Genomic DNA, 56,108 nt, shown 5'->3' with positions numbered 1-56,108 from the left:
ACCGACCGCGTCCTGCGCCGGCTGGAAGCCATGCTGATCGTGGCCGACACCGAGCACACGCTCGTGCTGACCGGCAACGGCGATGTGCTGGAACCCGAACACGGCCTCGCGGCCATCGGCTCCGGCGGCGCCTACGCCCAATCGGCTGCCCTGGCGTTGCTGCGCAACACCGACCTGTCGCCTGAGACCGTCGTCAAGCAATCGCTGGAAATCGCCGGCGACCTCTGCATCTATACCAACCAGAACCACGTCATCGAAACGCTGGGCGACTGACGCCCGCCACGCGGCGCACCGGGTGCGCCGCCGCCGCCTCCCCAGCCCGCCCTAGCTTCAAGGATTCGCCCTCATGTCCGCATCCAACATGACGCCCGGAGAGATCGTCTCCGAACTCGACAAATACATCGTCGGCCAGAATCGCGCCAAGCGCGCGGTCGCCGTGGCCTTGCGCAACCGCTGGCGCCGCCAGCAGGTCGCCGAGCCCCTGCGCCACGAGATCCACCCTAAGAACATCCTGATGATCGGCCCCACCGGCGTGGGCAAGACCGAGATCGCGCGCCGCCTGGCCAAGCTGGCCAACGCGCCCTTCATCAAGATCGAAGCCACCAAGTTCACGGAAGTGGGCTATGTGGGCCGCGACGTCGACACCATCATCCGCGACCTGACCGAATACTCGATCAAGCAGACGCGTGAACTGGAAATGCGCCGCGTGCGCACCCAGGCCGAAGACGCCGCCGAAGACCGCATCCTGGACGCGCTGGTCCCGCCCGCCCGCGGCGCCTCCGGCGAACCGGAACGCGGCGAAGACAACAGCGCCCGCCAGACATTCAGAAAGCGCCTGCGCGAAGGCAAGATCGACGATCTGGAAATCGAGATCGAAGTGGCCCAGGCCGCGCCGCAGATGGACGTCATGACGCCCCCCGGCATGGAAGAAATGGCCGAGCAGCTGCGCGGCATGTTCGCCGGCATGGCCCGCGACAAGAAAAAACCCAAGAAAATGAAGGTGCGCGAAGCCTTCAAGCTGATCGTCGACGAAGAAGCCGCCAAGCGCGTCAACGAAGAAGACCTGCGCACCGTGGCCATCAACAACGTCGAGCAGAACGGCATCGTCTTCCTGGACGAGATCGACAAGATCGCGGCCCGCCAGGAATCGGGCGGCGCCGACGTGTCGCGCCAGGGCGTGCAGCGCGACCTGCTGCCGCTGGTTGAAGGCACGACCGTCAACACGCGCTACGGCATGGTCCGCACCGACCACATCCTGTTCATCGCGTCGGGCGCATTCCACCTGGCCCGCCCGTCGGATCTGATTCCCGAGCTGCAAGGCCGTTTCCCGATCCGCGTGGAACTGGAATCGCTGACCGCCGAAGACTTCGTGCGCATCCTGTCCGATACGGACGCCTCGCTGACCAAGCAGTACACCGCGCTGATGGCCACCGAAGACGTGCAGTTGGAGTTCACGGATGAGGGCGTGCGCCGCCTGGCCGAACTGGCCTACGACGTGAACGAAACCACCGAGAACATCGGTGCCCGCCGCCTGTACACGGTGATGGAAAAGCTGTTGGACGAGCTGTCGTTCGACGCGACGTCCAGCCAGGACAAGCACGTGAAGATCGACGCCGCCTACGTCAACTCGCAGTTGGCGGAAGCCGCCAGCAGCCAGGACCTGGCGCGCTACGTGCTGTAAATCGGGCAGCGCGCCTGGCGCGCTCCCTTCTGATCAACGCCGTTTATCGCAATCTTGCGGCAAACGGCGTTTTTCATGGCGCGGCGTCAGTTCGTGATCGCCGTCACGACATACTTGCCGTCCTTGCGGGTGGCCGTGAAGCGGACCTTGTCGCCCGCCTTGATCTTGGACAGCAGGGCCGGCGGATCCGCCTCATAGACCAGCGTCATGGCCGGCAGGTCCAGGGCCTTGATCTCGTCGTGCTTGATCGTGACCTTGCCCGCGGCCGGATCCACCCGGCGCACTTCGCCGCTGGCGTCGGCCGTTTGGGCGAACGCCAAGGGCGTAGCCAGCGTCACGACGGCCATCGCGGTGGCGATGGCCATAGGCATTGCATATTTGCGGTCAAAAGCCATACAGGCGTCCTCCATTGACAGCGAAAGCCGAAGGGGCTGAAACCCGCGCCCTTGCTGCTTTCCACAATGCTAGGATACCGCCGTTATGCAACAGTTCCGGCTGGGCCGACGCAACAATCCTTACAGTTGATTGCGAAGCGGCCGTCCGCCCGGGCGTGCGCTTACCCCCGGACGCAATCCGCCTCCTTCCTTTTCCCCGATTCAGGACACTCCCCATGGCCAACCGCTTATCCGTCATTGCCACCCGCACCGGAGACGACGGCACGACAGGGCTGGGGGACGGATCGCGCGTTCCCAAGGATGGCCCCCGCATCGCGGCCCTGGGCGATGTGGATGAATTGAACAGCGTCATCGGCCTGCTGCTGACTGACCCCCTGCCGCCCGAGATTTCGCTTGACCTGATGGCGATCCAGCACGACCTCTTCGACATGGGCGCGGAACTCTGCATTCCCGGCCACGCCGCCGTGACTGACGCGCAAATCGCCCGCCTGGATGCGCGGTTGGCGCACTACAACGCGACGCTGGCCCCGCTGCGCGAATTCATTCTGCCTGGCGGCACGAGGGCCGCCGCCCAGGCACACGTGGCGCGCACCGTCTGCCGGCGGGCAGAACGGGCGGTGGTGGCGCTGGCGGGGGCCGAATCTGTGAATCCTCCGGTGCGCCAGTACCTGAACCGGTTGTCGGACCTGATGTTCGTGCTGGCCCGTTGTATAAACCAGCATGCGGGGCAGAAAGACACGTTCTGGGCGGGAGCCCAGGCGCGCCGCTAAGGCGTGGCCGCGACACGCCGGACGTCCCCGGCCTTCAGATTTCCAAGCACATGAGCATTATCGTCACCGGCGGCGCCGGCTTTATCGGGTCCAACTTCGTCCTGGACTGGCTTGCCCGCAGCGACGAACCGGTCGTCACGCTGGACAAGCTGACCTACGCCGGCAATCTGGACAATCTGGCATCGCTGGCGCTCGACGCGCGGCACACGTTCGTCCACGGCGACATCGCCGATCAGGCGGCGGTGTCGGCGCTGTTGCACACGCACCGCCCTCGCGCGCTGATCAATTTCGCCGCCGAGACCCACGTCGACCGGTCCATCGCCGATCCGGGCACGTTCCTGCAGGCGAACGTCGTCGGGACCTTCCACCTGCTGGAGGCCGTACGCCACTATTGGTCGGCGCTGGACGACGGCGGCAAGGCGGATTTCCGCTTTGTGCATATTTCCACCGACGAAGTCTATGGCTCGCTGGACGAAGACGCCCCTGCGTTCACCGAGCTGACCTGCTACGCGCCGAACAGCCCCTATTCCGCCAGCAAGGCGGCCAGCGACCACCTGGTGCGTGCCTATCACCAGACTTACGGGCTGCCCGTCCTGACGTCGAATTGCTCGAACAACTACGGCCCGCGGCAGTTTCCGGAAAAGCTGATTCCCCTGGTGATCCACAACGCGTTCGCCGGCAAGCCGCTGCCGATCTACGGCGACGGCCTGCAGCGGCGGGATTGGCTGTATGTGGCCGACCACTGCGACGCCATCCGCCGGATGCTGCAAGCCGGTGTTCCGGGGGCGACGTACAACGTGGGCGGCTGGAACGAAAAGACCAATCTGGATCTGGTGCGAGGCCTGTGCGCGCTGCTGGACGAGCGCCGGCCGCGGGCCGACGGCCAGTCGTACGCATCGCAGATCGTCCACGTGCCGGACCGGGCCGGCCATGACCGCCGCTATGCCGTGGACGCGACGCGCCTGCAGCGCGACCTGGGATGGATACCGGCCGAGACCTTCGAATCCGGCATCCGCAAGACGGTGCAGTGGTACCTGGACGAAGCGCAATGGGTGGCAAATGTTGCCAGCGGCGCTTATCGCACCCACTCCACGATTTAGCGGAACCGCGTGAAGATCCTACTGCTGGGCAAAGCGGGTCAGATTGGTCAGGAACTGCGGCACGCCTTGCCCGCACTGGGCGAGGTCGTCCCGCTTGGCCACGGCGACGTCGACCTGCGCGATCAGGATGCCTTGCTGCGCGCCTTGGCTGCGCACCGTCCCGATGTAATCGTGAACGCGGCGGCCTATACCGCCGTGGACCAGGCCGAAACCGATCGGGAGGCGGCTGGTCAGGTCAACGCGCAGGCGGTCGCCGCGCTGGCGCAGTACGCGAAGGACGCAAGCGCCCTGCTGGTGCACTATTCCACCGACTATGTCTTCGACGGCGACAGCGACCAGCCGTACACGGAAACCGATACGCCCCGCCCGCTGAACGTCTATGGCGCCACCAAACTCGCGGGGGAGTCGGCAGTGCTGGAAAGCGGCTGCGACGCGCTGGTGTTCCGCTGCAGCTGGGTCTACGCGCCGCACGGCCGCAACTTCCCCACATCGATCCTGCGTCTGGCTCGGACCCGGGACCATCTGGATGTCGTGGCAGACCAGATCGGCGCACCGACCTCCGCCTCGCTGATCGCCGACGTCACGGCACAGGCCGTGGCCCGCCACCGACAACAGCGGCTGCCGGCCGGCATCTATCATCTGGCTGCCGGCGGCGCCACCAGTTGGCATGCCTTCGCGCGCTATCTGGTTTCCGGCGCTGCGGCGCGGGGTGCGGCCCTGGCACTGACTCCGGATCGGATCCGCGCCATCGCCTCGAAAGACTACCCCGCCGCGGCCAAACGCCCGCACAATTCAAGGCTGGACACCACGCGGCTCTCGGCCGCACTGGCGCTGCCGCTGCCCTCCTGGACGCAAGGCGCGGACCGCTTCCTGGATCAACTTTCGGCGCGCGGGGAATTCACATGATGCGTAAAGGCATAGTGCTGGCCGGCGGCACCGGCGAACGACTGCATCCGGCGACGCTGGCGGTCAGCAAGCAACTGCTGCCGGTCTTCGACAAGCCGATGGTCTACTACCCCCTCACCACGTTGATGCTGGCGGGCATCCGCGACATCCTGATCATCTCGACGCCGCAGGACACGCCGCGGTTCCAGCAGTTGCTGGGCGACGGATCGCAATGGGGTTTGAATCTTGCCTACGCGGTGCAACCCTCGCCCGACGGGTTGGCGCAGGCGTTCCTGATCGGCGCACCCTTCATCGGGCAAGACCCCTGCGCGCTGGTCCTGGGCGACAACATCTTCTACGGCCACGAACTGCCCCGGCTGCTGCAAAACGCCAACGGACGCCCGGACGGCGCCACCGTGTTCACCTATCACGTGCAGGACCCGGAGCGCTACGGCGTGGCCGAATTCGACCGCGACGGCAAGGTGCTGTCCATCGAGGAAAAGCCCGCCCGCCCCCGATCCGGCTATGCCGTCACCGGCCTGTATTTCTACGACAACGATGTGATCGACGTCGCCCGCGGCATCCGGCCGTCCGCGCGCGGCGAACTCGAGATCACAGACGTGAACCAGCACTACCTGAAGCAAGGCAAGCTGAGCGTGGAGATCATGGGACGCGGCTTTGCCTGGCTGGACACCGGCACCCACGAATCGCTGCTGGAAGCCAGCCAGTTCATCGCCACGCTGGAACACCGCCAGGGATTGAAGGTGGCGTGTCCAGAAGAAATCGCCTTCCGCCAGCGGTGGATCAGCGCCGACGCCCTGGAAAAGCTGGCCGCGCCCTTGTCCAAAAGCGGCTATGGCCAATACCTGAGGCGTGTCCTGGTGGATAAGGTGTTCTGATGAAAGCCCTTGCGCAAGCCATCCCAGACGTGCTGGTCCTGGAACCCCGCGTGTTCAACGACGCGCGCGGCTTCTTCTTCGAGAGTTTCAACCAGGACGTTTTCGAAGCCGCGACCGGCCTCTCGCGCCGCTTCGTGCAGGACAACCATTCGCGCTCGGCCAAGGGCGTCTTGCGCGGCCTGCACTATCAAGTGACGCAGCCGCAAGGCAAGCTGGTGCGCGTATGCGCGGGCGAGATATTCGACGTGGCGGTCGACGTGCGGCGCACGTCGCCGACCTTCGGGCGATGGGTTGGCGTGGTGCTCTCGGCAGAGAACAAGCGCCAGATGTGGATCCCCGAAGGATTCGCCCACGGTTTCCTGACGCTGTCGGATTCCGCCGACGTCCTGTACAAGGCGACGGACTACTACGCCCCGCACCATGAGCGCTGCATCCGCTGGGACGATCCGGCCTTGGGCATCGCCTGGCCGGGCGGCCTGACGCCGTTGCTGTCCGCCAAGGACGGTAACGGCGTGTCCCTGGACGACGCCGAAACGGGCTGACTCAGGCTGACTCAGTTCACGCCAGCCGCGTGCGCCTGCTCGTCCGCGTGATACGACGAACGCACCATCGCGCCCACTGCCGCATGCGAGAACCCCATCGCATACGCCTCACGTTCAAACATCGCGAACGTATCCGGGTGCACGTAGCGCAACACCGGCAGATGGTGCTCCGACGGCTGCAGATACTGGCCGATCGTCAGCATATCCACATTGTGTTCGCGCATATCCCGCATGACTTGCAGGATTTCTTCGTCCGTCTCGCCCAGGCCCAGCATCAGGCCGGACTTGGTGGGCATTTCCGGATGCAGCTTCTTGAATTCGGCCAGCAGCTTCAAGGAGTGCATGTAGTCCGAACCCGGGCGGGCCTGCTTGTACAGGCGCGGCACGGTTTCCAGGTTGTGGTTCATGACGTCCGGAGGGCCGGCGTTCAGGATCGCCAGCGCACGGTCCAGGCGGCCGCGGAAGTCAGGCACCAGGACCTCGATGCGGGTGGTGGGCGACAGTTCGCGGATGTGCGTGATGCAATCCACGAAGTGGGCGGCCCCGCCGTCGCGCAGGTCGTCGCGGTCGACCGACGTGATCACGACGTAAGACAGCTTCAATGCGGCGATGGTGCGCGCCAGGTTCTCGGGTTCTTTGGTGTCCAGCGGGTCGGGGCGGCCATGGCCCACATCACAGAACGGGCAGCGGCGGGTGCACTTGTCGCCCATGATCATGAACGTGGCGGTACCCTTGCCGAAGCATTCGCCGATGTTCGGGCAGGACGCTTCTTCGCACACCGTATGCAGGTTGTGTTCCCGCAGGATGCGCTTGATGTCGTAGAAGCGCGAGCCCGGCGCGGCGGCCTTCACGCGGATCCACTCGGGCTTCTTCAGGCGTTCGGCCGGAATGATCTTGATGGGGATGCGTGCCGTCTTGGCCTGCGATTTCTGCTTTTGCGTCGGATCGTAGGCCGAGTCCGCGGGCGCGGCGGCGGATTCGTTCGAGGGAACAGGAGACTCGGCGAGCGTAGACATTGGGCACCTTCGAAACCGGGGCGCAAGACGGCCCGGTCTGAGACAAAAGAGGCATTTTACCCCTCCGCGCCGGGATCCGCCGCGAACGCCCGCCCGCGCCCCGGCGCCACCCGCGCGGCTGGGTTATCGTCACGCCTGACGAATCCCCTGAAATTCCCCCATGTCTTCCCTGCCTACGCTGCGCCCCGTGGCGCTCATCGCGCCCCGCCTGGATGCCGGGCCCGCTGGCCGCGCCATCCAGGCCTGCGCTGAACGCCTGGCGCCCGCCGGCTATTACCTGGCCGCCGGCCCCTGGCGCGATGCCGCCATGCTGCCCCAGCTGGCCGTCCTGCGCCCGGCCGCCGCCCTGGTCATTGGCCCCCTGGACGAGCCCGTCCTGCGGGCCGGGCTGGCCGCGCTGGAAATACCGGTGGTGGAAACCTGGAGCGCCTCGGCCCGGCCGCTGGACAGCGCGGTTGTGATCGACAACGAGGAAGCCGGACGCGCGGCGGCGCGTCATCTGGCCGAAAAGCGCCACGCGATGGTGGCCTGCATCAGCGCCGATAACCCGTGGGAGCGCGCGCGGCGCGACGGTTTCCTCAGTACGGCTGCCGCGCTGGGCCTGGACCGGGTTGCCGACATCGTGCAGCCCGAGGTGCAGCAGATGAACGACGGCCGCATGGCCTTCCTGCGGTTGCTGGCCACCAACACGATCTTCGACGCGGTGTTCTGCACGTCGGACCTGCTGGCCGCCGCCGCGGTCTCCGAAGCACACAACCGCGACCTGCACGTGCCGCAGGACCTGGCGGTGCTGGGTTTCACGGACGATGGCAGCGCGGCCCAATGGGCGCAAGGCCTGACGACGCTGGGCGTGGATGCCGCCGACCTGGGCAGGCGGGCGGCCCAATTGCTGCTGGACCGCCTGGCCGGCGTACGCGGCGTCGGCCAAGGCGACACGCTGGAAGCGGTCTTCGAAACCCGGTTAAGCACGTAGGATGGGTGTAGCGCGAGCGTTCTGACTGCCGGGCTACGTCACACCTCGTAGAGCGCCGGGAATCCGCAATCCTGCAGCATGGCGTTGGCTTCCTTTAGAAACGCCGGGGTGGACGTTTCCGGCACGCGAACGAGCCACTGCACCCCCTCTTCTTTCTTGCCTCGCAGCAACAGCAGGCGCCCAAGGTGGAACATGCCCCGGAAGTCGCCGCCTTCGGCGCAACGCTGGTAGCAGTCGAAGGCGCGTTCCAGGTCTTGTTCGACCACATCACCCGCTTCATAGAAGCGCCCGACCACGCCGATCGACTTCACGTGGCCGGTCTGCGCCGCCTGCTGGTACAAGGCCAGCGCCGCCGCCTTGTTCTGCGTGACCCCGCCCCGGCCGCTGCGCAGCATATGGGCGTAGTTGTACATGCCCCAATCCAGCCCGCGGTCGGCGGCCAGCCGGAACCAGTACGCCGCCACCGTATCGTCGCGCGGCACGCCCCAGCCGTTTTCGTAGCAGCGGCCCACCATGTTGATGGCCATCGGGTGATCGGCGTTGGCGGCGCGCTTGAACCACGCCAGGCCCTCTTCCGGTTGGCGTTCGACGCCCACGCCGTCCAGCAGCATCTGCCCGTAGATCGTCTGCGCTTCAACGAGCCCGAGTTCGGCCGCCGCCCGGATCCAGGCGGCGTAGTCTTCGGGCGGCCCTTCACGCAGGCGCGCCAGCTGTTCCGGGGACGTCGCGGCAACGTCGGCGGCGCTGAATGTCTTCATATCGGGTTCCTTGCGCGGCGCCAGGCGGCCGCCAGATTCTGCGCCAGCGCGTCGCCCACGTCGGTAGGCGTGCGCCGCACGCCACAGGCCGCCATGTCGACGGTGCGCAGCCCTTCGTAGCCACAGGGGTTGATGCCCAAAAAGGGCGCCAGGTCCATCGCCACGTTCAGCGACACGCCGTGATAAGCCCGCCCGTTGCGGATCTTGATGCCCAGCGCGGCGATCTTGGCCAGTTCGCCGCCATCGGGGTCCGGCACGTATACGCCCGGTGCGCCAGGCTTGCGGCAAGCACCGTCGACGCCATGCTGGGTCAGCGTGTCGATGACGGCGCCTTCCAGCAAGTTGACGTATTCCTTCACGTACATGTCCACACGGCGCAGGTCGAACAACGCGTACGCCATCACCTGGCCCGGGCCGTGATAGGTCACCTGGCCGCCGCGGTCGCAGTGGACGATGGGGATGTTGCCGGGGTTGAGCACGTGCTGCGGCAGGCCGGCCTGGCCCAGGGTGTAGACCGGCGCGTGCTCGCACAGCCAGATCTCGTCAGGCGTATTGGCGCCGCGCTGGTTGGTGTACGCCTGCATTTCCTGCCAGACCGGCAGATAGTCCGCCGGCCGCGCGAGCCACTTGATCACGGCGATCCCGCTTACAGAACGATGGACACCATCGGGTGGCCGTGCAGCGCCTGGTAGAGGCTGTCGAGCTGTTCGCGCGAGGTCGCGCGCACGGTGAAGGTCAGGCCCATGTAGTTGCCGCCCTTGCTGGGGCGCATCTCGACGGTGGCGGCATCGAAGCCCGGGTCGAACTTCAACACGACTTCGGTCAGCGTCTGCGCGAATTCGGGATGGTGCTTGCCCATGACCTTGATGGGGAAGTCACTGGGATATTCGATAAGCGATTCTTCGGGCGGAATATGCATGATTTGCCTAGAGTGGGTGTTGCCCCTGAATGTTCTTATATGGGGGCAACCGGTGCGTTGGCAAGTGTCCGCTGGGGGCGGGACGGCCCGGAGGGCCGCCCGGAACAACGGTCTACAGCGCGGCGATGCGGGCATCATAACCCGCACGCAATTGCTCGAAAACGGGGCCGGGCTTGCCGGATCCCACCGGTTTGCCGTCCAGCGCCACGATCGGCAGCACTTCCTTGGTGGCCGACGACAGCATCAGTTCGTCGGCGGATTCCACCTCTTCCCGCGTGATGCGGCGCGCCTCGAAGGGGACGCCAGCCTCGGCCGCCAGTTCGCCCATCAGCCCATAGCGGATGCCTTCCAGGATCAGGTTGTTCTTCGGCGGGGCCAACAGCTTGCCGCCGGAAACCACCCAGATGTTGGTGGACGACCCTTCGGTCAGGTAGTCGTCGCGGAACTGCACGACCTCGTCGGCGTCGGCGTCCACGGCCTGCTGCTTGGCCAGCACGTTGCCCAGCAGCGACACCGACTTGATCTCGCAGTGCAGCCAGCGTTCGTCCGGGATGCTGATGGCGGTCAGGCCCTGCGTGCGCTGCGCGTTCGACGGCGGCGCCCACGGCGAAATCATGCCGAACACAGTGGGCGTGACCGGCGTGGCCGGGAACTGGTGGTCGCGACGGGCGACGCCGCGCGTCACCTGCAGGTACACGATGCAGGTCTCCAGGTTCGAGCGCGCCAGCAACTGCTCGATCAGGTTGACCCAGCCTTCGCGGTCGAAGGGCTGCGCGATGCGCAAGGCAGCCAGGCTGCGGTCCAGGCGGTTCAAGTGCTCCGCCATGCGAAACGCGTTGCCCTGGTAGACGGGGACGACTTCGTAGATGCCGTCGCCGAAAATGAAGCCGCGATCCAGGACGGAGACCTTGGCCTCGTCCACACGCAGGAACTCACCGTTGAGATACACCTGGCTTTCGCCCGGCACGCCCGGAATCATGAGGCACTCCTGTGAAATGGCGAAGGACGAACCTCCCGGTCCGTCCCAAAATGGAAAACGGGCGTTTCGCGTACGAAACGCCCGCTGCTAGCTTACACCCGGGGTCGCGCCCGTGGCGCGCCCGCTTACTGGAACCAGCGCTTGACGGTGTCGACCATGCGGCCGAAGAAGCCGGCGCGTTCGACGGCGTCCTGCACCACCAGCGGTTCGGTGCGCAGCACCTTGCCATCCAGCGTGAACTGCAGCGTGCCAACCTGCTGGCCCTTGGCCAGCGGGGCGATCAGCGGATCCGTGCGCTGCGCCACCGGCTTCAAGTCGCCAGCCTTGCCACGCGGCACGGCGATCGACACCGGGTTGGGCGGGCCCAGCTTGACGTTTTCAGCCGTGCCTTCCCAGACGCGCGCATCGATGCCCGGCTGGCTCTTGTCGAACAGCTTGACGGTGTCGAAGTTCTGGAAGCTCCAGTTCAAGAGCTTCAGGCTTTCTTCGGCGCGCGTGGCCTCGCTGTCCGTGCCCACCACGACCACCAGGATGCGGCGGTCGCCGCGCACCGCCGTCGACACCAGGCAGTAGCCGGCCGAATCGGTGTGGCCGGTCTTCATGCCGTCCACCGACGGATCGGCCCACAGCAGGCGGTTGCGGTTGGGCTGCGTGATCTTGTTGTAGGTGTAGCTCTTCTGCTTGTAGTAGTGGAAGAAGTCGGGGTGATCGGTGATCAGGTGCGACGACAAGGTGGCCAGGTCGCGCGTGGAGGTCGTGTGCTGGGGGTCGGGCAGGCCAGTCGCGTTCATGAAGTGCGTGCTCTTCATGCCCAGGCGTTCAGCTTCCTGGTTCATCAGCGACGCAAAGGCGGCTTCGCTGCCGCCCACGGCCTCGGCCAGCGCCACGGAGGCGTCGTTGCCCGACTGCACGATCATGCCTTGGTTCAGCTCGTCGACGGTGACGGGTTTGCGCGGTTCGATGAACATGCGCGAGCCGCCGGTGCGCCAGGCGTGCTCGGACACGGGCACGGTCTGCTCCAGCGTCAGGCGCTTTTCATCCAGCGCGTTGAACACGACGTAGGCCGTCATGATCTTGGTCAGCGAGGCCGGCTCGACCTTCATGTCGGGGTTGGAGGCGGCCAGTGTCTGGCCGCTGTTCACGTCGATCACAATCCAGGCCTTGGCCGCGATGGTGGGCGCCGGCACGGCCGACACGTCACCCACCGGCACCGCACCCGAAGCCGTCGGAGCCGGCGCCGTAGCGCCAGCCGCGGCGGGTGCGGCGGCAGGAGCCTGTTGCGCCCAGACCGGCATCGAGGCCGCGAGCATCGCCGACAGCACCGCGCCAGACAGCAAGCGGCGGGTCAAGACAACGGGGGATTGAGCGGAGTAAGGCAAATTCTTCATCGGCAACGTGGGTCCAGGAAAGACGCCCGCCGGCGCGGGGCTAATGGCTGACAATTATAGGCAGCCCATTGGACCCGTCCGCCCCGCGCAGGGTTCCGCAGCATTTAAATCATGCAACCTGATGCAACCTGCGGCCCGGCCGCAACGGTCGATCAGTCCAGAGCGACCTTCAGGCGCGCCTGCACCAGTTGGCGCAGCACCAGCAGCTTGCCGTGGAAAAAGTGGGATGCGCCCGGCACTACCACCACCGGAATCGAACGCGGACGCGCCCAGTCCATGGCTTCGGACAGCGGCACGACTTCGTCTTCCTCGCCGTGCACCATCAGCGTATCGTCAGGAACCTGCACTTCGTGCGACTGGAAGCGGTTCACGGCCGGCCCCATCAGCATCAGCGCCGCCGGCAACACCGCGTCGCCGGCCTCAGCCAGCGCCGCATAGGTCTGTGCGGCCACCGCAGTGCCGAAGGAAAATCCGGCCAGCACCCACGGGGCCTCGGCCAATTCAGGGTGCAGCTCGCGCATCTGTGCCACGACCGCCAGCATGTCCTGCGTTTCGCCTACCGATTTATCGAACTCGCCTTCCGACAGGCCGACCCCGCGGAAGTTGGGGCGCACCGCCACCAAGCCATGCTGCACGCAGGCGCGCGACAACGTGGTGACGACCTTGTTTTCGCGCGCGCCGCCTTGCAGCGGATGCGGATGCAAGACCAGGGCCCAGCCTCGCGGCGTGCCCGCGGGCCAGTCGACGGCGCAATCGATGCGGCCGGCGGCCCCGGTAAAGGCGTGGGTATCAGTACGAGCGGAGGACATGGCAGGACTCAACGTGCAAAAAGGAAAATCGATTTAATTGGCGGACCGCGAGGCGCCGGAGGACTTGGCGGGGATATCGAATGCCGGTTCGTACGACGGGCCTGGTCTGGGGCCGAATCCGCGTCGAGGGGTGGATTCGGGTGCGCCTTGCACCACCTCGGCCAGCCATTGCGCCAGTTGGTCCGCGGCCTCATCCGTGGCTTGCCGCAGCGCTGCAACGCCACCCGCCGCATCTTGCGTGGGCGCGGGCGTCTGCACCTGAATGCGCTTCTGAGCCACGACGGCGCGGCCATTCAGCAGCACCGCCTGCAACAGGATGCGGCCTTCGCTGGACTGCCCGTCTTCGGCATACACCTGTTCAAACTGCATCAACGACAGCTGCAATTGCGACATCTGCAGGTTGACGCGATCAGCCAGCACCGGGCCCTGGCGCGACAGACGGTCAGTGATGCGCTGGCGCACCAGCTCCGTGGGCGACGACGCCCAGCGGAACGTCGCGTAGGCCTTGGGCGCGGCGCTGTCGCCCACGCGCCAGATCATGCTGGTGTCCGACAGAACAGGCGCGGCTTGCAGGCTCATGGCGATTGGCGCGCGTGCCGGCAACGCAGGCACGGGCTTGGCGTCCAGCCCCAAATCGAACACCGAGGGCGGCGCGCCCACGCGGCCGATGCTGCAGCCGGCCAGGGCCGCGGTCATTGTCAGGGTCAAGATCAGTACGGCGCGGCGCATCTTCATTTGGGCTGTCTCCCGAAACCGGCAAATCCGGCTTCGCCGGGTCCGGGCGCAACGGGCGCCGGGCCGAACAAAAACGATTGCGGCGTGCTGTCCACACGGCGCAGGGTGTTGGTGGCGCCACGCGCAGCTGCGCTGACGCTGGCGGCCATGTTGGTGACGGCGGGCAGGGTCTCGCCATCCAGCCGGGCCGCGGCCAGCGCGATGTCGTTCAGGCTGCGCGTGGCTACCGACAAGGGGCCGTCGGGTGCATTCAGCCGCGCCAGCGCCTGTCGCGACTGCTGCGCCAGATCGGCGATCTCCCGCGCGGCGCGGTCCGCCTGGCGCGATGTATTGCCTAGCGAATCCATCAGCGGCCCCAGCTTGGCCAGCGTGGGTCCAAGATCACGACTGGCATCGCGCAGCGACTGCGTGATGTCGGTGGCGTTTTGCAGGCTGGCAGTCAGCGCCTGCACGTTCTGTTCGCTCAGCACGCGGCGCAGCTGCTCGGTGGCTTCTTCCACGTTCGAAATCAATTTTCCGCCGCGCTGCTCGATGCGGTCCAGGAAACCCGGACGCAGCGGAATGGCGGCGGGATGCTCGGCCGACGAGGCCAGGCGCTTGAGCGACGTGCCGTCGTCACGCAGTTCCACGTTGGCCATGCCGGTCACACCCTGCACGCCCAGCTCGGCCCAGGTGGACTCGGTGATCGGCGTATTCGGCGCCACGCCGATGCGGATGCGCACCTGCCCCGGCTTGTCGGGGTTCAGCGCCAGCGACTGCACCTTGCCCACCGGCACGCCCTGATAGCGCACGGCCGACTGCGGATTCAGCCCGCTGACCGCCGTGGCCGACACGATTTCGTACGTTTGCAGCTTGGTCCGGTCCCGGCCGATCCAGACGGCCACCAACGCGGCGGCGGCAAGCAAGACCAGCGTAAAAATCCCGGCCATGAGCGCATGACTACGGTTTTCCATGATGCATTCCCTTCGGCGCCAGATCCCCAAGCGCGCGCAAACCGCGTTCGCCCAGGAAAAATGTGTGAATGAACGGGTGGTCGACCTTCAGTACTTCCGGCACCGTGTCGCACACGATCACCCGCTTGTCCGCCAGCACGGCGACACGCGTGGCCAACGCCAGCAGCGTGTCCAGATCGTGCGTCACCATGACGACGGTAAATCCCAACTGCCGGTGCAGGCTGCGCACCAGGTCCACGAATTCGTCCGACCGCAACGGGTCCAGGCCGGCGGTGGGCTCGTCCAGGAACACCAGTTCGGGGTCCAGCGACAGCGCACGCGCCAGCGCCACGCGCTTGACCATGCCGCCGGACAGGTCCGACGGCCGCTTGCCGGCGTCCTGCGCCGACAGCCCCACCATCGCCAGCCGGCACATCACGACGTCGCGCACTAGGTCTTCGGGCACCGTGCGCAGCTCGCGCAGCGGCAGGGCCACATTGTCGAACACCGACAGCGCCGAGAACAGCGCCCCCGCCTGGAACAGCATGCCCCAGCGATAGGACAGGCGCCTGCGTTCGGCGGGCGACAGCTCGAACAGCGAATGCCCCAGCACCTTCACGATGCCGGCCGCGGGCTGGTCCAGGCCGATGATCTGGCGCAGCAGCACCGTCTTGCCTGTGCCCGATCCGCCCACCAGCACCAGGATTTCGCCCGGGAAGACGGTCAAGTCCAGATTGTCGTGGACCACGTGGTCGCCGAAGGCGGTGCGCAATCCGCGCACCGAGATGACAGGTTCGACGGTGACGCTATCGTCGGTGAACAACCGGTGCTGGGCGGCGCCGTTCATCAGATGCCCACCGAACTGAAGATGATGGCGTACAGCGCGTCCAGCAGGATCACGCCGGTGATCGAGGTCACGACCGACGTGGTGGTGCCGCGGCCCAGGCTTTCCGTGTTGGGCTGGATGCGCAGGCCGAAATGGCACGCGATCAGTGCGATCAGGATACCGAAGGTCACGCCCTTGAGGATGCCGATCCAATAATTGGTCAGAGAGATGGCGTCCGGCAACGATGTCAGGAACCACTGCGCCGATACGCCCAGCTGCATCTGTGCGGCCAGCATGCCGCCCAGGATCGCCATGGCGTCCGTCCACAGCACCAGCAGCGGCATCGTCACGGCCAGCGCAAGCACCCGCGGCAGGATCAGCCGCTGGCCGTGCGAGATGCCCATGACCAGCATCGCATCCAGTTCCTGCGTCACGCGCATCACGCCGATCTGGGCCGTGATGGCCGACCCCGACCGCCCTGCCACCAGGATGGCGGCCAGCACGGGCCCCAGTTCGCGCACGATGGACACGCCCAGCAGCCGCACGATGAAGCGGTCGGCGCCGATCATCTGCAGTTGCTGCGCCGACAGGTAGGACAGCACCACCCCGATCAGGAAGCCGACCAGCGCCGTGATGCCCAGCGCCTGCGCGCCGGTACGGTACACCTGGGCCGAGATCTCGCGCCAGGGCCCCAGCCGTGGGCGGCGCAGCATGGCGGCGAAATCCAGCACCAGCTGGCCCAGCATGATCAAGAGCGCCCGGCCGTTTTCGGCACCCCGGAAGATCGCACCGCCCAGGGCGCGCACCCAGCCCCAGGATTCGGCTTTGGGCTCTGGCGCCCGGGCGCCGCCCTTGTTCATGGCCAGCGCGTTGAAAACGTCTTGCTGGCCGGCCGACCAGCGCACCCGTTCGGGCAGCTTTTCGCCCCAGGCCTGCCAAATGAGCAAGGCACCGATGGTGTCCAGCCGGCTGATGCCGTGCAGATCCCAGCGCACGCCGTCCTGGACGGCGCGGGCCAATGCCGAGCGCCGGCGTTCGACTTCGCCCGCCTCGGCCAAGGCCAGGACGCTCCAGTCGCCCGCGACGTGGCAGGCGTTCCCGTCCTGACGGAATGGTGCGGCGGCGGACGCGGGTGAAGCGGTTTGCGGCATGTAGGCAGGGGACCGATGCAAAATGTATCGCCAATCATAAACGCTTGAAGGCCGAAAGGCCGCGTGAGGGGGGCCGCGTGCCCTACAATCGCCGCCATGTCCGATCACGTCCGCCCTATCGACTTGCCCGCGCCGGAAGCCCTGGCCCGGGAGCTAGGCTCGCGCCTGCCCGTATTCCAAGACCTTGCCTGGACAGGCAGCACCGGGTCGACCAACGCCGACCTGCTGGCCCGCGCCCGCTCGGGCGCCGGCGTCGGCAAGCCTTGGCTGCTGGGCACCCATCTGCAGGAAACCGGCCGCGGCCGCGCCGGCCGCCCCTGGCAGAACCGATCGGGCTCCACGCTGATGTTCTCGTGCGCGTTCGACGTGCACCTGCCGGCCGCGCAATTGCCCGCACTGTCCCCGCTGGCCGGCGTCGCCGCCTGCGAAGCCCTGCGTGCGGTCGCCGGCCCGGACGCCCGCGGCCTGTGCATGAAATGGCCCAACGACGTCCAATGGCATGACGCCAAACTGGCGGGCGTGCTGGTGGAAACCACCCGCAACCCCGGCGGCCGCGAGGCCGGCTACACCGTCGTCATCGGCATGGGCGTAAACCTGATCGACGCAGCCGAACTGTCCCGGACGCTGGGCCGCGAGGTCGCCGACTGGACGCAAGTGCAGGCCCAATCGCACCGGCTGGCCACCGCCGCCGACCTGATCTGTGCCAGCGCCACCGCCTGGCACGAAGCCGTCCAGGCGCTGGAGCGCAGCGGTTTCGCGGCGTTCCGGCAGCGTTTCGACCAGGTGGACGCGCTGGCGGGCCGTACGGTCAACGTGCTGGAGAAAGGCGATATCCTGCTTAGCGGCGCTGCCAGCGGCGTGGACGAGCAAGGCCGCCTGCTGGTGCGCACGCCCGAGGGTGCCACACCGATTTCGGTCGGCGAAATTTCGATTCGACGCCAAGCATGATTATTCTCATCGACTCCGGCAACAGCCGTCTCAAGGTGGGTTGGCTGGACGCTAGCAACCCCGACATGCCGCGCGAACCGGCGGCGGTCGCGTTCGACGGCCTGGACCTGGATGCGCTGGACCGCTGGCTGGCCGCGCTGCCGCGCCGCCCGATGCGCGCGGTGGGCGTGAACGTGGCGGGCGAAGCCCGCGGCACAGCCATTTCCGCCATCCTGCAAAAACACGGCTGTGCGGTCACCTGGTCGCCTTCACAGGCCAGCACCTTGGGACTCGTCAACAGCTACCGCGTGCCCACGCAACTGGGCGCGGACCGCTGGGCTTCGCTCCTGGGCGTGCTGTCGCGCCTGCCCGGCGCGCACCCGCCCTTCCTGCTGGCCAGCTTCGGCACCGCCACCACCATCGATACGGTGGGCCCCGACAACGTCTTCGCCGGCGGCCTGATCCTGCCCGGCCCGGCCATGATGCGCACGTCGCTCGCCCACGGCACCGCCAACCTGCCCATCGCCGAGGGCCAGGTCGTGGCCTACCCCGTCGACACGCACGAAGCCATCGCCTCGGGCATCGCTGCGGCCCAAGCTGGCGCCGTCGTGCGCCAATGGCTGGCCGGCCGCCAGCGCTATGGCCAGGCCCCGCAAATCTACGCGGCGGGCGGCGGTTGGCCGGAAGTGCATCAGGAAATCGAGCGCCTGCTGGCGGATGCCGGCGGCGCATTCGGCGCCGCCCCGGTGCCGGTCTACCTGGATCACCCCGTCCTGGACGGCCTGGCCGCGGTGGCGCGCGCCACCCTGGACGCCAACGCCTGAGCGAGGCCCGCCATGCGAGTGCTTTTCATCCTGATCCTGCTGGCCAATCTGTGGATAGCGGCGCTGGGCCAAGGTTGGATCGGCATACGGCCCGAAGACGAAGGCCGCGACACCCGCCGGTTCAGCCAGGAGCTGAACCCGGGCGCGGTGACGCTGGTTCCCCGTAAAGCGCCGTAGGCCTGCCCCCGGGGCAAGCCCGATCAGGTGCTGCCGGGTCGGTCCAGCCAAGGCGCAAGCGCGGCCAAGGTCCGCCGCGTTGCCCCGGCATGCGAATCGAACCAGGCACGCGCCGCCTGACTCGCTGCCTGCCGGCGCGGTGCATCGGCAAGCAAGGCCATCGCGCTGTCCACCGCCTGCCCCGTATCTGCCACGCGCAAGACCGCGCCCGCAGTGATCGCGTCTTCCGCCGCCTGCTTGAAATTGAACGTGTGCGGCCCGACGATGACGGGCACGCCGGCGGCGCAGGCTTCGATCAGATTCTGGCCGCCCAGCGGCGCAAAACTGCCCGCAACGATGGCCACGTCCGACGCCGCGTAATAGAACGCCATCTCGCCCAGCGTATCGCCCAGCACCACCACGGTGTCCGGATCGGGCTCGGTGCCCTCAGAACGCCGCACGAACGCCAGCCCCGCCTCCGCCAGCTGGCGCGCTGCCTCGTCAAAACGCTGCGGATGCCGGGGAATCAACAGGAACAACGGGGCGCCCGGCGCCCGCGGCGCGGCGGCATGCCGCTTGATCGCGGCGATGAAACCGCTGTCCTCGCCCTCCCGGGTGCTGGCCACGGCCAGGACGGGCCTGCCCAACTGCGCCCGCCACGCCCGGCCCGCCTGCACCTGCGGTGCCGGCAAGGCCAGATCGAATTTCAGATTGCCCGTGACGATGGGCGCGGCGGCCCCCGCCTGCGCCAGCCTGCCTGCGTCTTCGGCAGTCTGTGCCAGCACCAGGTCCAGGCCGGCCAGCGCTTCGCGCATCACGCCGCCCATCCGGCTCGCCTGGCGCAGCGACGAGGCCGAGAACCGGGCGCTGACCAGCGCCATCGGCACGCGCGCGCGCCGGGCCGCCGCCAGCAGGTTGGGCCAGATCTCGCGTTCGATCAGCAGGCCGCACCGGGGGTGATAGCTATCCATGAAGCGACGCGTCGCACCGGGAAAGTCGTAGGGCAGCCACGTCTGGCGCAATTGTCCGCAGGCAATGGCCTGGGGAAACAGGCGCTGGCCCTCCGCGCGGCCGGTCGCCGTCATGTGGGTCAACAACACGGGCAGGCCGCGGTCCAGCAACGCCTGCAGCAGCGGTTGGGCGGCGCGGGTCTCGCCCAGGCTGACGGCATGCACCCACACGGGCGCCGTCCAGGCCGAAAAAGGCACGGCGTCGGCTGCCGCCGGCGACGGCGTTGAGGCATGGCCAAACCGTTCCGGCGAGAAGATTCCCCATTCGCCGCCAGCGCGCCTGGCCCGACGGGCCATCCACAGCCAGACCAGCGGTGACAATGCCCTGAGCGCCAGAGAGTAGACGCCGCGGTTCATGTCACTGGGCAGCCAATGCCTGCTCCACCGCCGCCATCACGGCTTCACGCGACGGCGACGCGCCGCGGTCGCCCAGGCTGGCGGTGTAGTTCGAACCGACCAGCGGAGTTCTCACGGGAGTGGAGGCGCGGTAGATGCCGATGGTGGGGCGGCCCAGGGCGGCGGACAAATGGGTCAGGCCGCTGTCCAGGCCCACCATCAGGCGCGAACCCGCCAGCAAGCGGGCCACCGAACTCAGATCCATGCGGGGCATCACCTCGGCCCCGTCCATGCCGGCCACCAACAGGCCGGCGCGCTGGGCTTCAGATTCATTCCCTGCCAGCAGCTTCAAGGTGCAACCGGCTTCGCGCAACCGGCGAAACACGGCCCGCCAGTCTTCTTCGGGCCACAATTTATCGTCGCGGCTGGCCGACGGCATGATCACGGCATAGCCGCGATCGGTATCTAAATGATGTAAACGTGGCAGATCTGCCACATTACTGTGCTCGACAATATCGGGAACGTCACGCGATTGCGCCGCCAAGCGCGCGAATTCTTGCAATCCGAAATCAGGCAGACCGGCATGTTGGTAACCGAAAGTCAGCGCGGCCAATTTGCGTTGCCGAATGACAGCGGGCTGCCAAAACTCCACACGGTGTCGCACGTTGTAAAACAAAGATGCCAACGGTTCGCGTGCGGATCGCCAATCCAGGCCATGGCGAATTCCGCGCGCTTGCCGCACCAACCAAGCTGATTTCAATAACGCCTGCATATCCAGGACGACGTCATACTGCTTTTCGCGCAGGCGCTCGCGCAACGCCTTGCGTTCCGCCCGAACCTGCTGCGACCACCAGGCTTTGCGCCATCGGCGGTGTGCCACTTTGATCACAGAACTCACCGCGGGATGCCACGACGGAATCTCGGCAAAAGCCTCTTCCGCTACCCAATCTATCTCCGCATCCGGCACATGGCGGGCAATATCGGTAATAGCGGGCAACATGTGCACCAGATCGCCAAGTGACGACGTTCGAACGATGAGAATGCGAGTAGGCATCAATAAGAATTTGGATGTTTACATTCGCGGACACCCAAGGGATTCAAGTAATATTGCTCTCTAACCCCGGGTGGGTCCAAATAACCCCGGCAATTTACATCAAAACAATCTGATGACCACCAATCCCGTTACTGACCGGAAGCTGCGTTTTGCCATTGTGGGCTGTGGACGCATTTCCAAGAATCACATCGGCGCGATCACCCAGCACGGGGACCGGGCCGAACTGGTAGACGTCTGCGACACCAACCCTGAAGCATTGAGGGCTGCCGCCGAAGCGACGGGCGCTACCCCCTATTCTTCCTTGACCGAACTGCTGGCCAACAGCACCGCCGACGCCGTAATCCTGGCCACGCCCTCTGGCCTGCACCCGTGGCAAGCCATCGAGATCGCCCAGTCCGGTCGCCACGTCATCAGCGAAAAACCCATGGCCACGCGCTGGGAAGACGGAAAGCGCATGGTCAAGGCCTGCGACGAAGCCGGGGTCCGTCTCTTCGTCGTCAAGCAGAACCGCCGCAATGCCACCCTCCAACTGTTGAAGAAGGCCATTGACCAAGGCCGCTTCGGCCGGATCTACATGGTCACCGTCAACGTCTTCTGGACGCGACCGCAAGATTACTACGATGCGGCCCGTTGGCGCGGAAAGTGGGAGTGGGATGGTGGCGCATTCATGAACCAGGCCAGCCACTATGTCGACCTGCTGGACTGGCTGGTCGGCCCGGTCGAAAGCGTCTATGCCTTCACGGCTACCCTAGCGCGCCGCATCGAAGCGGAAGACACCGGTGTAGCAGCAGTGCGCTGGCGCCATGGCGCCATGGGCTCGATCAACGTCACCATGCTGACCTACCCGCAGAACCTGGAAGGCTCGATCACCATCCTGGGCGAGAAGGGCACTGTCCGCGTGGGCGGCGTGGCCGTCAACCGAATCGATGAATGGAAATTCGCTGACGAGCACCCCGACGACACCAAGATCCGCGAAGCCAATTACGAAACGACTTCGGTCTACGGCTTTGGCCACCCGCTGTATTACGACAACGTCATCCGCACGCTGCGCGGCGAATGCGAACCGGAGACCGACGGCCGCGAAGGCCTGCAGTCCCTGGCGCTGCTGACCGCCATGTACCGCTCCGCCCGCGACGGCGTGCGCGTTCCGCTGCCGCTGGACTGATCCCATGAGCATCCATTCCACTGCTATCGTTGATGACGGCGCCCAAATCGGCACGACCAGCCGGGTATGGCACTGGGTCCATGTCTGTGGCGGCGCCGTTATCGGCGAAGGCTGCTCGCTGGGCCAGAACGTGTTCGTCGGCAACAAGGTCAAGATCGGCGATCGCGTCAAGATCCAGAACAACGTATCCGTCTACGACAATGTGACGCTCGAAGACGACGTGTTCTGCGGCCCGAGCATGGTATTCACCAATGTCTACAATCCGCGGGCGGCCATCGAACGCAAGAACGAATACCGCAACACGCTGGTGCGCCAGGGCGCGACGCTGGGCGCCAACAGCACGATCGTGTGCGGCGCCACCGTCGGACGCTACGCCTTCGTCGGCGCGGGCGCCGTCGTCAATAAAGACGTGCCTGACTATGCCCTCGTCGTGGGCGTGCCTGCCAAGCAGATCGGCTGGATGAGCCGCTATGGCGAACAGCTCGACCTGCCCTTGTCCGGCAACGGCCAAGCCACGTGCGCACATACGGGCGAAACCTACATTCTGAAGGATGGCGTCTGCCAACAGGCGTAAACACCATGCAATTCATTGACCTGAAAAAACAGTACCAAGTCCTGCGCGATCCGATCAACTCCCGTATCCAGAAAGTCCTGGATCATGGGCAGTACATCATGGGTCCCGAGGTCAAGGAACTGGAAACCGCCCTGGCCGCGTACACCGGCGCCAAGCATTGCATCACGGTAGCGTCGGGCACCGAGGCTTTGCTAATTGCGTTGATGGCACTAGGCGTGAAGGCGGGCGACGAGGTCATCACCACGTCGTTCACGTTCGTCGCCACGGCCGAGGTCATCGTGTTGCTGGGCGCCGTGCCGGTGTTCGTCGACGTCGAGCCCGACACCTGCAACATCAAGGTGTCGGAAATCGAAGCCAAAATCACGCCTCGCACCAAGGCCATCATCCCCGTCTCCCTGTACGGGCAGTGCGGCGACATGGACGAGGTCAACGCGATCGGCGCCAAACACGGCATCGCGGTCATCGAAGACGCGGCGCAGAGCTTTGGCGCCTCGTATAAGGGCAAGAAAAGCTGCAATCTGTCGACCATCGGCTGCACCAGCTTCTTCCCGAGCAAGCCGCTGGGCTGTTATGGCGATGGCGGCGCACTGTTCACGAACGATGACGAGTTGGCCCAGACCATGCGCGAAATCCGCGTGCACGGCCAGTCTGCCCGCTACTACCACACCCGCGTCGGCGTCGGCGGCCGCATGGACACCCTGCAATGCGCAGTGGTGCTCGGCAAGCTGGAACGCTTCGAATGGGAAGTCGAACAACGCGTGAAGATCGGCGCCCGCTACCAGCAATTGCTGGCAGATTTGCCGGACGGGGCGCGTACCGTGACGGTGCGCCCGGACCGCGATAGCGTCTGGGCCCAGTTCACCGTCATCGTTCCGAACCGCGAGGCCGTGATCGCGCACCTGAAGGAAGCCGGCATCCCGACGGCGATCCACTACCCGCGCCCTATTCACGCGCAACCGGCGTATGCAGCGTTCGCGGACGGCGAAGGCGCAACCCCGGTTTCGGACATGTTGGCGGAACGCGTCATGAGCCTGCCGATGCATCCCGATCTGGACGAGGCCACGCAAGACCAGATCGTCGCTACCGTCCGCGCCGCACTCGCCCGTTGAATATGACCAAGAAGATCCTGACTGTCCTGGGAGCCCGCCCGCAGTTCATCAAAGCCAGTGTGGTGTCGGCGGCAATGGCCCGGCACCCGCAGCTATCTGAAGTATTGGTGCATACCGGTCAGCATTTCGACGCCAACATGTCTGATGTATTCTTTGACGAACTCGGCATGAAGCAGCCCGAGTATCAGCTGGACATACACGGAGGCGGCCACGGCGAGATGACCGGCCGCATGCTGATTGAGCTGGAACGCGTCGTGCAGGATGAACGTCCGGACGCGGTCCTCGTCTACGGTGACACCAACTCCACCTTGGCCGGCGCCCTGGTGGCTGCCAAGCTGCATATTCCGGTGGCCCACGTCGAAGCAGGACTGCGTTCGTTCAACATGCGCATGCCCGAAGAGGTCAACCGCGTCCTGACGGATCGCGTATCACGTTGGCTCTATACACCGACTGATACCGCCACCGCGCATCTGGTCCGCGAGGGAATGGATCCTTCCCGCATCATCCAGGTGGGCGATGTCATGCTGGACGTGGCCCGGTTCCAGGGCACCCGAGTCAACGCCGAAGGCGGCGCGCTCGCGCGCTTCGGACTGACGCCGGGAAAATACATTTTGGTGACGATCCACCGCGCCGAAAATACCGACGATCCCCAACGACTCGGCATCATCGTTGACGCGTTGATGCAAGTTGGCGCCAACCACGAAGTCGTGTGGCCGCTGCACCCGCGCACGCGCAACATCCTGGAAAAGCTGGGCCTCAGGGACAAACTCGCAGGCCGCATCAAGCTGGTCGAGCCTGTCGGCTACCTCGACATGGTGCAACTCGAGAAATACTGCAAGGTGGCTTTGACCGACTCCGGCGGTGTCCAGAAGGAAGCGTTCTTCCACGAACGCCCCTGTGTCACCGTACGCGACGAAACCGAATGGACCGAGCTGGTCGACGCAGGCTGGAACCGCTTGGCGCCGCCGACATCGGTGGAGGGCATCCTCTCGGCCATTGGAATTGCACTGACTCATCAGCCTACGCCTACCAGCCCCTATGGCGATGGCAGCGCAGCAGACAAAATAGCCGAGAGTCTGGCTGAATAACGCAAGGGCCTTCGGGCCCTGTTTTCCTTCCTGCGACCAGGAATTTTCGCTATCCATGATGGCACTATGCGTCAATTACAAAACTCCATAAGGCACGCATTCGTCAACCTGCCCCGTCGCATCAAGCAGATACTGGCGATCGGGCTTGACGCGTGCCTGCTGCTCTTGGCGTTTCAGCTTGCACTTTGGCTGCGCTTCGAACTGTTCTTTTTCGACGATCATTACATCCTGTTCTCGATTGTCGCCAGCGGCACCGGCGTACTTGCGCTTGCCGCGCTGGGCCTGTACCGGTACATCCTGCGCTACATGAACGAGCGTGTGGTGTTGTCGGTCATGGGCGGTATCGTCGTGTCCCTGATGGCCGTGGTCAGCGTCGACCGTTTCCTGGAAATCGGCCGCGGCCTGTCGCGCGGCGTGCTGACCATCTACTGCCTGCTGGCGTTGGTGCTGCTGCTGGGCTCGCGCCTGCTCGCGCGCCGTGTGCTGTTCCCGCGAGCCGGCATGATGTCGGCCGAGCGCTATGTACCGGTGATTATCTACGGCGCGGGCGGGGCCGGATCCCAGCTTGCGACCGCGCTGGACGCCGGCCCGCATTACCGCACGGTCGCGGCGCTGGACGATGATCCGCGCAAGCAGGGGCTAATGATGGCGGGCATCCGCATCCATGCCCCCTCGAAGCTACCGGAACTGATCGAACGCTACACCCCGCACCAACTGCTGATAGCGATGCCCTCTGCTTCGCGCGGGCGCGTTCGCGAAATCGTCGAAAGTGTCGCCGATTACCCATTACGGATTCGCCTGGTACCCAGCATCCGTGAACTGATCGTCCCCACCGACGGGCCGCGCCTGCGCGACCTGCAGATCGAAGACTTGCTTGGCCGCGACCCTGTGGCGCCGCAGCAGGAACTGCTGGGCCGCTGCGTGACCGGCCGGGTAGTCATGGTCAGTGGCGGCGGTGGCTCGATCGGATCCGAGCTATGCCGCCAGATCGTCAGCCTGCGCCCCCGCAAGCTCGTGATCCTGGAAGTTTCTGAGGCCGCGCTCTACCTCGTCGATCAGGCGATCCGTTCACTGCCCGACGCCCGGCTGCTGGAGGTCGTTTCGGTGCTGGGGTCGGTGCGCGACGCCAAGCTATGCAGATCGGTGTTCCGCGAACACGGCGTCGAGACCATCTACCACGCGGCCGCGTACAAGCACGTGCCGATCGTCGAGCACAATCCGGCCGAAGGTATCCTGACCAACGCATTTGGCACACTCACGCTATCGACGGCGGCAGTGGAATGCGGCGTGCAGGACTTCGTGCTGATCTCGACCGACAAAGCAGTGCGGCCCACCAACATCATGGGCACTTCCAAGCGCCTGGCCGAACTGATCCTACAGGCCTTGTCGCTGACACAGACCGGCACTCGCTTTTCGATGGTCCGCTTCGGCAACGTGCTGGGCAGCTCGGGCAGTGTCGTGCCCCTGTTTCAGAAACAGATCCTCGCAGGTGGCCCGATCACCCTCACCCATCTGGAAATCACACGGTACTTCATGACCATCCCCGAAGCCGCGCAGCTGGTGCTGCAGGCCGGGTCAATGGGCGAGTCCGGGTCAGTCTTCGTACTGGATATGGGCGAACCGGTGCGCATCGTCGACCTGGCCTACCGCATGGTCCGTCTGTACGGCCTGACGGTACGCGACGAAGACCACCCCGACGGCGATATCGAGATCCTCGTGACCGGCTTGCGCCCGGGTGAAAAGCTGTATGAGGAATTGCTGATCGGCGGCGATGTCACCGAGACAGAGCACCCCCGGATTCTCAAGGCGCGCGAGCGGGATATTCCGTACGCAGAATTGATGGCGGCGCTCGACGCTTTGACGGGAGCTTTGGCCGCGAATGACCGCGCTGCAATCGTCGCCATGCTGCAACGACTGGTACCCGAGTACCAGACCACACCTGCAACATGATTCAGATACTTCCACGCGCCAAGAGATTCAGATGAGCTTTCGCGCAAACATCCTCGCGATGCTGTCCGGCACGGTCTTGGCACAAGCAATACCGCTTCTGGTGATGCCATTGCTGACACGGCTTTACAGCCCGGAAGCGATTGGTCTTCAGACCTTGTTCATGGGCAGTACCGCCGCCCTGGGAGTGGCTGCCACTTGTCGTTTCGATCTGGCCGTAGTATTGCCGGAACGCGATGAAGACGCTTATCAATTAGGCGCCTTGGTTCTGCTCATCAGTGCGTTCACCATGCTGGTCGCGTTGTTGGCGATCTGGCTTTTCGGCCCCTTCATCACCAGCCGGGCCGGGTATCCCGAGTTGACAGCATGGCTATGGCTGTTACCCGCGATGATGGTGGGGACGATGCTGACGCTGCTGGGCACGGCCTACGCGTCCCGTGGGCGCCGTTTTACCCAAGTGGCCAAGGCGAACATCGCGAACCAAGCACTCTACGCAGTCGCGGCTCTCGCCATCGGCTATCTGGGAGCCAGTACGCAAGGCCTGGTCGTGGCAAAAGTACTTGGACAGTGGACGGCCGTGTTGGTCATCATGCTGGCGTGCGGTTACGGGGTCTACCGCTCCGTGTGTGACTTCGACTACCGCGAGATTAAGCGCTTGGCCAAGCACTATCGCCAGTTCCTCTACTTCAACACGCCGTACAGCCTGATAGGTACCGTCGCGCGCGACATGCCGATTTTCGTCTTCTCTTCCCTCGGGGCGACATCCGCCGCGGGGTTCTACGGATTGACACGTACCGTCCTACTGGCCCCTACCCTGCTGATCTCCGCCTCCCTAAGCCAGGTTTTCTTCCGAGAAGCGGTTGCATTCAAGGGCACGCCCCACCTACAATCCATTACGGTCGGGCTCCTGAAGCTGACATTGCTGGCTGGCGCGCCGCTATTTGCCTTTTGCACCGTCTGGGGCGACGTGTTCTTCGGCTACGTATTCGGCTCCAAATGGCAGACTGCCGGCGTCTACGCGATGATCCTGGCGCCCGCGGCATGGCTTGCCCTGCAAACCGGCTGGCCTGAGCGGCTGTTCGAAGTGGCCCACCGCCAGGATGTGTCATTCACGATCCAGGTCAGCGCAGATATAATTACTGTTGCAGCGGTCATTCTGCCCCTCGCACTCAGCAATAGCATCACCGGCGCCATCATCGGCTTCGCTGTTGCCAACGCCAGTTACCATATTATCTATTTGGTTGCAATTTTCCGCGTCAGCCACTTTACCATCAAGCCGCTGATACGTGCCGTATTGGCGGGAAGCGGCGTCTATTTGATGGCCACAACAGCCTTGTTTGTTTTGCGTCTGGCCGGCGGCCTGTCAACGCTATGGCTGATATTGGCCGCCATTCTGGCAACGGTTATTGCTGCGATGCTCGGCCTGGCACAGTGGCGCAACATCGCAAGAATTCTCAGACATCAGGAAGCAGCGACATGATCGCTATCGTCGATTACGACGTTGGTAACGTCGGTTCAGTGCAAAACATGCTGCGCAAGATTGGAGCTCAGGCAACGATCACGCGCGACCCTGCCGTATTACGCGCCGCCGACAAACTGATATTGCCAGGCGTAGGCGCATTCGACGAAGCCATTCACAATTTGCGTCGCTTCGAGCTTTTCGATCTGCTGAACGAATTGGTCCACCAAGAGGGAAAACCTATTCTTGGCGTATGCCTGGGTGCCCAACTGATGACCAAATCCAGCGAGGAAGGAGCGCAAGCTGGATTTGGCTGGCTGGACGCTCGTATCGTGAAATTCAAAGCCGCATCGCATCAGCAGTTGCGTATTCCACATATGGGCTGGAATCTAGTCAACCCGGTTCGGCCGGACATGGAAATATTCCAAAACGTGGCTCGACCAATGCGGTTCTACTTTGTGCATTCCTACCATATGGTTGCCGATTCGCCAGACATTGCACTGGCCCACACACCTTATGGCCATGATTTCTGCAGCGTACTGGGCAAGGACAATATTCTGGCCATGCAGTTTCACCCAGAAAAAAGCCACAAGTACGGCCTACAGGTATATCGCAATTTCGTAGAGCGCTTTCAATCGTGCTGAAAACCCGGATCATTCCATGCCTGCTGCTGCGCGGACGAGGCCTGTACAAAACGGTCAAGTTCAAGGATCCCACCTACGTGGGAGATCCCATAAACGCGGTGAAAATCTTCAATGAAAAAGAGGTCGATGAGCTCATATTGCTCGACATAGCCGCCACTCCAGAGAAGAAAGAGCCGCCATACAGCATCATCGAGGATATCGCCAGCGAATGCTTCATGCCACTTACCTACGGTGGCGGCGTGACATCCATCGACCAAATGCGGCGTCTTTACCGAATGGGCGTCGAGAAAATTTCCCTGAATACGGCTGCCTTCAACAATCGCCGCCTCGTGGAAGAATGCTGTGCGACCTTTGGAAGCTCCAGTGTCATTGCCGCGATCGACGTCAAAAAAACGTTTCTCGGAAAAAATGAAGTCTATATAGCAGGCGGCAAGATCAATACCAAGGAAGATCCTATCCGTTACGCCGAGCAACTGGCCAAGCTGGGCGTGGGCGAAATACTCATAAATTCGATCGACCGCGACGGCACGATGGCGGGGTACGATGTGGACTTCCTCAAGAAACTTGGCAATGCCGTCGATACGCCTTTGATAGCCTGCGGTGGCGCTGGCAATCTCGATCATATGTCCGAGGCCGTCACCCAGGCACGAATCCCTGCGCTAGCGGCAGGCAGCATGTTCGTCTTCCACGGCAAACATCGGGCAGTATTGATCAATTATCCAAATCGGGCAGAACTCGAAAGCAAACTGCCGTAGCAAAGAAAATCGATTCATGCACAAATCTTCTATGCAATCACGCCCTTATCAAATATGCACTCGGTGCGTGATGGACACGAGCGATCCGGACATCAGCTTCGACGAAGAGGGTGTCTGCAATCACTGCCGCCAATACGATGCCATGGTCCGCGGCATCGTTGACAAGGCTACTGCCGGTGGCCGCGAAGCCGAATTGACAAAGATTGCCGAGCAGATCAAGGCCTCCGGAAAGGGCAAGGACTACGATTGCATTATGGGCCTCAGTGGTGGCGTCGACAGCTCCTATGTAGCCTATACCGCCAAACGCCTGGGCCTGCGCCCGCTAGCCGTCCATTTCGACAGCGGATGGAACTCGGAACTGGCGGTGCACAACATTGAGAATATCGTGAAGCGCCTGGGCATTGACCTGCACACTCATGTGGTGGACTGGGAAGAAATGCAGGACCTCCAATTGGCATTCTTCAAGGCATCAGTCGCCAACTGTGACATCCCGACCGACCACGCCTTTCCCGCCATTCTGTATGCCCAAGCCGCGCGTCACGGTATAAAGCACATCCTTTCGGGTAGTAACTATGCCACGGAGTTCATCCTGCCGGCAGCATGGGGCTATCAATCCGGCGATGCACGCCATTTGCGCGATATCCACCGGAAATTTGGTGAACGGCCACTGCGCAAATACCCCTCGATCGGGTTCTTCAAGCAGTTTATCTGGTACCCGTATGTTCGCGGAATCAAGACGATCAAACTGTTGAATTATCTCCCGTACAACAAAGCTGATGCTAAGCAAACCATTGCGCAGGAACTGGGATGGCGCGATTATGGCGGCAAGCATTACGAGTCTGTGTTCACGCGTTTTTTTCAGGGATACTATCTCCCCGTCAAATTCGGGTATGACAAGCGCCGGGCCCACATGGCCTCATTGATCAATGCAGGCCAAATGACGCGTTCCGAGGCATTGGAAGAACTCGAGCATCCCACGTATGATGCGCAGCGACAGCAGGAAGACAAGATCTTCGTTGCCAAGAAACTGGGGCTGACCGAGAGCGAACTGGACGATATTTTCCAGCTCCCGAAGAAGGACTACACGGATTACAAATCCAACGCTAAGTTGATGGCCCGCGCCCTCAAGTTCAAGCGGCTATTCACCAAGCTCTGAGGACTTCCCCATGGTTGGGTTGCTGTCGCGCGAGCGTATCTTTTTTGCCTATCTGATTGCTTTGGCGGGCCTCCTTTGCTCAACCATCGCCAATCGGTACTACGAGAGCGCTGCGCTTGTCAGCCCGGCCACCTGGATAGTGCTGGCGGTGATCGTTCTGAGCGTAATCTTTTATGCGATGGGGCGCTATGCCGTCGACAGATTCTTCCCAACGAGGCAGATTCTCATCGGCGCAAACTGGACGGAATACGACGCCCAGCATAAACGCACTTTTTTTTGGGTGTTGGTCGGGATATTTTCCGCCACGGTGATCGGGCATCTCCTCATATTGCCGGGGATCCCTGGCTTGCGAGCTCTCGCTTCCCGAGATGATTTCGAGATAAGCGTTATACGCCAGGAAGGATATCTCGGAGTACCCATGTTCTTGCGTTATCTCAGCGACTACAGCGTAAAGGCCATCGGTCCCATGGTGCTGATTCTGGCATACTCGGCCAGATCGCGCGCATTCTACCCATTGATAATCCTGGCCGCGCTCTACTCGCTCGCGTTATACGCACGCATAATGCCGATTTTTCTTTTCGCTCCGCTGCTGCTCTACACAATCAGCCTGCGACGGTATCGGGACTCGTTGGGACTGGTCGCCCTGATAGGCGGCATTCTGCTGACTACCAGCGCAATCGCCAGCCCCAACATTCGCGATGCCTTTTTCCCGGCATATGCGGCCACGCTGCCTCAGGCCACTCAGCCGAGCACCAGTACCAGCACCATCCTGGCGGCTGCCCCTGCAATCCAGCCCGACCAAGCCCCTAAATTAAAGCCGCGGCACTATGAAACGTCTTCCTGGCAATCCAAATCGGTTCTCTACTCGCTATTTAGCAGAATCATCGTAATCCCCGGCGGCGTCATACTGCAGTGGTTCAATTACTATTCCGACCCGAAGTTTCGAGAATATGGCTGCGGCTATCGCCCCGCCAGCGTCCTGCTTGGCTGCCAGTATGTCAATGTACCAACCAAGCTTTATGCCCATTACTACCCTAAAAACGTCAATGAATTCAAGCTTCAGGGTAGTTTGAATGCGGCATTCTTCATGACGGAGTATGCAAACTTCGGGCCTTTGGGTGTGATACTTTCATCCGTCGCAATGGCGTTCGTGCTCCTACTGGCCACCCAGATATTTGGCTCGCATCCTTTGGCGATACCGCTGAACATTGCGTTCATAGTGGTCGCAATGGAAACCAATCTATTGACCGCGCTGAACTCCGGCTCCGGCTGGATTATTACCAGCTTTCTGTTCCTGTACTTTTTTCGCACCAGAACCAAATGACGAACACGACCGCGCAGCGCCCATATCAACAATGTACTCGCTGCCTTATGGATACCAGTGATCCGGCCATCACGTTCGACAGCGAAGGCATCTGCAATCATTGCACACGCTATTTCACGCGTGTACGCAATGAAGTCCATCACGGCCCCGCCGGCGATGCGGCATTGGCGCGCATTGTCGACCAGATCCGGAACGAGGGCCGCGGCAAGGATTACGATTGCATCGCAGGCGTAAGCGGAGGGGTGGACAGCACCTTTGTCGTATATAAGCTGAAACAACTGGGCCTGCGCCCGTTAGCGGTGCATTTCGACAATGGCTGGAATTCCGAAATTGCCGTGGCCAACATCAAGAAGACGCTCGATAAACTTGATATCGACCTATACACGTACGTCGTTGATTGGGAAGAATTCAAGGACCTCCAGATGTCCTTCATCAAGGCATCCGTTCCGAATTGCGAAATACCGACAGACCACGCAATTACCGCCACATTGGTGAGTACCGCAAGAAAGCACGGCATCCGGTATGTCATCAACGGCAGCAATGTGGTGACGGAAGGAATATTGCCGATATCGTGGGTCTACTACAGCCACGACTTGCGCCACATCAAGGCATTGCACCGGTTGCACGGAACGGTGCCGCTTCGCACCTTTCCCCGCATTGGCCTGCCTTCATTCACGTTGCGCATCCTCAGTGGCCGATACAAGATGGTCAACTTGTTGAACTATATCGACTACGACAAGTCGGCCGCCATGCAGACCATGCAGGACGAATTGGGATGGCAGTACTATGGCGGCAAGCACTATGAGTCCATCTATACGCGCTGGTACCAAGGATATTACCTTCCCACCAAGTTCGGTTTCGACAAGCGGCGAGCACATTTATCTGCGCTGGTTTGCGCTGGCCAAATGACGCGAGAGGAGGGGCTGCAGCAGCTCACATTCGACCCGTACGCGGAAAACGACCTGCAAGGCGACACGGATTTCGTGTTAAAGAAGTTCGGCATAACTGCAGATGATCTTCAACGTCTCATTGATGCGCCAAACCGCGCCCATACAGACTACCCCAACCAACGTTATTTCATCGAGGAATTGGCAACGTTGAAGAATTTCGTTCGACGCACTGCAAAATCTGTTTGACGACCAGCTGATATCGTATGACTCGCATCAATGCACACCTTTATCCGTCTGATCTGCTTAACGAAAGCAGAATCTTTCGCATCACTGACGCAATGGTCAAACATGGCATCGTCGACAAGGTGGAGATCATTGGCGTGCAAAAAGATGGCCTGCCGGCATGCGAGAGCATAGATGGCCACCGGAATCTCGTGCGCTTGAAGCGCAGTATCGCCCCCCAATCACAGGGGCTGCTGGGAAAAACGGCTAGAACAATCGAATGGTCTGTCCGCGCCCTAAATTACCTCCGGAAGCGGAACTTTTTGTATATCAACGCGCATAGCCTGCCAGTCTTGCCGCTGTGCTTCATTGCCAGCAAGCTGACCGGAGCACGCTTGATATATGACACACATGAGTTAGAAACCGAGACTCACAGTTGCCGAGGCATACGCCAGCGCCTGGCGCGGTTCATCGAGCGCCTGCTGATCAAACGCTGCACCGCTGTCTTCGTCGTCAGTGACACAATCGCGGATTGGTATGCTTCCACATATGGCATTGCACGGCCATACGTCGTTAGAAACATACCCGTTCCAGCGGGCAACAAGGCCGAACAACCGGTAGACCTGAAAGAAAAATTGGGCATTCCATCGCACCACAGGCTATACCTGTACCAGGGTGGATTTCTCGCGGGCCGCGGGATTGAACGCCTGCTCCGCGTATTCGCAACTTTGCCTGCCGGGTATCATCTGGCCCTGATGGGCGACGGTCCCTTGTTGGATGTGGTTCGCGCCGCCGTGGCCCGCACTGCAAACATCCATTTTTTTCCTGCAGTACCGCCCGCTGACGTGCTGCGCCATACCCGGGCTGCGGATGTCGGGATTTGCTCAACTGAAAGCACCTGTCTTTCTTATCACTATTCTTTGCCCAACAAGCTCTTCGAGTACTTGCATGCGGGGCTGCCGACCATCGCCACCCCACTACCCGAGCACGTCGCACTGATCGAACGCTTTCAATGCGGCTGGATCGCCCCTGCGGACGATGAAGCATTTGCCGAATTGCTTTCCACCTTGACACCCGAAGAGATCGAACAGGCTGGCCGCGGCTCGGCCGCAGCCGCAGCCCATTACACATGGGAGCAAGAGGAAGACACACTGGTGCGTGCATACGGGGAATTGCGTGTCGCCCAATAAGCCGAATATCTGGTACGTCCATCCGTATGCTGGCGGCCCCGGCATTGGCCGCTACAGCAGGCCTTACTTCCTGGCGCGGCAATGGATCCAGGCCGGTGCGAGCGCCACTGTATTCACATCGGCGTATCATCATTTGCTCGACACCCCGCAAATCTCGGGAGGCCGTAACGTCGCTGACGTCCCCTATGAGTTCATCGATTGCCGGCCATATACCGGCAATGGGTTTGGCCGCCTGTTCAACATGGCCGAATTCAGCGCCAAGTTCAAGCTACGAGCCCGCCGGCACGCGGAGAAGTATGGTCGCCCCGATATGGTGATCGCATCCAGTCCCCACCCCTATTGTTTTCTGGCGACACACTCGATTGCACGCCAGTTTGGCGCGCGCTCTGTTTTTGAGGTGCGGGATCTCTGGCCCCTCAGCCTGATCGAACTTGCCGGCCTCTCGCCTAGGCATCCCCTTACCCGGTTCACAGGCTGGATGGAGCGGCGCGCCTATCGCAACGCCGACTTCGTCGTCTCGCTGCTTCCGTGCACGCAAGAGTACATGGCCGAGCATGGCCTGCCTGCGGAACGGTGGCATTACATCCCGAACGGCGTGCATATCGACGAAGCCTCATCGGGCTGCGACGCGTCAAATCCGGGACTAGAACAGGCCCGTCGTTGGCGCGCCCAGGGCAAGATCGTCGTTGCCTATACAGGAGCCCTGGGACAACCCAACTACGTGGACTCCCTGATTGAAGCGATATCCATCCTGCACTCAAATGGCGAACCATCGGTCTGCGCAGTGATTGTCGGGCGTGGAGAACGCCAGCACGCACTGCAACAACTAATTCGCGAACGTGGCCTAGAGGATCGAATCACGATCCATGACCAAATCGCCAAACAGGACGTGCTCACCCTGCTCCGGGAAGTCGATATAGGCTACATCTCATTGAAACCGGAACCACTGTTTCGTTTTGGCGTAAGTCCCAACAAGCTGTTTGACTATATGTTGGCGGCGCTCCCCGTACTGTTCGGAGTGCGCGCCGGGAACGACCCGGTAGCCGAGGCATCCTGCGGCGTATCCGCAGATCCGGGCGACTCCGCCGGGATAGCTGACGGGCTTATGCACCTGGCACGGCTGAGCCCACAAGAAAGACAGGAGACCGGAGAGCGTGGCCGCCTCTACGTACTGAACCGACATACCTATGACGTGTTGGCCAACGACTACCTGAACCTTTGTCGGCACAAGGAATGAGCATATGCGCATCGCAGTGACAGGGGCGTCAGGCTATATAGGCCAAGCGCTGATCAGCCTCCTGCAGGAACGCGGCGTGGATACGCTCGCCTTGGTTCGCGGCCAGTCCGCGGAGACCGTCCCAAGCGGAAAACACGTGTCGATTGTCAACGCCGAACTGATGTCGCTGGAACCCGACGTGCTGCGGGGCTGCGACGCTGTCGTCCATCTGGCGGGACGCGCCCACACACGGGACAAGCACGCCGATGGCATCGATCTGTTCGACCAGGTCAACCGAAAAATGACCACGGTTGTCGCGCAAGCCGCTCGGCTCGCCGGCGTAGGCCGGTTCGTCCATGTCAGCACGATTGGCGTACATGGTACCTGGTCTGCGTCGGACGTCACGGAAACCTCGTCTTTGACGGGGGTTTCGCCTTATGCCCTCTCGAAGATCGCAGCGGAGAAGGAACTGCTCGAGATTTTCCGTACTTCGCCCGCTTGCCTATACATCGTAAGGCCACCAATGGTTTACGGTCCGGACTGTCCGGGCAACTTCTCGAAGCTGGTCAAACTCGTAAAGACCGGACTGCCCTTGCCTTTTGCATCGGTACGCGCCAAGCGCTCGTTCATTCACGTCAGAAACCTAGCGGACTTCCTGGCTAATTGCAGCGTCGGATCCATCGGAGCCGGCACGTTCGTTATAGCCGATGGCTCCGATTTCGCGCTGCCGGATCTGATCAGCGGTATTTGCGCCGAACTGCGCATACCCAACCGGCAGGTGCCTTTTCCACCATCGATGTTGCGCATCCTTGGCGCATGTATCGGACGGCGCCAGGAACTCGATAGCCTCACCAGACCATTCCATGTCGACTGGGCCAAGGCCCGGAGCCATGGATGGGTGCCTGTCCTTGCCGCGGACACCGCACTGCAGCAGTCACTTCAAGAGAACGCCCGCTAATTTGCCGCAATGACATGAGCAATATTTTCCTCCTGTACGTCATCATCTTCGGCGTGGCGGTCGGCGTCACCCGAGCAAGTATTGCCTGGGCGCGGCGAAAGAATATCCTTGACCATCCAAATCATCGCAGCTCCCACACGACTGCCACACCGCGCGGGGGCGGCATCGGGATTGTCGCGGCATGCGCCGTAGGCCTGCTGGCCGGATGGTATCTGGGCTACATCGACGGACGCAGCGCTGCGGCGCTGGCGAGCGGCCTTCCAATCGCGGTCAGCGGTTATATCGACGACCGCGTGTCATTATCCGCACGCACCCGGTTGACAGTCCAAGTTGCTTGCGCGGGCTTGGCTCTTTATCTACTGCCGTTGCCTGCGTTGGACCTGTTTGGACTGACCGTGCCCGCACAGGCCGCGTTCGGCATTTATCTGGTGGCCACGGTCTGGATGACCAACCTTTTCAATTTCATGGACGGAATCGATGGTATCGCCGCCGGCCAGACAATTGCGATCGGTATTGTCTGGCTCGCGCTGCTCGGTCCCGAATCGGCTTTTCCCGCGGTGCTTCTGGCAGTGGCGGCGGCAGGATTCCTGGCCTATAACCGCCCTCCTGCCAAGGTATTCATGGGAGATGTCGGAAGCGCTTTTTGCGGCTTCTATGTAATGATCGCAACGCTTAGCATCGGCCCGGCGACTATGAGTCCATGGCCCATTATCTGGCTGCTTCCGGCCGCGCCGTTCATCCTGGATGCGACACTCACGCTGCTGGTGCGGCTGAGCCGAGGCAAGAAACCAAATGTCGCGCATCGATCCCACGCCTACCAGATCGCCTCCCGGCGCGTCGGAAGGCATGGCCCAGTCAGCCTGGCGTATTTTCTCTTGGCTGTGTTTTGGTACGGTCCGCTCACCTTTGTGGCGATGGCCAATCCGGCGAAGTTCGGCGCCGCATTGTTCCTTATCGCAACTTTGCCCATGGTAGCTGCGGCCATCTACTTCAAGGCCGGCATCGACGACTAGGACAGGATCGATCGATGCCGTCAGGTATCAGCCGACCGCTCCATCGGCAGCCGCCTGTCTCCGTCGCGCGGTCCGGCATTGTGCGCCCAGCCCCCAGAACAACGCGATCTCTGCCCAGAACAAAGATTTGGCTCCCAGCACCATAATGATGCAGGCGATTGCAAAACCGACCGTGACCAGCCTCCGATAGCCTCTGGTCGCCCATATCAGTTCAATAGCGGCTAACAGGCACAGACTCACGTACAGTATCAGACCGACGAGGCCGAAATCGGTCAATACCGATAGGATATTGTGCAGGTAGAGACCTGTGCTGCCCGTTACATCGGCATAGCGCAAGATGTCGCCAAAGGCAAAGCTCAGATCGTTTTGAACAATCGGCAGCAATATCGGGAAGAACAAAGCCAAGCGTTCCGCCAACGACGTAGATTCGCCACTAAACAATTCCATGATCCGAAGGGTCGTATTGTCGAGGTTTTGGCCGCTCACGATCCAATAGGCCAGACCGGCGGCAATCGCTACGATGCCTGCACTGGCAACGACGAATAGAGCTTTGCGGTTGGCGAATACCAACAGCGAAATGGCGACCGCGCATCCGGCGGAAAATGCATAAAATTCGCTGCGCGATCCCACGACGCCCAGTGCCCCGGCGCCGACAATGGTTACGGCTACCATTGTCTGCGGCTTGTCCAACGCAAACAGAGCGAGCAGCAGGATCACGAATATGGACCGCCCGAATCCTTGGTAGCCGACAGTAGCAGCCCCATCCGCCCCGACTTCGTACGGAATGTATAGGTACGCCCAGTCTACCAATGGCAACAAAAGCAGCACGCACACCAACAACAGCATGACGAAAAATCGGCTGTTGTTCTGGAACTCGATGAAACGGCCGAGCGAGTATGTCCCACCATACCAGAGCAACATGATTAGGTAGGGAGCCAGGGCACCAAGGCTGCGGTGGCCAAGAGCATACGCAAGCGCTACTCTGAAAAACACCCACGCCATGAAGGCTGCAAACAACACGTCCATCGAATTGACCGCCCGCAAGCGGGTAGCCAACCACATCCCAGCCGCAAGCGCCAGCGCCAATCCCGCACTATAGAGAGCCGGAATCGCAAACCGGCCACCGAGCAGGTTCGCTACCACGCCGTTAAGCAGAAAAACGGGGTAGGCAAGTACGAATCCCGTGACCAGCACGGAACGAACTCGAAACTTGAGTTTCATGTCGGCCTATTTTCTTTGGCGACAGGCGACCAATGCTATACAGGCCCCGAGAATGATTCCGCCGAACAGACCGAGTGCCGTCAATAGCAGTCGCTTGCTGGCTGGACTGCTGGCCGCCATCGTATCCGACCGGTAGGTTGACAACGGAGCCGTTTCCATCGCCACACGCGCCTGCTCCACATACTTGAGCCGGCCCCGCAGGCCGGGGGCCTCGGGAAAATATGCGTCTATCGTTGCCTGGGTGGGCTGCTCGGCCGCATCCAGCTGTGCCTTCAACACTCGGGTCCCGCGCCGATAGAGCAGCTCGCCGGCCAATAAGCCCGAGTCAATTTCCGTGGTGACTTCCTTCTCCAAGCCCAAGGCGCTGGCAGTAGCATAGGCCACCTTTAGCTTCGTCGCGTAGCTCGCCAAGGCCAGCTTTGCCGTAATTTCGCCGGATTCCAGCCGTAGGCGCGTAGCGGTGAGTTGCTGCGCAAGAGCTTCCAGCACCTCATTTCTCAAACGAGCCTCACTGACCTTGCCCGCAAACTTTACGTACGCCTCAAGCAATTGAGCGGTATCGTTCCCGCCATCGCCGCGAATGGCGAGTGATATACCTGTCAGCGGCGCATTTTTTTTTGTCGGACTGATCTTCAGGGTTTCATAAAAAGCATTCACCTGAGCCAGAGTAACGTTGCGGGAGCCACCAGCGTCGCCCGCCATGGCCTGCAGAAAGTCCCGTTGCACACCTATGGATTGCACATCTCTCATATATTGACCGAACACATCCTTTGGCTCGGGTATAAACATGAGGACACCTGGCGCATACGGAAACGCAATCGTAAGCGCCGACAAATCACCTGCCGTGGGTGGATAGACTTCTATCGAATATTCGTTGCCCTGCTTCAGCGAGTAAAAATAACCGCTAGCGGCGCCGAGAATCATCGCTACGGCGATGATCCATTTCCCCCGCCATATACTGCGCATCAGCGCGCCCAAGTCTATTTCGTCGTCAGGTGCCGAAAGATCGGAATTCATGGAATAAGTTGTTCAGATATTTGTAGAAAACCGATGCGTTGTAAGCTCTCGGCATCTTGATGGATACTATTTCAAATTGACACATTGCGCCATATCATGTGTCAACCAAACTTCGCGATCGCGCGAGCCTTTCATAGGCACGCGGATCCAGCCGTGCTCTAAGACTGTATAGAGCGGGCTGGCCTTCCAGATTTCTGGGCTGTAGATAAAGGCAACCGCCTGTATCCGCATCTCTGTCAGCACGCCGCGCACCGCCTCCTCACTCTCGGCGAGTAACAGCGGACGCACCGGCTGGGTATATACGAACGCGGGAGGACGATCTGCAAAATACGGGTTCCATCCATCGTCATCGACCAGCCAGTTGCCCTGGGAACTTAGGCAATTCGCCGTCCGTTTCAGAAAATTTATCTGCGCCAGGTCCTCGGTGAACGGCTTGAAGCTCAGCCATCGCGGACTCAGTAGCGACTCGTGGGCAAGCCATGCCGCGAACAGAGTGACCAAAACCGCCGCCGCCTGGCGCCACCCCCCGCTCACCGGAAACCTCGCTGCCAGGGTGCGTCCCAGCATTGCCAGACCCGCCCCCACCAGCAATGCCGATAGAAGAAAATATGAAAGAGCGTACCGCTCGTTTGCGATCAAGGCATTGCGCAAGTTGATTCCCGTGTGATCGATCAGCCCGGACAGGGCGACCAGCAGTGGGCCGCACAATGCCAGGCCGATACAACGATAGGCGATTCGACCTCGCCCTTTCGCCAACAGAACTGCGAGCAACCCGATCACTACCGCCGTCAGCTGCAGATGCTGGTCATAGCGATCCAACAGGACACCTAGCGCCTCCCAACCATCGAAATGATTGCTCGTCCAGGCTGCTGCGAGCAGCGGCTCCAACCACGTGCCACGATAGATGGAATATTGCAGCCCATAGCCCATGAAATTACCGGTTTCCCGATAATATTCGACATATCTAAGCGTCGATAGCGCAACCAGGACAAGCACGGGTAGCGCATATTGGGCCGCGGCCTTCCATCCCGGTCTGTTACGGATGACGGCATAGCCCAGGATGAAGAAGCTGGTAAGCCCGATCAGCATTAGCCCCAGCGTGTGGGACATGACAGCCAAAGCTGCATAGGCGCCAGCAAGCAGTCCACGCCGCAGCATCGCGCTACGAACGTTCAGGCACAGCGAGCCCAGCAACACAAGGTAGCCCAGCACCGGCACCATGCGAAAACCATCCCGACTCAGCGCGCCGACGATGTAATAGACCCAGGGAATATACAGTGCTAGGCATACCGCCGCGACGGCCCCCCACCGCGCCCCCATGGCGAGGGCCGTGCCAAACAATGCGAAACAGAGATAGACCATCGTGAGCTGCTGGCCCAGGCGTGGCAGAAAGTCGAGGGGCGGGAAGGCCGTATCCGGACCAGCCAGCAGCAACGCATGCGAAAAATAGGATTCGTAGATAAACGAATGCGGATGGACGACAATAATGTCGCCCACTTTGCCAAAGAAGCTAGGCATCGCCTCCACGGATGGCATGGCCGCAAATTTCTTCGCTCCCGTCAAATATACGTTGAAGTCATGCGCCAGCGGATTCAAGGTCCGTGCATTTTCTACGATGATGAAAATCAGCTGGATTAGAACCAACGCTGCGACGCAGGCGATTATCGCTGTACTAATATTCAACTGCGAAACCGCCTGCCGGATCCTCCGGTACACAGTTCCGCTGCGGCTGCCCAACCCGATCAGGCCGAGGCCAAGTACGGTTGGCAGATGGGCATAGACGCCGGGCATGGACACTCCGGACATGGCCAACGCCATTACGCACAAGCCTATGACCTGCGGCGTCAGCGCAGCAGCGAGCAGCATGCGCGGCGCCATACTCACATGGAACCATCTCGCCCCAGTGCCAGCGCATAACGCCAGACCAAGCGCCAGGAGCATATGCTGCAGCAGATAGTAAGCGGTCATTTTTTTGTCGCCCTCACAACCAGGAATAAGCCGAAAAAGCAGACATCCGCCACGACCCAAAGGGCGCGATTCAGCAAAGCAGCATCCAGCATCATGGCTGCGGAAATACCATGCATCTGCCCGGCCAGCGCCAGCACTCCCTCGCGTACACCTGCTCCCGCAGGCGCAAAGATCGCGACCATGCCGGCAGTAAAGGCAACGGCATACGTGCCGACCGTCCATAGCCAGTCAATCCAGCCGCCGGATGTGGCCAGCAGCAGAAAAAAAGACGTGCCCATGGCAACCCAGCCCAGCGTCATCACTGCCAGCGCCAGGCCACCAATCCCGACGCTGGTCCGCGAGACCGCGATACCTCTGTGGCGCAGCAACCTCATTCCGGCCCAGACCAGAATGGCCATGACCGCAGCGATCGCCGACCATCCCAGACCGCCCAGCCAGCCGGCCTTGGACGCCATGGCTACGACGATCGGTGTTCCCAACACCAGGGCGGTGACACCGAAGCCCAGGTTTTCCAGCAAAAGGGCCTTCGAGATGGCACCGGCCGACAGGCCCAGGTTTCTGTAGTGCACCACCCGGCCAACGATTGCCCACACACCGCCAGGCATGTACTTCGCCACATCAGAAGAAACGTAGATCCAGGAACTGGCCCGCCAACCTGGCGCTGCAGGCATCGACATCCGTAACGACGCCTGCATCAGGAAGAGGGCCGAGAACTTACCGGCCAGGATGCAGAAGAACGCGGCGATTAGGTAGATTTTAGGAATAGCCGCGAGCGTCGCGGTGATGTGTGCGCCGTTCTTCCAGACGTAAAGTCCCAGGGCCAAAAGAACCACCCCGGTCCAGCATCGCTTTACGATAGACAGTGCATACTGAATTCGGCGGCGGTCTTTCATGAGCGTGCGGCAGGGCGTGCGGCGCGCAATGCTCGCTTGACACTGTTGGCCGCCAGATCCAACGCTTTCACTCCCCAGTAGTCGACAAGCGAGGCGCTCCATCTTTCCGGATGTGTGCTTATGTAAAGCGGCCTGGTCGCCTGCGTAATGAAGCGTTGAAATGCCTGGCCGGCGTCCGGCAAGGCGTCATGCGGCCATGCATCCCCGACGCGATCGCGCAGGTTCGACTGCGTAGCCAGCCATCGGCCACCGGTATCGGTAAGGTAGAAGGGGCTGAAGGAGCGCACAGAGGCGACGGCATCGCCAAGCAGGCCTGCGCGCTCCAGGTCACTGGCATGCAACAGGTCTTGGTTGTCATACCTGCTGAGCGGTGCGCCGTGCATGCTTACCGTCGTACATGGCGCCAGCTTACGGAGCTCGGCAAGATTGCGATGAAAGCGCGCCAACGCCTGTGCACGGTCTCCCCCGCATGCGCTCAGATCCTCGTAGTGGTAACCGATCTCGTGACCGTTGCCGGCGATGTCGGCAATGGCAGCAGCCGGAAACTCTCCTGCTGCGGTTACGCGGAAGTAATACGTGCTTCGAACGCCGGCAGCACGCTCCAGGCGAGCCAACGCACACGACTTCGCGGGGCGGCGGTCCACATCATGGCGCAGGATTACCCGCCCCTGCTTCTCTTCAGCTCGCAGGAAATCTTCCAGCCCACCCAGACGCTTTCGCGCGGCGCCGAGCGACTCAATAAGAGACAGGTAATCTCTGTGCCAGAACGACATTATTTATTCGAAAAAAGATTCATGAGACGTTTGACGAAAATACGTGGCGCCAAGGTTATGAACAGATATTCGAACACTTGCAATGGAATATAAAGCGGCCGCAGCATGCGAACATTCCTCAAGCGGATCTTGAGCAGATCCACAAAAGCATACTTGTAATGCTTGAAGGCAGGACGATCGAAGTCCTGATAGGTCGACAGATCCGGCACGGACATACCCAGCCATCCGGCCACCCGGACGTATGCCTTCGCATGGCGCCGGTTATCAAGCGTATAGCCTTGTGATTCAATCAACTCTTCGCGGCCCAGTCGTTCATCCTGCAGCACGCCCGCATTGAGCGCTCCTTCATACCAGCGCAATCCGCGTTCGTTCCGTACGACCACTGCCGAATAGCCCAACCCTTGCTTGGAGCGGAATCTGGGCAGATGCGGATCCCCCACCGCGATGTCTGCGAAGTCGCTGATCTGGTCGGGGCACATCCGGCACCGCGCCAGCATCCAATAGCCTTGGAACGCCACGACATAGCGCAGAATGTTCCAACGTGAATTTCCTCGGATGCGCGCAACCTCATGCGCTTTTCCGGCGTTATCCACCAGCCTGATCTTGCCCGGCCAAGCGCCATACCGATAATCGATGCCCTGCGACGCTTGCAGGGAAACACCGAACTTTCGAAGATAATAGTCAATGCCACCGAAGCGGTTTATACCGCCGCAGAACAAGCCGATGGAGAGAACATGGCGTGCGGCCAACCGTGCATCGACCGCTTTCATTCGCTCCAACGCGGCCACTTCACATGGCAAGCCCACGAACGCGAACCGTTCGTCTCCCTCGATCAGCGCCTGCAACTCGTTGCCTAGCACCGCGGGTTGATACACGGAGCCATGGATGCTCTCCAATCCGGCACGGTTGCGTATGATCGTCCCGGCACGGGTATTGGGATTGCCTTCCGATACGACACAGTAGGCCACATCGATCGCTCCCTGGTCGAACAGGTGTCCCAGAAGTCCTGCCGTCACACCGCCCGAAGCCGCCCTTCGACGTACGTCCGCATCTGCGGCATACGCCGCGCGAATCCGCACATGTTCGCCGACCCAGCTATCCGCGGGCTCATGGCCGTACTTCTGCCGCGCGATATCGGGCATATGCATTTCCGCGCCAGGACAGGCCACTTCCGGCGCTTCCCGCCCATCATCGACAACGATAGGTATCGCATGATCATGCTTGGCGCTGTATGTCATGCGAACCAGCGGCTGGCTGCGTCCGGCGTTAGCCGCGGTGCATACACCACAGCCGATACACAGGCCCTTATCCACCACAGCGGTGGGCAATTCAGTGACGCGCATGCGTTGTCCCCAATTCGCGTTCGACGATATCGAAATTGCGTATCGCCCCCGCCTTGATCATCGGACCATTGTTGACCAACCGCTCACGCGTGACCACTCGGCGCTGCCATGCGCTATCGAACATATCCGCCAGCGCATCCTTGGAAAAATTTGCGAAGTCCATGCTTGGAATATCGGCATCGAAGCCCTGCGCCATCTCGCGATACTTATGACTCCAGCCCAGTATCAATGTCGGCACGCACATGATCAGGGCCGCAACGACCGCGTGAAACCTGCAACCTATGAAGAAATCCGCCTGTCCGATCAAGGCGCGTAGCAACACCGGGTCCTGCCGAGGCACATGCATATATACCTGCGCATGCCCATGCAGACGTGCATGAAGCTGCTGGCAAAGGTCGATATCGTTGTTCTTGCTCGCCCCGGTACCAAGACTATGCGGCAATATCAGGACGTTCGCGTCATACCGCTTCAGAAGCGTCTCGACAAAGGCGGCCATCTGGCCCAGAAAATCGATGCCCCGGCTCCGGCACAACCTGCTCACGACCTGGCTGGGCGAAACGACAATCCATGGTCGCTCCTGCGCCGCCATATCCCGAAAGCAAGCTCGCGCCTCAGCCTCGATTTCTGGTGGGATATTCATCGCGAACGACACATCAGGCAGTGCCTCCGCATCCCGCATACCCAATTGCACCAAGAACTGCCGGCTCTGCTCGCCTCGTGCGATCACCGCAGCACAGCGGGGCAACAGCAGGCGCGCGGCCAGCCGATTCGCATAGGTGCGGAATGGCCCCAATGCTTGCGACAGCTTGAACACCGGCTTGCCCCACACGATGCCGGGCAGGGCGCACGACAGGTTGTACCAAAGCAATGGCAGGCCACGCTTGTCTACGAAGGCAATGCCCGATAAGTCGATCACAGCATCCGCTGCCGCGACTGCGCCAAAGAATGAGCTGTGCCGCGCCATCGACCGACGCAGCCACCCGCCTAGGCAGGCGAGAAGCGCCAGCGGCATGTACCACGCAAGCAGGCGCAGCGGCCGGGCATCAATGATTTCGAGATCCGCATCGCCGCCGATGGCGCGGTCCGCCTCGGGATAAATGCTGAGCAATTGGAAGCGTGCGCCGGGATAGCGGCGACGGAGTTGCTGCAATGCGGCTGAAAGCATGGCAGCACCACCCATATTGCCACTCAAAGTGACCCCTGTTATCACGAAACGGGAAATACTCATTTATACCTTTCTTGCCATCACCGTCAGGATATCGCCCAAGTTGACCGGAATCGCCCACGAGAACGAAGCGCCTGCCAACGGCGCTTCCAGACGCTTCAATCCAAAGCTACGCGCCAATTTCAATAGTAGAAAATTGGCAGAAACCCGCTTCGCCAGATACTCCATCCGCACAACTTCGAAACCATGCTTGTTCAATAGTGCGTTGACACTATTTTTCGAGAAATAATGCAGGTTCACGGGCGGGATCCACAGCGGCCAGCGTGGCCCTGCAATGCGGCAAGCAAGTGAATCCCCCATCGGCAAGGTAAAAATCGCATGCCCGCCTTGCCGCAGGAGCTGGACCGACTTCCGTATGGTCTCATGCACATTTGTCATGCTTGCGAGGACATCCCAGAATGTCAAGACGTCGAAGTATCCGGGAGCATAATCTGCCTCGAGGAAATCGCCGCTCGAAAGGCATATACCGAGTTCCCGCCCATACTCCGTGGCATTTTTCGAGTAATCGATGCCTTGAGCTTCGAAGGCTGAAGACGCCGCTTTCACGAAGTAACCGCGACCCGACCCTACATCCAGCAATTTTCCGCGTAGACCATTTTCCGTCAACCAGCGTACGCGCTGTCTCGCATTGATGGATATCGAGGAGCCCGGGCCCGCCGCCCGTTGCTGGCTGGTTGAATGAAACGCAGCGCCATATACCTGGTCAAGGATTTCCTGGGAAATCGGACCGCCCGCGTAGCGATGTCCGCAATCACTGCACTTGTATATCGTATAAAACAGGCTTTCGATATACGGCGACTGCAGCTCATGAACCTTTGCGATTGCCGTCCCTCGACAGACAGGGCAAGCCTTGCCCTCGGCCTCCCCACGCTCAATCGACATGCTGAGGCCTCGTCCGCCGGACCTCGACGCACAACTCCTTGTTAACTTGGAAATCAAGCGCAAACGCATTCAACAGCAGCTGGATCGTGACGCTGAATGTTGTGCTGAACATGATCATTGCCAGCATTGGGATGACACCTGTCATGCTCCATTTGACAATGAGATAGATGGACAGCGCGCCGGAAAGGGAGAAAAATAGCGCTGCGGCCAAGTAGTACAGGACAATAGGGTGGCCACTCAAGTATATGTACTTACGGTACATTCGGTGCAGAAACAGCCCCCACATCAACCCCAGGATGGGGAAAACGACGCGAGTGACCTTCATTTTGCTGCTCCAGTCGACGCCGTATCTGGGCTTTACATCGACTTCAACCACACGCATTTCCGCCACATTAAGGCGCGTCAGAATATCGTTCGGGCATCCATAACGAGGATATACGTCGTCCCAGCGCACGGCGGCCAACGCCGCCCTATTGATCACGGTGTAGCCGCACTGCGTATCGCTGACGTGCCAATACCCAGAGACGATTTTGGTCAGGGCGGACAATACCAAGTTGCCGAATAACCGGATCAGGGGAATCCGGTCGCCCGACGCAGCCTTGAAACGATTCCCCTTGGCGTAATCTGCATATCCGGCGGCAACGGGCTCCAGCAACGATTCCAGGTCATCAGGATCCATCTGACCGTCGCCAGCCATAACCGCTACTAGATCGAAATTATCCGCATAGGCTCGCTTGTATCCCGCGCAGATCGCAGCGCCAACGCCCGCATTTTTTTCCTGCTGCACGACAATCAAGGCCACGCCGCACTGAACGGCAGCCTCTTCGGCTCTTTGGACACTTGCATCACGCGACGCATCGTCGACGAGATAGACGCGGTCAACCAATTCCGGCATCGAGCGGAACACATCGGCAATTTTTTGTTCTTCGTTATAGCAGGGAACGACCACCGCTACCTGCAAGCCCTTGTACATAACGTCCCCTGAACAACTCTGCCGGATGACAGAGACAACGCCCCCCAGAATAGCGGGCCTAACCCTAAATTGTAGTTGGAAACGTTGATCCGAGGTGAGATATCTAGGCGGGGTAAACGGTCTTTTTTGCCCAACTTGCCCTGGGGGTGACAGCACTCTGCAATGAGCAGACAATATCCGCACAACGCCGGATAAGGAGACTGCCATGCGCATTGCCGATGCCCAATGGATTCCTTCGACGCAGCACCAGACATGGGATGCGTTGACCGACCCGAGAGTGTTGCAGAAATGCATACCGGGCTGCGTGGAAGTCGCGATGCGCAGCCCGACCGAGTATGCCGTCACCCTTCGAGCCAATATCGCGGGGATCGATACCGACTACGAGGGCGAGATCCTGCTCTCTGACGTCAATGCCCCCGACAGTTGTACCCTGGTGTTCGAAGGCAAAGGCCGCGCCGCCTGCCTGGCCATCGGCACCGCCCAGGTCAACCTCAGCACCAAAGACCAGGGCACCCGCGTGGCCTATACCGTGGCCGGCATGGCAGGCGGCAAATTGGCCGAATGCGGCGAAGGCCTGCTGCTGAAAGCGGGCGACAAGATCATCCAGAAGTTCTTCGCGGCCTTTATCGACCACATGGCCAAACAACCCCGCGTGGCGCCGCCGCCCCCTCCCCCCGAGCCCGAACCCCGCGGACTGTCCAATTCGCGCTGGTCGTGGGTGCTGGTGCTGCTGGTCGTCGCGGTATTCTGGGGTTACCACTCGTTCTACAAGTGAAAACCCTAGTGGGCCGGTGATATCCTAGGCGGCATGACGCCGCCGCCATCACCGACCCCGCCAGCCACCGACCCCGCACACTCCCGCAGGGACCTCTTGATGGCCATGGCGGGGGTGTCGGCGACCGTGGTGCTTGCCGCGCTGGATTCCACCATCATCAGCACAACGCTGCCGCGCGTGGCCGAAGCGCTGAACGGCATGGCCCTCTACGCCTGGGTCGGCACCGGCTACCTGCTGGCCACCGCGGCCTCCATCCTGATCTTCGGCCGCCTGGGCGACATGTTCGGCCGTAAGCCGTTGATGCTGGTCTCAGTGCTGATCATCGCGCTGGGGTCCATCGCCTGTGGACTGGCGCAGTCCATGACCCAGCTGATCGTGTTCCGGACCTTGCAAGGGATCGGCGGCGGCATGATGATCGCCACCGCGTTTGCGGCGCCCGCCGACCTGTTTCCCGACGCCAAGCAGCGCGTGCGCTGGATGGCGCTGGTGTCCGCCGCTTTCGCCATGGCCAGCGGCATTGGCCCCGTGCTGGGCGGTGCGGCCACGCAGGCGCTGGGTTGGCGCGCGGCGTTCTTCATTTCCCCGATCGCGGCGGCCGGCGCCTTCTTCCTGCTGGCGCGCTACTTCCCCCGCATCCGCCCCATTCATGACGGCAGCCGCCGGATCGACTGGTTGGGCGCCATCCTGCTGGTGTTGGCCGTCGGCGCGCCGCTGGCAGCCCTGGAGCTAGCTTTTGCGCGCGGCGAACACGCGCACCCGCTGCTGGGGGGCATCCTCGCCCTGATCGGCGTGGCCGCCATCGCCATCCTGATCCCCACCGAACGCCGCGTGAAATCGCCAATCTTTCCGCTGCGCGTCCTGGCCGGCGGCGATTCCCAGCTGCTGAACCTGGCCGCGATGATGGTCGGCGCGGTGATGTTCGTGCTGATCTTCTACAGTCCCCTGCTGCTGCAGCAGGTGCTGGGCTACACGCCCAGCGAGGCCGGCCTGCTGCTGACCCCGCTGGTCGCGGCGATCTCGGTCGGCAGCATCGTCAACGGACGCCTGTTCCCCAAGCAGACCGAGCCGCAGCGCCTGATGGTGTTCGGCGGACTGCTGCTGGCCGCCGGCACGCTGATGGTGCTGCTGATTTCTCCGGGCACCTCCGCCTGGTGGATCCTGGCCGCCTTCTTCGTCAATGGCTGCGCCCTGGGCTTCCTGTTGCCCAACCTGACGCTCTTCATGCAGATGCTGAGCGAACGCCGCGACGTGGGCGTGGCCTCGGCGCTGGTGCAGACCACCCGCGCCATCGGCAGCGCGCTGGGCACGGCCGTAGTGGGCATCATCATTTCCCACAGCACGGTACTAAACGGAGTGCGGGCCGGACTCGTCCTATGTATCGTCCTTTCATTGGCCTGTGCGCTACTGGCGTATCGGGTCAAGATGAAAAATCTGGTCACTAGCCGGAAATAGGCGCAAGCCCAGACACGCCCCCTAAGGGCAAACCCGAGACAAACCATGCGTCAACGCAATCTGCTGGACCTGCTGCTGCTTGCGGCGGTCTGGGGCGGCTCCTTCCTGTTCATGCGCGTCGCCGTCGGCGATTTCGGTCCGATCGCGCTGATCGAGCTTCGTGTCGGCCTGGCCGCGCTGTTCCTGCTGCCCGCCGCCCTATGGCGCGGCAAGCTGCCAGTGATCGCCCGGCACTGGAAGGCGTTGCTGGTGGTTGGCACCCTGAACGCCGCCATACCCTTCCTGCTGTACGCCTACGCGGCCCAATCCCTGGGCGCCGGCTTCCTGTCGGTGGCCAACGCGGTCACCCCCGTCTGGGGCGCGGTCGTCGGATGGCTTTGGCTGAAGGACAGGCTGCCATGGATGCGTTCCCTGGGCCTGATGATCGGGTTCCTGGGCATTATCGTGCTGGTGTGGGACAAGCTGAACTTCCAGGCAGGCGGCACGGGGCCGGCGGTGCTGGCCGCCGTATCGGCGCCCATCTTCTACGGCATCGCCGCGAACTGGACCAAACGCTTTCTGACCGGCGTGGACGCCCTGGCCAGCGCCACCGGCAGCATGATCGCCGCGTCGCTCGTGCTGCTGCCGCTGGCCATCTCCGCCTGGCCTGAAACACCCGCCTCGATGGCGGCGTGGATCTCCACCATCCTGCTGGCCGTCGTGTGCACTGGCGCGGCCTACATCATCTTCTTCCGCCTGATCGCCAACGTCGGTCCGACCGGCGCCGTCAGCGTGACCTTCCTGGTGCCGATCTTCGGCGTGGTGTGGGGTGCGTGGTTCCTGGACGAGCGCATCACGCCGTCCATCGCGGTGGGCGCCGCCATCATTCTGGTGGGCACCGCGCTGGCGCTGGGGCTGATCAAGCGGCGCGTGTGAACCTCGCGCTTGAGCCGCGCGCTCAGTACTTATCCGAGGTGCCCGTCAGCGCCACACCGATGCGCAGCAGGGTGTAGGACGCCGCATCCACCCAGCGCCGCACCCAGCCGCGGCGCTGGTATTCCAGCGGGCGGATGAAGTGGCCGCCGTCTCGGATGGCCGTCTCCAGGCGCTCCTGCAAGTCCCAGGCGAAGGGCTGGTCGTCCACGACGACGTTGGCCTCGCGCGCCAGCAGCAGGCTGAAGGGGTCCAGGTTGGACGAGCCCACGGTAGCCACGTTGTCGATGACCGCGACCTTGGCGTGCAGGTAGCTCGGCATGTATTCATAGATCTCGATACCGTCGCGCAGCAGTTGGTCATACAGCGACCGGGTGGCGTGGTACTGCATGCGGTATTCGACCTTGCCTTGCAGCAGCAGCCGTACCCGCACGCCGCGGGCGGCGGCTTTTGCCAGCGCACGGCGGAACTGGCGACCCGGAAAGAAGTACGCGTTGGCGATCAGGATGTCGCGGCGCGCCTGCGTGATGCCGTACAGGTAGGCGCGTTCGAACGTCTGCCGGTAGCGCAGGTTGTCGCGCAACACCAGCGCCGCCCGCAACGTGCCGCATGGGGCGACAGGGGCATGGTGCGGCTTGGTCAGCCGCATGCGGTTCCAGTCGCGCGGGTGGCGCCGCAGGCGCGCCCAGTTCAGGCGCACCCACAGCAGGTCTTGCGCGTAGGCCGCATCGGTGACCAGCGGTCCTTCCACCTGCACGGCGAAGTCGAAGCGCGGCGCCGAGATGCCGTCCGTGGGGTCCAGATCGTCGTAGTCGTCGATGACGTTGATGCCGCCGATGAACGCGATGCGTCCATCCACGATGGTGACCTTCCGATGCAGCCGTCGCAAGCGGCTGCGCGACGGGATCAGACGCGCGAACCACCGCGGTTCGGGCCGGAAAATGCGGCATTGCGCGCCGGCTTCAAGCAGCCTTGCGCGTACGGCGTCGACGTTCATCGCGCTGCCGAAGCCATCCAGCACGACACGCACCTTCACCCCACGGCGGGCTGCCGCGGTCAGGCATTCCAGCACCCGCAACCCGGTGCGGTCCAGCATGAAGATATAGGTTTCCAGATGCACGCTGAACTGGGCGGCATCGATGGCCGCGCACAGCGCGGGAAAGAAATCGGCGCCATTCTGCAACAGGCGGATGCTGTTGCCGTCGGTCCATTCCAGCTTGACCTGCTCGGCCTTCACGGGAGTTCCAGTTCGGCCAGCAACGGAGAGTGATCGGATAGCCGCGCCCATTCGCGGCCGCGCAGCACACGAGCGCTGCGCACGGCGAAGCCGCGCTGGTAGATGCGGTCCAGACGGAACCACGGGAACACGGCCGGGAAGGTCCGGGGCGGCGGCAGCAGCAGGCGCGAACTGCCCTCCATGCCCAGCTGATTGTTGCGTTCCATGACGGACAGGCCGCTATTGGGCAGACCTCGCAGCGCATTGCTCAGCCGTTTGACGGAATCACGCAGGCGCGGCAATTCACCGCCATGGCTGCGCGGTGCATGCGAGAACACTTCGTACAGGCCAAGCTGCTGCACAAACAGCGGCGCAAGCCGGTCATTCCAGTCGTTGAAATCGCCCGCAATCAGGATGGGCTCGCCGTCCGGCACCATGCGCCGGATACGCTCGGTCAACGCCAGGACCTGGCGGGTGCGGCTGCCGGCGAACAGGCCCAAGTGCACCACGAAGCAATGCACCGCCCGGCCATCGAGCTCGACGCGCGCATGCAGCAGGCCGCGTTGCTCCAGTCGATGGTCGGAGATGTCCAGGTTTTCGTGATCAAGAATGGGAAAGCGCGAGAGCAGCGCGTTGCCATGGTCCGTCGCGTGGCGGATGGCGTTGCGGCCATAGGCCACATCCAGGCGCAAGGCGGCGGCAAGGGATTCGTGTTGGGCGTCGAGCAGGGATTTCTGCTCGTTGCGGCCTTGGACTTCCTGCAGGAAGACAAGGTCGGGGCGCAGGCCGTAAAGCCCTAAGCGCAGTTCATTCAGGGAGTCGCGCCGGCCCAATGCCGAACGGCCCTTGTGGATGTTGTAGCTGACGACACGGATGAGCGACATAAAAGCGATGGCGCCTTTGAAAGCAGAGGAACCACTAGCCAGGCCCAAGAGCGACTCTGGCAAGCACCGCCGGAAAGCGGCGTTTGCCAGATTACTCCAATTCAGCGAACCCTTGCCGCAACAAAAAGATGCTCACCGCAAGGCCAGCCGCTCAAAGAGCGCAGCACTGCGCAAGCAAGTGCTGCCCCAAGCCGGGCCGCCGAGGATCCGGCTCCGCCGGTCCCGCGAGGCGCCCCCCTGGGGGGGAGGCGCCCCGGCGCCTCGGGGGGGGATTACTTATTGTCGACGTTACGCAACCGAATGTGCAATTCGCGCAGTTGCTTTTCATCGACTTCCGACGGCGCTTGCGTCAGCAGATCCTGCGCGCGCTGCGTCTTCGGGAAGGCGATCACATCGCGGATCGATTCGGCGCCGGTCATCATCGTGACGATGCGGTCCAGGCCGAAGGCGATGCCGCCATGCGGAGGCGCGCCGTACTGCAGCGCATCCAGCAGGTAGCCGAACTTCTCGCGGGCTTCCTCGGCGCCGATCTTCAGCGCGCGGAACACCTTGCTCTGGACTTCTTCGCGGTGGATACGGACCGAGCCGCCGCCAATTTCCCAACCGTTCAGCACCATGTCGTAGGCCTTGGCGAACGCCTTGCTGGGATCGGTTTCCAGGAAGTCTTCGTGGCCATCCTTCGGGCTGGTGAACGGGTGGTGGGCGGCGGTGTAGCGGCCGTCTTCCTCGTCGTATTCGAACATCGGGAAGTCGACCACCCACAGCGGCTGCCAACCGGCTTCGAACAGGCCGGTCTTCTTGCCGAATTCGCTGTGGCCGATCTTCACGCGCAGCGCGCCGATGGCGTCGTTGACGACCTTCTCGCGATCCGCGCCGAAGAAAATGATGTCGCCGTCTTGCACGCCGGTGCGCTTGACCAGTTCAGCCAGCGCAGCGTCGTGCAGGTTCTTGACGATGGGCGATTGCAGGCCGTCACGGCCCTTGGCCACTTCGTTGACCTTGATGTAGGCCAGGCCCTTTGCGCCGTAGATGCCGACGAACTGCGTGTAGGCATCGATTTCGCTACGGGACATTTCCGCACCGCCGGGCACGCGCAGGGCGACCACACGGCTGCCGGGCGCCGTAGCGGCGGCGGCGAACACCTTGAAGTCCACATCGCGCATCACGTCGGTGATGTCGGTGAATTCGAGCTTCACACGCAGGTCCGGCTTGTCCGAACCGTAGCGGCGCATCGCTTCCGTCCACGGCATGATGGGGAACGGCGACGCCAGCTCGACGCCCTGCACCACCTTGAACACGTGGCGGATCAGGTTTTCGAAGATTTCACGGATCTCGAACTCGTTCAGGAACGAGGTTTCGCAGTCGATCTGGGTGAATTCGGGCTGGCGGTCAGCGCGCAGGTCTTCGTCGCGGAAGCACTTGGTGATCTGGTAGTAGCGGTCAAAGCCCGACACCATCAGCATCTGCTTGAACAGCTGCGGCGACTGCGGCAGCGCGAAGAAGTGGCCGGCGTTCACACGCGAGGGCACCAGGTAGTCGCGCGCGCCTTCCGGCGTGCTCTTGGCCAGCATCGGGGTTTCGATGTCGATGAAGCCCAACTGGTCCAGGAACTTGCGCGTTTCGATCGACACGCGGTAGCGCAGCATCAGGTTGCGCTGCATCTGCGGGCGGCGCAGGTCCAGCACGCGGTGCGTCAGGCGGGTCGTTTCCGACAGGTTGTCGTCGTCCAGCTGGAACGGCGGCGTGACCGACGCGTTCAGGATCTCGACTTCCTTGCACAGCACTTCGATTTCACCCGAAGCCAGTTCGCTGTTGGCGGTACCGGCCGGACGCTCGCGCACCAGGCCGGTGACGCGGACGCAGAATTCGTTGCGCAGGCGTTCGGCGGTGGCGAAGGCGGCGTTGTCCGGATCAAACACGATCTGGGCCAGGCCCGCGCGGTCGCGCAAGTCGATGAAGATGACCCCGCCGTGGTCGCGGCGGCGGTTCACCCAGCCGTACAGGGTGACGGTCTGGCCGAGATGGTCACGGCAAACCTGGCCGGTGTAGCAGGTACGCATGCGGGATGACTCCGTTGTGTGCTTAGTTTGAGCGTAAGGGTTACGAATCGGCGCGAGGCGCGTCTTGCACGCCAGGCGCCGGAGAGAGCGGGGCCGGCCGGTCCACGGGCGCGGGCGCCTGGGCCGGGGCGACAACGCCCATGGAAACGATGTACTTCAGTGCCGCGTCCACGCTCATCTGAAGGTCGATCGCGTCAGCGCGAGGCACCATCAGGAAGAAGCCGGACGTGGGGTTCGGTGTCGTCGGCACATACACGCTGATGTGGTCGCCGGGCAACAGGCTGGCCACTTCACCGCTGGGCGTGCCGGTGACAAAAGCAATGGTCCAGGAGCCCGCGCGCGGGTATTGCACGAGCACCGCACGGCGGAACGCCTGGCCGTTCGGGGCAAGCACCGTATCGCTGACCTGCTTGACCGAGTTGTAGATCGAGCGCACCAACGGAATGCGGCCCAGCAGGTTTTCCCACTGGTCCACCATGGTACGGCCGATCAGGTTTGCCGCAAACACGCCCGTCATCAGCACCACCACAATGACCAGGACGAAGCGGAAGCCGGGGATGTCGATGCCGAATAGCGATTCGGACGACAGGAAGCCAGGCACGAACCCTTCCAGGGTGGCGACCAGCAGACCCAGCACCCACACCGTGATGACCAGGGGAACCCAGATCAGCAGGCCGGTGATGAAGTACTTTTTGATGAGGCGCATCCGCATGGCGTGCGATCTACGCCGTAGACGATC

General features: G+C 62.3%; 56 protein-coding genes (1 of these 56 running past the window's edge). 29 read left to right on the top strand and 27 right to left on the bottom strand.

The window, feature by feature from the left end; genetic code table 11:
• Positions 1-273: the 3' portion of an ATP-dependent protease subunit HslV gene (gene hslV, locus AC27VE_RS12160; protein ID WP_006224835.1), read on the top strand. It extends 267 nt beyond the left edge of the window; the window shows 273 of its 540 coding nt (coding positions 268-540); its start codon lies beyond the left edge, outside the window; it ends in the stop codon at positions 271-273.
• Positions 274-346: 73 nt separating this feature from the next.
• Positions 347-1,681 carry an ATP-dependent protease ATPase subunit HslU gene (gene hslU / locus AC27VE_RS12155; protein ID WP_035213095.1) on the top strand — a complete coding sequence of 445 codons (1,335 nt, stop codon included), beginning with the start codon at positions 347-349 and terminating at the stop codon, positions 1,679-1,681.
• An 86-nt stretch (positions 1,682-1,767) separates the two neighbouring features.
• Here hslU and AC27VE_RS12150 read toward each other — a convergent pair whose 3' ends face one another.
• Complete coding sequence (locus AC27VE_RS12150; RefSeq protein ID WP_006224837.1) at positions 1,768-2,076, bottom strand: copper-binding protein; 309 nt, start codon at positions 2,074-2,076, stop codon at positions 1,768-1,770.
• 215 nt (positions 2,077-2,291) lie between these two features.
• Here AC27VE_RS12150 and AC27VE_RS12145 point away from each other — a divergent pair, with 215 nt between their 5' ends.
• The 5 genes from AC27VE_RS12145 to rfbC are packed head-to-tail and all read left to right on the top strand — an operon-like array spanning position 2,292 to position 6,272.
• Positions 2,292-2,846, top strand: a complete 555-nt coding sequence (locus AC27VE_RS12145) for a cob(I)yrinic acid a,c-diamide adenosyltransferase (RefSeq protein ID WP_006224838.1) — start codon at positions 2,292-2,294, stop codon at positions 2,844-2,846.
• A 50-nt stretch (positions 2,847-2,896) separates the two neighbouring features.
• Positions 2,897-3,946: a dTDP-glucose 4,6-dehydratase gene (rfbB, locus tag AC27VE_RS12140; RefSeq protein ID WP_488703984.1), complete on the top strand. Its 1,050-nt coding sequence runs from the start codon at positions 2,897-2,899 to the stop codon at positions 3,944-3,946.
• A 9-nt stretch (positions 3,947-3,955) separates the two neighbouring features.
• Positions 3,956-4,852 (top strand): dTDP-4-dehydrorhamnose reductase, encoded by an 897-nt coding sequence (rfbD, locus tag AC27VE_RS12135; RefSeq protein WP_088588628.1) that lies wholly within the window; start codon positions 3,956-3,958, stop codon positions 4,850-4,852.
• The gene (gene rfbA / locus AC27VE_RS12130) at positions 4,849-5,730 is read left to right on the top strand and encodes a glucose-1-phosphate thymidylyltransferase RfbA (protein ID WP_488703983.1); all 882 of its coding nucleotides are present in this window, start codon (positions 4,849-4,851) and stop codon (positions 5,728-5,730) included. Before rfbD ends, rfbA begins: the two co-directional genes overlap by 4 nt.
• Positions 5,730-6,272, top strand: a complete 543-nt coding sequence (gene rfbC / locus AC27VE_RS12125) for a dTDP-4-dehydrorhamnose 3,5-epimerase (RefSeq protein ID WP_488703982.1) — start codon at positions 5,730-5,732, stop codon at positions 6,270-6,272. The genes rfbA and rfbC overlap by 1 nt, the downstream gene beginning before the upstream one ends.
• Before the next feature lie 11 nt (positions 6,273-6,283).
• Here the strand turns inward: rfbC and lipA are convergent, their stop codons facing one another.
• Positions 6,284-7,288 (bottom strand): lipoyl synthase, encoded by a 1,005-nt coding sequence (lipA, locus tag AC27VE_RS12120; RefSeq protein ID WP_488703981.1) that lies wholly within the window; start codon positions 7,286-7,288, stop codon positions 6,284-6,286.
• Between the two features lie 160 nt (positions 7,289-7,448).
• Between lipA and AC27VE_RS12115 the strand changes: the two genes are divergently transcribed.
• On the top strand, positions 7,449-8,261 hold the full coding sequence (locus AC27VE_RS12115; protein WP_488703980.1) for a substrate-binding domain-containing protein: 813 nt from the start codon (positions 7,449-7,451) through the stop codon (positions 8,259-8,261).
• Positions 8,262-8,299: 38 nt separating this feature from the next.
• On the opposite strand, the gene AC27VE_RS12110 is transcribed toward AC27VE_RS12115, so the two are convergent.
• The 10 genes from AC27VE_RS12110 to AC27VE_RS12065 form a co-directional block, all read right to left on the bottom strand.
• Complete coding sequence (locus AC27VE_RS12110) at positions 8,300-9,019, bottom strand: tetratricopeptide repeat protein (RefSeq protein WP_488703979.1); 720 nt, start codon at positions 9,017-9,019, stop codon at positions 8,300-8,302.
• A complete protein-coding gene (lipB, locus tag AC27VE_RS12105) occupies positions 9,016-9,654 on the bottom strand; it encodes a lipoyl(octanoyl) transferase LipB (RefSeq protein WP_488703978.1) in 639 nt (212 codons plus the stop codon). Before lipB ends, AC27VE_RS12110 begins: the two co-directional genes overlap by 4 nt.
• Positions 9,655-9,665: 11 nt before the next feature.
• Entirely contained in the window at positions 9,666-9,938 is a 273-nt protein-coding gene (locus AC27VE_RS12100) for a YbeD family protein (protein WP_006224847.1), read from the bottom strand.
• A gap of 112 nt (positions 9,939-10,050) precedes the next feature.
• On the bottom strand, positions 10,051-10,917 hold the full coding sequence (locus AC27VE_RS12095; RefSeq protein ID WP_488703977.1) for a D-amino acid aminotransferase: 867 nt from the start codon (positions 10,915-10,917) through the stop codon (positions 10,051-10,053).
• A gap of 125 nt (positions 10,918-11,042) precedes the next feature.
• Positions 11,043-12,305 carry a D-alanyl-D-alanine carboxypeptidase family protein gene (locus tag AC27VE_RS12090; RefSeq protein WP_169273412.1) on the bottom strand — a complete coding sequence of 421 codons (1,263 nt, stop codon included), beginning with the start codon at positions 12,303-12,305 and terminating at the stop codon, positions 11,043-11,045.
• A gap of 152 nt (positions 12,306-12,457) precedes the next feature.
• Positions 12,458-13,114 (bottom strand): alpha/beta hydrolase, encoded by a 657-nt coding sequence (locus AC27VE_RS12085; protein ID WP_488703976.1) that lies wholly within the window; start codon positions 13,112-13,114, stop codon positions 12,458-12,460.
• A gap of 33 nt (positions 13,115-13,147) precedes the next feature.
• On the bottom strand, positions 13,148-13,849 hold the full coding sequence (locus tag AC27VE_RS12080) for an ABC-type transport auxiliary lipoprotein family protein (protein WP_488703975.1): 702 nt from the start codon (positions 13,847-13,849) through the stop codon (positions 13,148-13,150).
• On the bottom strand, positions 13,846-14,802 hold the full coding sequence (locus tag AC27VE_RS12075) for an MlaD family protein (protein ID WP_175216746.1): 957 nt from the start codon (positions 14,800-14,802) through the stop codon (positions 13,846-13,848). The genes AC27VE_RS12080 and AC27VE_RS12075 overlap by 4 nt, the downstream gene beginning before the upstream one ends.
• Positions 14,789-15,628 (bottom strand): ABC transporter ATP-binding protein, encoded by an 840-nt coding sequence (locus AC27VE_RS12070; RefSeq protein ID WP_006224853.1) that lies wholly within the window; start codon positions 15,626-15,628, stop codon positions 14,789-14,791. The genes AC27VE_RS12075 and AC27VE_RS12070 overlap by 14 nt, the downstream gene beginning before the upstream one ends.
• Positions 15,628-16,758 (bottom strand): MlaE family ABC transporter permease, encoded by a 1,131-nt coding sequence (locus AC27VE_RS12065; protein WP_427962386.1) that lies wholly within the window; start codon positions 16,756-16,758, stop codon positions 15,628-15,630. Before AC27VE_RS12065 ends, AC27VE_RS12070 begins: the two co-directional genes overlap by 1 nt.
• 96 nt (positions 16,759-16,854) lie before the next feature.
• On the opposite strand from AC27VE_RS12065, the gene AC27VE_RS12060 reads away from it, so the two are divergent.
• The 3 genes from AC27VE_RS12060 to AC27VE_RS12050 are packed head-to-tail and all read left to right on the top strand — an operon-like array spanning position 16,855 to position 18,686.
• The gene (locus AC27VE_RS12060; protein WP_488703974.1) at positions 16,855-17,706 is read left to right on the top strand and encodes a biotin--[acetyl-CoA-carboxylase] ligase; all 852 of its coding nucleotides are present in this window, start codon (positions 16,855-16,857) and stop codon (positions 17,704-17,706) included.
• Positions 17,703-18,509, top strand: a complete 807-nt coding sequence (locus AC27VE_RS12055; RefSeq protein WP_488703973.1) for a type III pantothenate kinase — start codon at positions 17,703-17,705, stop codon at positions 18,507-18,509. The genes AC27VE_RS12060 and AC27VE_RS12055 overlap by 4 nt, the downstream gene beginning before the upstream one ends.
• A 12-nt stretch (positions 18,510-18,521) precedes the next feature.
• Positions 18,522-18,686: a hypothetical protein gene (locus tag AC27VE_RS12050; RefSeq protein WP_006224857.1), complete on the top strand. Its 165-nt coding sequence runs from the start codon at positions 18,522-18,524 to the stop codon at positions 18,684-18,686.
• 23 nt (positions 18,687-18,709) lie between these two features.
• Here AC27VE_RS12050 and AC27VE_RS12045 read toward each other — a convergent pair whose 3' ends face one another.
• Positions 18,710-20,032 carry a 3-deoxy-D-manno-octulosonic acid transferase gene (locus AC27VE_RS12045; RefSeq protein ID WP_488703972.1) on the bottom strand — a complete coding sequence of 441 codons (1,323 nt, stop codon included), beginning with the start codon at positions 20,030-20,032 and terminating at the stop codon, positions 18,710-18,712.
• 1 nt (position 20,033) lies between these two features.
• Positions 20,034-21,065, bottom strand: coding sequence for a lipopolysaccharide heptosyltransferase I (waaC, locus tag AC27VE_RS12040; RefSeq protein WP_488703971.1), 1,032 nt, complete (start codon positions 21,063-21,065; stop codon positions 20,034-20,036).
• Positions 21,066-21,177: 112 nt separating this feature from the next.
• On the opposite strand from waaC, the gene AC27VE_RS12035 reads away from it, so the two are divergent.
• The 15 genes from AC27VE_RS12035 to AC27VE_RS11965 all read left to right on the top strand — a co-directional run bounded on the left by AC27VE_RS12035 (position 21,178) and on the right by AC27VE_RS11965 (position 37,775).
• On the top strand, positions 21,178-22,230 hold the full coding sequence (locus AC27VE_RS12035; RefSeq protein WP_488703970.1) for a Gfo/Idh/MocA family protein: 1,053 nt from the start codon (positions 21,178-21,180) through the stop codon (positions 22,228-22,230).
• Between the two features lie 4 nt (positions 22,231-22,234).
• Positions 22,235-22,804: an acyltransferase gene (locus tag AC27VE_RS12030; RefSeq protein WP_488703969.1), complete on the top strand. Its 570-nt coding sequence runs from the start codon at positions 22,235-22,237 to the stop codon at positions 22,802-22,804.
• 5 nt (positions 22,805-22,809) lie between these two features.
• Complete coding sequence (locus tag AC27VE_RS12025) at positions 22,810-23,913, top strand: DegT/DnrJ/EryC1/StrS family aminotransferase (protein ID WP_488703968.1); 1,104 nt, start codon at positions 22,810-22,812, stop codon at positions 23,911-23,913.
• Between the two features lie 2 nt (positions 23,914-23,915).
• Positions 23,916-25,001 carry a non-hydrolyzing UDP-N-acetylglucosamine 2-epimerase gene (gene wecB, locus AC27VE_RS12020; RefSeq protein WP_488703967.1) on the top strand — a complete coding sequence of 362 codons (1,086 nt, stop codon included), beginning with the start codon at positions 23,916-23,918 and terminating at the stop codon, positions 24,999-25,001.
• Positions 25,002-25,067: 66 nt separating this feature from the next.
• A complete protein-coding gene (locus AC27VE_RS12015; RefSeq protein WP_488703966.1) occupies positions 25,068-26,951 on the top strand; it encodes a polysaccharide biosynthesis protein in 1,884 nt (627 codons plus the stop codon).
• 31 nt (positions 26,952-26,982) lie between these two features.
• Complete coding sequence (locus tag AC27VE_RS12010; protein ID WP_488703965.1) at positions 26,983-28,428, top strand: oligosaccharide flippase family protein; 1,446 nt, start codon at positions 26,983-26,985, stop codon at positions 28,426-28,428.
• Positions 28,425-29,051 carry an imidazole glycerol phosphate synthase subunit HisH gene (gene hisH / locus AC27VE_RS12005; protein WP_488703964.1) on the top strand — a complete coding sequence of 209 codons (627 nt, stop codon included), beginning with the start codon at positions 28,425-28,427 and terminating at the stop codon, positions 29,049-29,051. The genes AC27VE_RS12010 and hisH overlap by 4 nt, the downstream gene beginning before the upstream one ends.
• Entirely contained in the window at positions 29,045-29,806 is a 762-nt protein-coding gene (locus AC27VE_RS12000) for an AglZ/HisF2 family acetamidino modification protein (RefSeq protein ID WP_488703963.1), read from the top strand. The genes hisH and AC27VE_RS12000 overlap by 7 nt, the downstream gene beginning before the upstream one ends.
• A 16-nt stretch (positions 29,807-29,822) precedes the next feature.
• The gene (locus AC27VE_RS11995) at positions 29,823-30,962 is read left to right on the top strand and encodes an N-acetyl sugar amidotransferase (RefSeq protein ID WP_488703962.1); all 1,140 of its coding nucleotides are present in this window, start codon (positions 29,823-29,825) and stop codon (positions 30,960-30,962) included.
• Positions 30,963-30,972: 10 nt separating this feature from the next.
• Positions 30,973-32,286 carry a hypothetical protein gene (locus AC27VE_RS11990; RefSeq protein ID WP_488703961.1) on the top strand — a complete coding sequence of 438 codons (1,314 nt, stop codon included), beginning with the start codon at positions 30,973-30,975 and terminating at the stop codon, positions 32,284-32,286.
• A complete protein-coding gene (locus AC27VE_RS11985; RefSeq protein ID WP_488703960.1) occupies positions 32,283-33,422 on the top strand; it encodes an N-acetyl sugar amidotransferase in 1,140 nt (379 codons plus the stop codon). Before AC27VE_RS11990 ends, AC27VE_RS11985 begins: the two co-directional genes overlap by 4 nt.
• Positions 33,423-33,439: 17 nt before the next feature.
• On the top strand, positions 33,440-34,588 hold the full coding sequence (locus tag AC27VE_RS11980; protein WP_488703959.1) for a glycosyltransferase: 1,149 nt from the start codon (positions 33,440-33,442) through the stop codon (positions 34,586-34,588).
• The gene (locus tag AC27VE_RS11975; RefSeq protein WP_488703958.1) at positions 34,575-35,825 is read left to right on the top strand and encodes a glycosyltransferase family 4 protein; all 1,251 of its coding nucleotides are present in this window, start codon (positions 34,575-34,577) and stop codon (positions 35,823-35,825) included. Before AC27VE_RS11980 ends, AC27VE_RS11975 begins: the two co-directional genes overlap by 14 nt.
• 4 nt (positions 35,826-35,829) lie before the next feature.
• Entirely contained in the window at positions 35,830-36,762 is a 933-nt protein-coding gene (locus AC27VE_RS11970) for an NAD-dependent epimerase/dehydratase family protein (protein WP_488703957.1), read from the top strand.
• Positions 36,763-36,776: 14 nt separating this feature from the next.
• Positions 36,777-37,775: an MraY family glycosyltransferase gene (locus AC27VE_RS11965; protein ID WP_488703956.1), complete on the top strand. Its 999-nt coding sequence runs from the start codon at positions 36,777-36,779 to the stop codon at positions 37,773-37,775.
• A gap of 27 nt (positions 37,776-37,802) precedes the next feature.
• Here AC27VE_RS11965 and AC27VE_RS11960 read toward each other — a convergent pair whose 3' ends face one another.
• From AC27VE_RS11960 to AC27VE_RS11920, 9 genes are all read right to left on the bottom strand, one after another.
• A complete protein-coding gene (locus AC27VE_RS11960) occupies positions 37,803-38,996 on the bottom strand; it encodes a hypothetical protein (RefSeq protein WP_488703955.1) in 1,194 nt (397 codons plus the stop codon).
• Positions 38,997-39,002: 6 nt separating this feature from the next.
• Positions 39,003-40,013 carry a Wzz/FepE/Etk N-terminal domain-containing protein gene (locus tag AC27VE_RS11955; RefSeq protein ID WP_488703954.1) on the bottom strand — a complete coding sequence of 337 codons (1,011 nt, stop codon included), beginning with the start codon at positions 40,011-40,013 and terminating at the stop codon, positions 39,003-39,005.
• A gap of 66 nt (positions 40,014-40,079) precedes the next feature.
• Positions 40,080-41,981, bottom strand: coding sequence for a hypothetical protein (locus AC27VE_RS11950; protein WP_488703953.1), 1,902 nt, complete (start codon positions 41,979-41,981; stop codon positions 40,080-40,082).
• Entirely contained in the window at positions 41,978-42,874 is an 897-nt protein-coding gene (locus tag AC27VE_RS11945; RefSeq protein ID WP_488703952.1) for a hypothetical protein, read from the bottom strand. The genes AC27VE_RS11950 and AC27VE_RS11945 overlap by 4 nt, the downstream gene beginning before the upstream one ends.
• Complete coding sequence (locus tag AC27VE_RS11940) at positions 42,871-43,647, bottom strand: polysaccharide deacetylase family protein (RefSeq protein ID WP_488703951.1); 777 nt, start codon at positions 43,645-43,647, stop codon at positions 42,871-42,873. The genes AC27VE_RS11945 and AC27VE_RS11940 overlap by 4 nt, the downstream gene beginning before the upstream one ends.
• A complete protein-coding gene (locus AC27VE_RS11935) occupies positions 43,647-44,990 on the bottom strand; it encodes a Coenzyme F420 hydrogenase/dehydrogenase, beta subunit C-terminal domain (protein ID WP_488703950.1) in 1,344 nt (447 codons plus the stop codon). Before AC27VE_RS11935 ends, AC27VE_RS11940 begins: the two co-directional genes overlap by 1 nt.
• Positions 44,977-46,218 (bottom strand): polysaccharide pyruvyl transferase family protein, encoded by a 1,242-nt coding sequence (locus AC27VE_RS11930; RefSeq protein ID WP_488703949.1) that lies wholly within the window; start codon positions 46,216-46,218, stop codon positions 44,977-44,979. The genes AC27VE_RS11935 and AC27VE_RS11930 overlap by 14 nt, the downstream gene beginning before the upstream one ends.
• Entirely contained in the window at positions 46,219-47,097 is an 879-nt protein-coding gene (locus tag AC27VE_RS11925; RefSeq protein WP_488703948.1) for a class I SAM-dependent methyltransferase, read from the bottom strand.
• Positions 47,087-48,070: a glycosyltransferase family 2 protein gene (locus AC27VE_RS11920; RefSeq protein WP_488703947.1), complete on the bottom strand. Its 984-nt coding sequence runs from the start codon at positions 48,068-48,070 to the stop codon at positions 47,087-47,089. The genes AC27VE_RS11925 and AC27VE_RS11920 overlap by 11 nt, the downstream gene beginning before the upstream one ends.
• A 205-nt stretch (positions 48,071-48,275) precedes the next feature.
• Here AC27VE_RS11920 and AC27VE_RS11915 point away from each other — a divergent pair, with 205 nt between their 5' ends.
• From AC27VE_RS11915 to AC27VE_RS11905, 3 genes are all read left to right on the top strand, one after another.
• Positions 48,276-48,845 carry an SRPBCC family protein gene (locus AC27VE_RS11915; RefSeq protein ID WP_006222927.1) on the top strand — a complete coding sequence of 190 codons (570 nt, stop codon included), beginning with the start codon at positions 48,276-48,278 and terminating at the stop codon, positions 48,843-48,845.
• A gap of 99 nt (positions 48,846-48,944) precedes the next feature.
• Positions 48,945-50,297 (top strand): MFS transporter, encoded by a 1,353-nt coding sequence (locus AC27VE_RS11910; protein ID WP_006222928.1) that lies wholly within the window; start codon positions 48,945-48,947, stop codon positions 50,295-50,297.
• 45 nt (positions 50,298-50,342) lie between these two features.
• Entirely contained in the window at positions 50,343-51,212 is an 870-nt protein-coding gene (locus tag AC27VE_RS11905) for a DMT family transporter (RefSeq protein ID WP_169273431.1), read from the top strand.
• A 22-nt stretch (positions 51,213-51,234) separates the two neighbouring features.
• On the opposite strand, the gene clsB is transcribed toward AC27VE_RS11905, so the two are convergent.
• The 4 genes from clsB to AC27VE_RS11885 form a co-directional block, all read right to left on the bottom strand.
• Entirely contained in the window at positions 51,235-52,446 is a 1,212-nt protein-coding gene (clsB, locus tag AC27VE_RS11900) for a cardiolipin synthase ClsB (protein ID WP_427962398.1), read from the bottom strand.
• Complete coding sequence (locus tag AC27VE_RS11895) at positions 52,443-53,309, bottom strand: endonuclease/exonuclease/phosphatase family protein (RefSeq protein ID WP_006222931.1); 867 nt, start codon at positions 53,307-53,309, stop codon at positions 52,443-52,445. Before AC27VE_RS11895 ends, clsB begins: the two co-directional genes overlap by 4 nt.
• A gap of 272 nt (positions 53,310-53,581) precedes the next feature.
• Positions 53,582-55,369 (bottom strand): aspartate--tRNA ligase, encoded by a 1,788-nt coding sequence (aspS, locus tag AC27VE_RS11890; protein WP_488703946.1) that lies wholly within the window; start codon positions 55,367-55,369, stop codon positions 53,582-53,584.
• A gap of 40 nt (positions 55,370-55,409) precedes the next feature.
• Positions 55,410-56,081 (bottom strand): DUF502 domain-containing protein, encoded by a 672-nt coding sequence (locus AC27VE_RS11885; protein WP_088588602.1) that lies wholly within the window; start codon positions 56,079-56,081, stop codon positions 55,410-55,412.
• Positions 56,082-56,108: the final 27 nt, after the last annotated feature.

The organism is Achromobacter sp. 18P8.1.1 (genome assembly GCF_057799415.1).
This window is presented reverse-complemented; position numbering and strand designations above follow the sequence as displayed.

Bases quoted from the DNA above. Each gene is read 5' to 3' on its own strand.
- AC27VE_RS12100 (WP_006224847.1), bottom strand. From the start codon at position 9,938: ATGCATATTCCGCCCGAAGAATCGCTTATCGAATATCCCAGTGACTTC.
- hisH (WP_488703964.1), top strand. From the start codon at position 28,425: ATGATCGCTATCGTCGATTACGACGTTGGTAACGTCGGTTCAGTGCAA.
- AC27VE_RS11925 (WP_488703948.1), bottom strand. From the start codon at position 47,097: ATGTCGATTGAGCGTGGGGAGGCCGAGGGCAAGGCTTGCCCTGTCTGT.
- AC27VE_RS12065 (WP_427962386.1), bottom strand. From the start codon at position 16,758: ATGCCGCAAACCGCTTCACCCGCGTCCGCCGCCGCACCATTCCGTCAG.
- AC27VE_RS12060 (WP_488703974.1), top strand. From the start codon at position 16,855: ATGTCCGATCACGTCCGCCCTATCGACTTGCCCGCGCCGGAAGCCCTG.
- AC27VE_RS11985 (WP_488703960.1), top strand. From the start codon at position 32,283: ATGACGAACACGACCGCGCAGCGCCCATATCAACAATGTACTCGCTGC.
- AC27VE_RS12075 (WP_175216746.1), bottom strand. From the start codon at position 14,802: ATGGAAAACCGTAGTCATGCGCTCATGGCCGGGATTTTTACGCTGGTC.
- AC27VE_RS11995 (WP_488703962.1), top strand. From the start codon at position 29,823: ATGCACAAATCTTCTATGCAATCACGCCCTTATCAAATATGCACTCGG.
- AC27VE_RS11910 (WP_006222928.1), top strand. From the start codon at position 48,945: ATGGCCATGGCGGGGGTGTCGGCGACCGTGGTGCTTGCCGCGCTGGAT.
- AC27VE_RS11885 (WP_088588602.1), bottom strand. From the start codon at position 56,081: ATGCGGATGCGCCTCATCAAAAAGTACTTCATCACCGGCCTGCTGATC.
- AC27VE_RS12115 (WP_488703980.1), top strand. From the start codon at position 7,449: ATGTCTTCCCTGCCTACGCTGCGCCCCGTGGCGCTCATCGCGCCCCGC.
- AC27VE_RS12045 (WP_488703972.1), bottom strand. From the start codon at position 20,032: ATGAACCGCGGCGTCTACTCTCTGGCGCTCAGGGCATTGTCACCGCTG.
- AC27VE_RS12150 (WP_006224837.1), bottom strand. From the start codon at position 2,076: ATGGCTTTTGACCGCAAATATGCAATGCCTATGGCCATCGCCACCGCG.
- AC27VE_RS11980 (WP_488703959.1), top strand. From the start codon at position 33,440: ATGACTCGCATCAATGCACACCTTTATCCGTCTGATCTGCTTAACGAA.
- AC27VE_RS11920 (WP_488703947.1), bottom strand. From the start codon at position 48,070: ATGTACAAGGGCTTGCAGGTAGCGGTGGTCGTTCCCTGCTATAACGAA.
- AC27VE_RS11970 (WP_488703957.1), top strand. From the start codon at position 35,830: ATGCGCATCGCAGTGACAGGGGCGTCAGGCTATATAGGCCAAGCGCTG.
- AC27VE_RS12095 (WP_488703977.1), bottom strand. From the start codon at position 10,917: ATGATTCCGGGCGTGCCGGGCGAAAGCCAGGTGTATCTCAACGGTGAG.
- hslU (WP_035213095.1), top strand. From the start codon at position 347: ATGTCCGCATCCAACATGACGCCCGGAGAGATCGTCTCCGAACTCGAC.
- rfbC (WP_488703982.1), top strand. From the start codon at position 5,730: ATGAAAGCCCTTGCGCAAGCCATCCCAGACGTGCTGGTCCTGGAACCC.
- AC27VE_RS11915 (WP_006222927.1), top strand. From the start codon at position 48,276: ATGCGCATTGCCGATGCCCAATGGATTCCTTCGACGCAGCACCAGACA.
- wecB (WP_488703967.1), top strand. From the start codon at position 23,916: ATGACCAAGAAGATCCTGACTGTCCTGGGAGCCCGCCCGCAGTTCATC.
- AC27VE_RS11990 (WP_488703961.1), top strand. From the start codon at position 30,973: ATGGTTGGGTTGCTGTCGCGCGAGCGTATCTTTTTTGCCTATCTGATT.
- AC27VE_RS12030 (WP_488703969.1), top strand. From the start codon at position 22,235: ATGAGCATCCATTCCACTGCTATCGTTGATGACGGCGCCCAAATCGGC.
- AC27VE_RS11905 (WP_169273431.1), top strand. From the start codon at position 50,343: ATGCGTCAACGCAATCTGCTGGACCTGCTGCTGCTTGCGGCGGTCTGG.
- aspS (WP_488703946.1), bottom strand. From the start codon at position 55,369: ATGCGTACCTGCTACACCGGCCAGGTTTGCCGTGACCATCTCGGCCAG.
- rfbA (WP_488703983.1), top strand. From the start codon at position 4,849: ATGATGCGTAAAGGCATAGTGCTGGCCGGCGGCACCGGCGAACGACTG.
- AC27VE_RS12070 (WP_006224853.1), bottom strand. From the start codon at position 15,628: ATGAACGGCGCCGCCCAGCACCGGTTGTTCACCGACGATAGCGTCACC.
- AC27VE_RS11965 (WP_488703956.1), top strand. From the start codon at position 36,777: ATGAGCAATATTTTCCTCCTGTACGTCATCATCTTCGGCGTGGCGGTC.
- AC27VE_RS11955 (WP_488703954.1), bottom strand. From the start codon at position 40,013: ATGAATTCCGATCTTTCGGCACCTGACGACGAAATAGACTTGGGCGCG.
- AC27VE_RS12050 (WP_006224857.1), top strand. From the start codon at position 18,522: ATGCGAGTGCTTTTCATCCTGATCCTGCTGGCCAATCTGTGGATAGCG.
- AC27VE_RS11945 (WP_488703952.1), bottom strand. From the start codon at position 42,874: ATGAAAGACCGCCGCCGAATTCAGTATGCACTGTCTATCGTAAAGCGA.
- AC27VE_RS11960 (WP_488703955.1), bottom strand. From the start codon at position 38,996: ATGAAACTCAAGTTTCGAGTTCGTTCCGTGCTGGTCACGGGATTCGTA.
- AC27VE_RS12015 (WP_488703966.1), top strand. From the start codon at position 25,068: ATGCGTCAATTACAAAACTCCATAAGGCACGCATTCGTCAACCTGCCC.
- lipA (WP_488703981.1), bottom strand. From the start codon at position 7,288: ATGTCTACGCTCGCCGAGTCTCCTGTTCCCTCGAACGAATCCGCCGCC.
- AC27VE_RS12035 (WP_488703970.1), top strand. From the start codon at position 21,178: ATGACCACCAATCCCGTTACTGACCGGAAGCTGCGTTTTGCCATTGTG.
- AC27VE_RS11940 (WP_488703951.1), bottom strand. From the start codon at position 43,647: ATGTCGTTCTGGCACAGAGATTACCTGTCTCTTATTGAGTCGCTCGGC.
- AC27VE_RS12110 (WP_488703979.1), bottom strand. From the start codon at position 9,019: ATGAAGACATTCAGCGCCGCCGACGTTGCCGCGACGTCCCCGGAACAG.
- AC27VE_RS12025 (WP_488703968.1), top strand. From the start codon at position 22,810: ATGCAATTCATTGACCTGAAAAAACAGTACCAAGTCCTGCGCGATCCG.
- AC27VE_RS11930 (WP_488703949.1), bottom strand. From the start codon at position 46,218: ATGAGTATTTCCCGTTTCGTGATAACAGGGGTCACTTTGAGTGGCAAT.
- AC27VE_RS11950 (WP_488703953.1), bottom strand. From the start codon at position 41,981: ATGACCGCTTACTATCTGCTGCAGCATATGCTCCTGGCGCTTGGTCTG.
- AC27VE_RS12090 (WP_169273412.1), bottom strand. From the start codon at position 12,305: ATGAAGAATTTGCCTTACTCCGCTCAATCCCCCGTTGTCTTGACCCGC.
- AC27VE_RS11935 (WP_488703950.1), bottom strand. From the start codon at position 44,990: ATGCGCGTCACTGAATTGCCCACCGCTGTGGTGGATAAGGGCCTGTGT.
- AC27VE_RS11895 (WP_006222931.1), bottom strand. From the start codon at position 53,309: ATGTCGCTCATCCGTGTCGTCAGCTACAACATCCACAAGGGCCGTTCG.
- AC27VE_RS12085 (WP_488703976.1), bottom strand. From the start codon at position 13,114: ATGTCCTCCGCTCGTACTGATACCCACGCCTTTACCGGGGCCGCCGGC.
- AC27VE_RS12010 (WP_488703965.1), top strand. From the start codon at position 26,983: ATGAGCTTTCGCGCAAACATCCTCGCGATGCTGTCCGGCACGGTCTTG.
- rfbB (WP_488703984.1), top strand. From the start codon at position 2,897: ATGAGCATTATCGTCACCGGCGGCGCCGGCTTTATCGGGTCCAACTTC.
- AC27VE_RS12080 (WP_488703975.1), bottom strand. From the start codon at position 13,849: ATGAAGATGCGCCGCGCCGTACTGATCTTGACCCTGACAATGACCGCG.
- AC27VE_RS12055 (WP_488703973.1), top strand. From the start codon at position 17,703: ATGATTATTCTCATCGACTCCGGCAACAGCCGTCTCAAGGTGGGTTGG.
- waaC (WP_488703971.1), bottom strand. From the start codon at position 21,065: ATGCCTACTCGCATTCTCATCGTTCGAACGTCGTCACTTGGCGATCTG.
- AC27VE_RS12145 (WP_006224838.1), top strand. From the start codon at position 2,292: ATGGCCAACCGCTTATCCGTCATTGCCACCCGCACCGGAGACGACGGC.